49 protein-coding genes, 1 tRNA gene and 1 pseudogene (1 of these 51 running past the window's edge) are annotated in these 57,671 nt (G+C 55.2%); 22 read left to right on the top strand and 29 right to left on the bottom strand.

What is annotated here, in order from left to right; translation table 11 throughout:
- Both BMI79_RS24425 and BMI79_RS19335 read left to right on the top strand, forming a co-directional pair.
- The coding region (locus BMI79_RS24425; RefSeq protein WP_167370528.1) for a VENN motif pre-toxin domain-containing protein at positions 1-1,733 on the top strand (1,733 nt) is incomplete at its 5' end.
- A gap of 17 nt (positions 1,734-1,750) precedes the next feature.
- The gene (locus BMI79_RS19335) at positions 1,751-2,023 is read left to right on the top strand and encodes a hypothetical protein (protein ID WP_076943737.1); all 273 of its coding nucleotides are present in this window, start codon (positions 1,751-1,753) and stop codon (positions 2,021-2,023) included.
- A 298-nt stretch (positions 2,024-2,321) separates the two neighbouring features.
- Here the strand turns inward: BMI79_RS19335 and BMI79_RS19340 are convergent.
- Positions 2,322-2,594 (bottom strand): annotated as a pseudogene (locus BMI79_RS19340) (IS3 family transposase); the annotation flags it as partial.
- Positions 2,595-2,738: 144 nt separating this feature from the next.
- Here BMI79_RS19340 and BMI79_RS19350 point away from each other — a divergent pair.
- Entirely contained in the window at positions 2,739-3,029 is a 291-nt protein-coding gene (locus BMI79_RS19350) for a barstar family protein (protein ID WP_076943738.1), read from the top strand.
- Positions 3,030-3,064: 35 nt separating this feature from the next.
- Here BMI79_RS19350 and BMI79_RS19355 read toward each other — a convergent pair whose 3' ends face one another.
- A complete protein-coding gene (locus BMI79_RS19355) occupies positions 3,065-3,376 on the bottom strand; it encodes a hypothetical protein (protein WP_076943739.1) in 312 nt (103 codons plus the stop codon).
- 231 nt (positions 3,377-3,607) lie between these two features.
- Between BMI79_RS19355 and BMI79_RS24430 the strand changes: the two genes are divergently transcribed.
- The 8 genes from BMI79_RS24430 to BMI79_RS19395 all read left to right on the top strand — a co-directional run bounded on the left by BMI79_RS24430 (position 3,608) and on the right by BMI79_RS19395 (position 13,899).
- Positions 3,608-4,849: a VENN motif pre-toxin domain-containing protein gene (locus BMI79_RS24430; protein WP_076943741.1), complete on the top strand. Its 1,242-nt coding sequence runs from the start codon at positions 3,608-3,610 to the stop codon at positions 4,847-4,849.
- Positions 4,846-5,103, top strand: coding sequence for a hypothetical protein (locus BMI79_RS19365; RefSeq protein WP_076943742.1), 258 nt, complete (start codon positions 4,846-4,848; stop codon positions 5,101-5,103). The genes BMI79_RS24430 and BMI79_RS19365 overlap by 4 nt, the downstream gene beginning before the upstream one ends.
- Positions 5,104-5,349: 246 nt before the next feature.
- On the top strand, positions 5,350-6,138 hold the full coding sequence (locus BMI79_RS19370; RefSeq protein ID WP_076943743.1) for a hypothetical protein: 789 nt from the start codon (positions 5,350-5,352) through the stop codon (positions 6,136-6,138).
- Between the two features lie 152 nt (positions 6,139-6,290).
- Positions 6,291-6,707, top strand: coding sequence for an immunity 63 family protein (locus BMI79_RS19375; protein WP_076943745.1), 417 nt, complete (start codon positions 6,291-6,293; stop codon positions 6,705-6,707).
- Positions 6,708-7,036: 329 nt separating this feature from the next.
- Positions 7,037-9,478 carry an EcoAI/FtnUII family type I restriction enzme subunit R gene (gene hsdR, locus BMI79_RS19380; protein ID WP_076943746.1) on the top strand — a complete coding sequence of 814 codons (2,442 nt, stop codon included), beginning with the start codon at positions 7,037-7,039 and terminating at the stop codon, positions 9,476-9,478.
- Positions 9,479-9,549: 71 nt separating this feature from the next.
- Positions 9,550-11,022: an N-6 DNA methylase gene (locus BMI79_RS19385; RefSeq protein WP_076943748.1), complete on the top strand. Its 1,473-nt coding sequence runs from the start codon at positions 9,550-9,552 to the stop codon at positions 11,020-11,022.
- Positions 11,022-12,785, top strand: coding sequence for a restriction endonuclease subunit S (locus BMI79_RS19390; RefSeq protein WP_076943749.1), 1,764 nt, complete (start codon positions 11,022-11,024; stop codon positions 12,783-12,785). Before BMI79_RS19385 ends, BMI79_RS19390 begins: the two co-directional genes overlap by 1 nt.
- A gap of 10 nt (positions 12,786-12,795) precedes the next feature.
- On the top strand, positions 12,796-13,899 hold the full coding sequence (locus tag BMI79_RS19395; protein ID WP_076943750.1) for a PDDEXK family nuclease: 1,104 nt from the start codon (positions 12,796-12,798) through the stop codon (positions 13,897-13,899).
- A 116-nt stretch (positions 13,900-14,015) separates the two neighbouring features.
- Here BMI79_RS19395 and BMI79_RS19400 read toward each other — a convergent pair whose 3' ends face one another.
- Both BMI79_RS19400 and BMI79_RS23835 read right to left on the bottom strand, forming a co-directional pair.
- Complete coding sequence (locus tag BMI79_RS19400) at positions 14,016-15,206, bottom strand: tyrosine-type recombinase/integrase (protein WP_076943752.1); 1,191 nt, start codon at positions 15,204-15,206, stop codon at positions 14,016-14,018.
- 244 nt (positions 15,207-15,450) lie between these two features.
- Positions 15,451-15,545: transfer RNA gene (locus tag BMI79_RS23835), tRNA-Sec, on the bottom strand.
- 174 nt (positions 15,546-15,719) lie between these two features.
- Here BMI79_RS23835 and BMI79_RS19410 point away from each other — a divergent pair.
- Entirely contained in the window at positions 15,720-16,310 is a 591-nt protein-coding gene (locus BMI79_RS19410; protein WP_076943753.1) for a DJ-1/PfpI family protein, read from the top strand.
- A gap of 200 nt (positions 16,311-16,510) precedes the next feature.
- Here BMI79_RS19410 and xylR read toward each other — a convergent pair whose 3' ends face one another.
- From xylR to xylF, 4 genes are all read right to left on the bottom strand, one after another.
- Positions 16,511-17,689: a D-xylose utilization transcriptional activator XylR gene (xylR, locus tag BMI79_RS19415; RefSeq protein ID WP_076943755.1), complete on the bottom strand. Its 1,179-nt coding sequence runs from the start codon at positions 17,687-17,689 to the stop codon at positions 16,511-16,513.
- Positions 17,690-17,756: 67 nt separating this feature from the next.
- The gene (xylH, locus tag BMI79_RS19420; RefSeq protein WP_076943756.1) at positions 17,757-18,941 is read right to left on the bottom strand and encodes a xylose ABC transporter permease XylH; all 1,185 of its coding nucleotides are present in this window, start codon (positions 18,939-18,941) and stop codon (positions 17,757-17,759) included.
- The gene (locus BMI79_RS19425) at positions 18,919-20,460 is read right to left on the bottom strand and encodes a xylose ABC transporter ATP-binding protein (RefSeq protein WP_076943757.1); all 1,542 of its coding nucleotides are present in this window, start codon (positions 20,458-20,460) and stop codon (positions 18,919-18,921) included. The genes xylH and BMI79_RS19425 overlap by 23 nt, the downstream gene beginning before the upstream one ends.
- A gap of 27 nt (positions 20,461-20,487) precedes the next feature.
- Positions 20,488-21,483, bottom strand: coding sequence for a D-xylose ABC transporter substrate-binding protein (xylF, locus tag BMI79_RS19430; RefSeq protein ID WP_076943758.1), 996 nt, complete (start codon positions 21,481-21,483; stop codon positions 20,488-20,490).
- 317 nt (positions 21,484-21,800) lie between these two features.
- Here xylF and xylA point away from each other — a divergent pair, with 317 nt between their 5' ends.
- From xylA to BMI79_RS19455, 5 genes are all read left to right on the top strand, one after another.
- Complete coding sequence (gene xylA, locus BMI79_RS19435) at positions 21,801-23,120, top strand: xylose isomerase (RefSeq protein ID WP_076943760.1); 1,320 nt, start codon at positions 21,801-21,803, stop codon at positions 23,118-23,120.
- Between the two features lie 534 nt (positions 23,121-23,654).
- A complete protein-coding gene (gene xylB / locus BMI79_RS19440; protein WP_076943761.1) occupies positions 23,655-25,106 on the top strand; it encodes a xylulokinase in 1,452 nt (483 codons plus the stop codon).
- A gap of 115 nt (positions 25,107-25,221) precedes the next feature.
- The gene (locus tag BMI79_RS19445) at positions 25,222-25,773 is read left to right on the top strand and encodes a cysteine hydrolase family protein (protein ID WP_076943762.1); all 552 of its coding nucleotides are present in this window, start codon (positions 25,222-25,224) and stop codon (positions 25,771-25,773) included.
- Positions 25,774-25,775: 2 nt separating this feature from the next.
- Positions 25,776-26,690, top strand: a complete 915-nt coding sequence (locus BMI79_RS19450; protein ID WP_076943763.1) for a GlxA family transcriptional regulator — start codon at positions 25,776-25,778, stop codon at positions 26,688-26,690.
- A 143-nt stretch (positions 26,691-26,833) separates the two neighbouring features.
- Positions 26,834-28,075 carry an MFS transporter gene (locus tag BMI79_RS19455; RefSeq protein ID WP_076943764.1) on the top strand — a complete coding sequence of 414 codons (1,242 nt, stop codon included), beginning with the start codon at positions 26,834-26,836 and terminating at the stop codon, positions 28,073-28,075.
- 528 nt (positions 28,076-28,603) lie between these two features.
- Here BMI79_RS19455 and selB read toward each other — a convergent pair.
- The 8 genes from selB to fdnG form a co-directional block, all read right to left on the bottom strand.
- Positions 28,604-30,445 (bottom strand): selenocysteine-specific translation elongation factor, encoded by a 1,842-nt coding sequence (gene selB, locus BMI79_RS19460; RefSeq protein WP_076943766.1) that lies wholly within the window; start codon positions 30,443-30,445, stop codon positions 28,604-28,606.
- Positions 30,442-31,833 (bottom strand): L-seryl-tRNA(Sec) selenium transferase, encoded by a 1,392-nt coding sequence (selA, locus tag BMI79_RS19465; protein WP_076943767.1) that lies wholly within the window; start codon positions 31,831-31,833, stop codon positions 30,442-30,444. The genes selB and selA overlap by 4 nt, the downstream gene beginning before the upstream one ends.
- Before the next feature lie 13 nt (positions 31,834-31,846).
- Entirely contained in the window at positions 31,847-32,476 is a 630-nt protein-coding gene (locus BMI79_RS19470; RefSeq protein WP_076943768.1) for a glutathione S-transferase, read from the bottom strand.
- A 22-nt stretch (positions 32,477-32,498) separates the two neighbouring features.
- Positions 32,499-33,152, bottom strand: coding sequence for a DcrB-related protein (locus BMI79_RS19475; protein ID WP_076943897.1), 654 nt, complete (start codon positions 33,150-33,152; stop codon positions 32,499-32,501).
- A gap of 250 nt (positions 33,153-33,402) precedes the next feature.
- Positions 33,403-34,332 (bottom strand): formate dehydrogenase accessory protein FdhE, encoded by a 930-nt coding sequence (gene fdhE / locus BMI79_RS19480; protein ID WP_076943769.1) that lies wholly within the window; start codon positions 34,330-34,332, stop codon positions 33,403-33,405.
- Positions 34,332-34,973, bottom strand: a complete 642-nt coding sequence (gene fdoI, locus BMI79_RS19485; RefSeq protein WP_076943770.1) for a formate dehydrogenase cytochrome b556 subunit — start codon at positions 34,971-34,973, stop codon at positions 34,332-34,334. The genes fdhE and fdoI overlap by 1 nt, the downstream gene beginning before the upstream one ends.
- Positions 34,970-35,872: a formate dehydrogenase subunit beta gene (gene fdxH, locus BMI79_RS19490; protein WP_076943772.1), complete on the bottom strand. Its 903-nt coding sequence runs from the start codon at positions 35,870-35,872 to the stop codon at positions 34,970-34,972. Before fdxH ends, fdoI begins: the two co-directional genes overlap by 4 nt.
- Before the next feature lie 12 nt (positions 35,873-35,884).
- A complete protein-coding gene (gene fdnG / locus BMI79_RS19495; protein ID WP_095996161.1) occupies positions 35,885-38,932 on the bottom strand; it encodes a formate dehydrogenase-N subunit alpha in 3,048 nt (1,015 codons plus the stop codon).
- 219 nt (positions 38,933-39,151) lie between these two features.
- Here fdnG and fdhD point away from each other — a divergent pair, with 219 nt between their 5' ends.
- The 4 genes from fdhD (at position 39,152) to yiiM (ending at position 41,811) form a co-directional block, all read left to right on the top strand.
- A complete protein-coding gene (fdhD, locus tag BMI79_RS19505) occupies positions 39,152-39,928 on the top strand; it encodes a formate dehydrogenase accessory sulfurtransferase FdhD (protein WP_241680017.1) in 777 nt (258 codons plus the stop codon).
- A gap of 130 nt (positions 39,929-40,058) precedes the next feature.
- Positions 40,059-40,682, top strand: coding sequence for a superoxide dismutase [Mn] (gene sodA, locus BMI79_RS19510; protein ID WP_076943776.1), 624 nt, complete (start codon positions 40,059-40,061; stop codon positions 40,680-40,682).
- Between the two features lie 208 nt (positions 40,683-40,890).
- Entirely contained in the window at positions 40,891-41,034 is a 144-nt protein-coding gene (locus tag BMI79_RS24125) for a hypothetical protein (protein ID WP_197091786.1), read from the top strand.
- Positions 41,035-41,139: 105 nt separating this feature from the next.
- On the top strand, positions 41,140-41,811 hold the full coding sequence (gene yiiM / locus BMI79_RS19515) for a 6-hydroxyaminopurine reductase (protein ID WP_076943778.1): 672 nt from the start codon (positions 41,140-41,142) through the stop codon (positions 41,809-41,811).
- A 48-nt stretch (positions 41,812-41,859) separates the two neighbouring features.
- Here yiiM and BMI79_RS19520 read toward each other — a convergent pair whose 3' ends face one another.
- Both BMI79_RS19520 and BMI79_RS19525 read right to left on the bottom strand, forming a co-directional pair.
- Entirely contained in the window at positions 41,860-42,222 is a 363-nt protein-coding gene (locus tag BMI79_RS19520; RefSeq protein ID WP_076943779.1) for a YibL family ribosome-associated protein, read from the bottom strand.
- 77 nt (positions 42,223-42,299) lie between these two features.
- Positions 42,300-43,757 carry an aminotransferase-like domain-containing protein gene (locus tag BMI79_RS19525; protein WP_076943780.1) on the bottom strand — a complete coding sequence of 486 codons (1,458 nt, stop codon included), beginning with the start codon at positions 43,755-43,757 and terminating at the stop codon, positions 42,300-42,302.
- Positions 43,758-43,899: 142 nt separating this feature from the next.
- On the opposite strand from BMI79_RS19525, the gene BMI79_RS19530 reads away from it, so the two are divergent.
- Positions 43,900-44,508 (top strand): LysE family translocator, encoded by a 609-nt coding sequence (locus BMI79_RS19530; RefSeq protein WP_076943782.1) that lies wholly within the window; start codon positions 43,900-43,902, stop codon positions 44,506-44,508.
- On the opposite strand, the gene BMI79_RS19535 is transcribed toward BMI79_RS19530, so the two are convergent.
- From BMI79_RS19535 to BMI79_RS19585, 11 genes are all read right to left on the bottom strand, one after another.
- Entirely contained in the window at positions 44,505-45,065 is a 561-nt protein-coding gene (locus BMI79_RS19535; protein ID WP_076943783.1) for an MltR family transcriptional regulator, read from the bottom strand. The genes BMI79_RS19530 and BMI79_RS19535 overlap by 4 nt on opposite strands.
- 233 nt (positions 45,066-45,298) lie before the next feature.
- Positions 45,299-46,453 carry a mannitol-1-phosphate 5-dehydrogenase gene (locus BMI79_RS19540; protein WP_076943785.1) on the bottom strand — a complete coding sequence of 385 codons (1,155 nt, stop codon included), beginning with the start codon at positions 46,451-46,453 and terminating at the stop codon, positions 45,299-45,301.
- Between the two features lie 63 nt (positions 46,454-46,516).
- A complete protein-coding gene (locus tag BMI79_RS19545) occupies positions 46,517-48,436 on the bottom strand; it encodes a PTS mannitol transporter subunit IICBA (RefSeq protein ID WP_076943786.1) in 1,920 nt (639 codons plus the stop codon).
- Positions 48,437-49,008: 572 nt separating this feature from the next.
- Positions 49,009-49,728: a DUF3053 domain-containing protein gene (locus BMI79_RS19550; protein WP_076943788.1), complete on the bottom strand. Its 720-nt coding sequence runs from the start codon at positions 49,726-49,728 to the stop codon at positions 49,009-49,011.
- A 258-nt stretch (positions 49,729-49,986) separates the two neighbouring features.
- A complete protein-coding gene (locus BMI79_RS19555; protein WP_076943789.1) occupies positions 49,987-51,588 on the bottom strand; it encodes a gamma-glutamyltransferase family protein in 1,602 nt (533 codons plus the stop codon).
- A 15-nt stretch (positions 51,589-51,603) separates the two neighbouring features.
- Positions 51,604-52,485 (bottom strand): ABC transporter permease, encoded by an 882-nt coding sequence (locus tag BMI79_RS19560; RefSeq protein ID WP_076943791.1) that lies wholly within the window; start codon positions 52,483-52,485, stop codon positions 51,604-51,606.
- Positions 52,486-52,487: 2 nt separating this feature from the next.
- Positions 52,488-53,429 carry an ABC transporter permease gene (locus BMI79_RS19565; RefSeq protein WP_076943793.1) on the bottom strand — a complete coding sequence of 314 codons (942 nt, stop codon included), beginning with the start codon at positions 53,427-53,429 and terminating at the stop codon, positions 52,488-52,490.
- Positions 53,430-53,449: 20 nt separating this feature from the next.
- Positions 53,450-54,967, bottom strand: coding sequence for an ABC transporter substrate-binding protein (locus tag BMI79_RS19570; RefSeq protein WP_076943794.1), 1,518 nt, complete (start codon positions 54,965-54,967; stop codon positions 53,450-53,452).
- A 4-nt stretch (positions 54,968-54,971) separates the two neighbouring features.
- Positions 54,972-56,054, bottom strand: coding sequence for an ABC transporter ATP-binding protein (locus BMI79_RS19575; protein ID WP_076943795.1), 1,083 nt, complete (start codon positions 56,052-56,054; stop codon positions 54,972-54,974).
- Positions 56,051-57,058, bottom strand: a complete 1,008-nt coding sequence (locus BMI79_RS19580; RefSeq protein WP_076943797.1) for an ABC transporter ATP-binding protein — start codon at positions 57,056-57,058, stop codon at positions 56,051-56,053. The genes BMI79_RS19575 and BMI79_RS19580 overlap by 4 nt, the downstream gene beginning before the upstream one ends.
- Positions 57,055-57,671, bottom strand: partial view of a FadR/GntR family transcriptional regulator gene (locus tag BMI79_RS19585; RefSeq protein ID WP_076943798.1) — the 3' portion only. It continues 103 nt past the right edge of the window; 617 of the gene's 720 nt are visible here — the last part of the coding sequence; the start codon falls outside the window, past its right edge — the gene reads right to left on this strand; the stop codon is at positions 57,055-57,057. The genes BMI79_RS19580 and BMI79_RS19585 overlap by 4 nt, the downstream gene beginning before the upstream one ends.

Consider the following 57,671-nt stretch of genomic DNA (forward strand, 5'->3'; position numbering starts at 1 on the left):
TCCGTGACCAGGCCAACCAGAAACAAGATGTGGCTGAACTCAGCAGAGATACCGAGAACGCCAACGGCAGTATCGGGCCAATTTTTGACAAAGAGAAAGAACAGAATCGGCTTAAGCAGGCGCAACTCATCGGTGAAATCGGTGGTCAGGCGATGGATATCATCCGGACGCAGGGAGATATCAACGGGCTTGAGGCGGCACTGAAGGCCAATCCGAAGCTGAAGGGTGATACCGAAGCGCTGCGCAATACCGATGCCTATAAAGCAGAGATGCAGAAATACGGCACGGGGAGTGACTTGCAGAAAGCAGCACAAGCCGTCACAGCAGCATTGCAGGGCTTGGCCGGTGGCAATATGGCGGCGGCGATTGCCGGTGGGTTAAGCCCGTATGCGGCAGAGCAAATCAAGGCGTACACCAAAGGTAACGACACGGCCAACGTGTTGGCGCATGCGGTATGGGGCGCGATAGCGGCAGAAATGAGCGGCAACTCGGCGGTGGCTGGAGCAGCGGGTGCAGCCGGTGGCGAACTGGCGGCGCGTTATCTGGCGGGGCAGTTGTACGGTGCAGACACTGATGAGAAAATCGCCAAGCTGAGTGAAGAGCAGAAGCAGAATATCAGTGCATTAGCAACGTTGGCGGCAGGGTTGGCCGGGGGCGTGACCGGTGATAGCAGTGCTAATGCTCTGGCGGGAGCACAGGCGGGTAAGAACGCGGTGGAGAATAACTATCTCAACGCCAGCGATAAGATCCGCCAACAGCAACTGGAAACCAAACTGGCCAATGGCACGATTACCGACAGTGAAGTGAAAGATCTGGCTAACCTGACACAAAAGGATCTTACCAGTGACGCGAATCTGAAGGATGCCTGTGCTAATGGAGCCAGTGCGGGATGTATTCATGAACTGAAGCTGGCACAGGCAGCTAAAGAAAGCTATCAGGGTTATGCGGAATACCAGACCTATTACGACTTACGCGACCAGTTCCCGGAGGAAATGGCGAAATTCGGTGATTTAATAGGGGACTACTCGCGTGATCTGCTCAAGCTGGTAGATCAGGGTTATACGCCTGAACAGGCCAAGGCCAAGATGTCTCAGGATGCGGCCTACTCTGCAAAATATCAGCAAGCTTTGGAGGATGTTCCCGGCTGGGCCAAGATAGCGATCACCATCCAGGATACGGTGGGGATAGTTTACGGTGCCAAGGCTGCTGGTGTCAGTCTGGAAAAATTGGTTGCGGATACAGGGAAGGTAACTAATTTAAGCCAAGCTAAAATAAATGAGATTGTTAGCATCCCTAAAGGACAAAGGCCTGATCCATCAACATACATGTCAAAGGCTCAAATAGAGGCGCATTTGGCTAAGTTTGATGATGGCGCTGTGAGGTTTACATCTAAAAGCGGTATTGATAAGCATACAACGTTTGGTCCCGATGGTGGTTTTGTTCTGCCAGCATCTGAATTCAATAAGATATTAAAAGAATCACAAGGTGATCTAAGAATTGTTGAGCAAAAATTAGGTTTAGACAAAGGTTATTTGAGTGGCTCAGATACGGTGGTTGTATATATCAAAAAAGAGGATTTTTCAGGATTAAAAATTCCATCAGGTAATGAAAGGGGAGCCAATAGCTATTGGTTGCCAGGCGGAAAGACCTCTGGGGGAGTATCAGAAGCAACAATGGACTTCTCTAAAATAAAAAATGGAACGATTATTGATCTGAACAAGATCCAAAATTAGCGATTAAGGCATAGTTTATGAGTGATAAAGTGAAAATTATCGGCACAGATTTTATGTTTGAAGGAACTCCTGTGATTTTGGGAGAGCCAAAGCTTGAAGAGGGTGAGTTTTCCACAGATCCAAGTTGGTGGAGAGTAAAAAAAGTTTCAGACAAATATGTCTTTTCTTGTCTTTCTGGGCGGTTACAAGGTGGAGAAATGACCACGGAAATTACGAAAGAAGAATATGATCAATTGGTTTGTGGAGAACTTACAGCAGATGCTGTTTGCTTGAAGTATAACATAGGCTGATAACAATACTATTTGTAACACCCCGCCTTTGGCCGGGGTTCCTAGGTAATCCGTGTGCTTCCGGTGAACTCGTATTGACAGGTTTATGAGACCTGCATCTGGTTTACAGGAGGCAGGTCGTCAGGTGGTGAAGTGCTGAGTGTGGTGTCGGGGGGCTTTGGCCCAGGGGCTGAGTCCGTTGTCGCTGCCGTTGAAGCCATGTGGGACGCGGGCTCCCGATATTTACGGTGTCAGCGCCGCAAGTCCTTAGTGCGGGAAGTCACGGGATTGATCTTACCCACGTAATGTGGACACGGCTCTAAGCGAGGTTCTGGTTTTCAAATTGTTCCGGGCTGAGACCGCCGCAGGCACTGTGGCGACGCCAGCGATTGTAATCGCACTCAATATAGTTAAACACCGTCATCCGCATCATTTCACGGCTGCTAAAGCGCTCTCCGTGGATACATTCCACTTTCAGCGAGTGAAAGAAGCTTTCCACGCAGGCATTGTCATAACAACAGCCTCTAGCGCTCATGCTTCCACGTAGATTATGGCGTTTCAGCAAGGTCTGATAGTCCGATGAACAGTACTGGCAAGAAGCTGATATAGGACTAAATAATACGATGTCGAGAAGCAATCAACCGGGAGCAAGGTTATTGTACTCAAATGATGGCTTGCTATATATCACAACAGATCACTATGAGACTGCGACCTCAATAGGTAAATGGAAGTGAATATGAATGAAGTAATTTTAGACGGAGCGAGTATAAAAACTGAGCCTGACTTCCATAAGATTATGTCCACGTTATTAGATTTTGGTCCTTATTATGGGAAAAATCTTGATGCTCTCAGGGATCGCCTAAGTAATGACGTAGAAAGGCCAGTAACGATAATTTGGTTAAACTCCGAGCAATCAAGAAGCTGTCTTGGTGAATGTTTTGATAAAATTGTTCAAATCTTTGAGCAAACAAAACAGCAAGATATACAGTTTAACTGGGATGAGAAGTTTGACTATATCTTGAAATAATAAAGATCCCGCCCTCGTGGCGGGATCTTTGCTTTTTATGCTTTGAAAACATCCACTTCCCGCCGCTGCAACCGAAGCATACCGTGCGCAATGATGAGTTCCAGTTGTTCCGCATCGGTAATGCCGGACTCGGTGAGCCAGTCGCCGCCGATAATCAACTCACCGTTATCTCTCACCCAATCCGCACCCAGATCCAGGCGGTCTTGGCTGGCCTTACATAGTGCTTCCCAGGTGGCTTCGTCGGTGACGACGGTGATCCAGAGTGTATGATGCTGGAGCGTCAGTTGTAACGGGGGCCGGGTTCGGCCTGCCGCCGCGGAGAAAACCCGGAAAAGCGGTAATGGCAGCGGCTGACGCCGCTGCTATGATGTGGGTGCAGTTGCTCTTTAACAGGTTGGGGAAAATGGCGTCACGGGCGTAAAAGTCGCGTCGGGGCAAAAAGTTGGCGGTGTGAAAATGCACTGGCGAAAAGTTGTTGTAACTGGCTGACTGTACAGGGGAAACGTGAGTTAACCTGGGGATCGAACGTCGGACTGCTTATTAAGGAAAAAGAACAAAACCGGCTGAAAGAAGCACAGTTGATCGGTGAAATCGGCAGTCAGGCGGCGGATATTGCACGAACGCAGGGGGATATCAACGGGCTCAAAGCCGCGAAAGAGAAGTACCCGGATAAGACAGCCGAGCAACTGCGTGAAACCCAAGCCTATAAAGATGCCATGAAGCAGTACGGCACCGGCAGCTCACTACAGCAGGGTATTCAAGCGGCAACGGCGGCCATTCAGGGACTGGCCGGTGGTGATATGGCTAAAGCCTTGGCGGGAGCCAGTGCGCCGTATCTGGCGGAAGTCATTCACAATATGACCACTGATCCAGCCACCCAGAAAGTGAACACCGAAGCCAACCTGATGGCGCACGCTGTATTGGGTGCGGTGACGGCTGCGGTGAATGGCAACAGTGCATTGGCAGGTGCCAGCGGCGCAGTGATGGGGGAATTTATCGCCCAGCAGATGTACCCCGGTATTAAGCGTGATGATCTGACGGAAGAACAGCGGCAGACCATCAGCGCTCTTGGCACCTTGGCGGCGGGGCTAGTTGGTGGCGTAGTGGGTGACTGCACGGCGAACGCCGTAGCGGGAGGACAGGCCGGGAAGAACGCTCTCGAAAACAATAACCTTTTAGTGCCGAACGATTTTGGTAAAGGCATGGCGGATTACGGGCAAGCAGCTGCGTCGTGGAATCAATATGCGGAAGATAACAGCCTGTCTCCAGAGCAGAAACAAGCCGGGTTAGATAAATTGGCAAAAGGAGATATGCCGGAAGGGCAAGATATCGCTAAAGTGATCGTCGATGGTTATGTGGATGGGGTGTTGATTGCAGGTGCGTGGTATCTAGGACCAGCAGCAGGGATAGGCAAAGTGGCTGCGGGTTCGACCATAGCCAGTATTGTCAATGGCACCTATCAGTGGTACGACTTGAATCAGCCGGGCAATGAAAATAAGACCTGGGACTATAAAGGTAGTATTGGCGCAACTGTCACAGGTGGTCTTGCTCCTGGGCGGGGAATTTGGGCGAATACCGGGATAGCAATGGGCGGGTCAGTATTTAGTGATGGGCCAAATGTGGGAGCACAACTAAGTTCTGGAGCTGGTGCATTTTTGGGCGGAGGATTTGGAGAGTTGGCTCCTATCACTCTGAAACCTATTTTTGGTAATTCGTCTGGTTTTGTTGGTGACGTTGGTGGAGCCTTTTTGTCCGAGGTAATTAGTAACGGAATGAAAAACTATAAAAGCAGTGATGAGAAAAAGGATGAGAAAAAATGAAAAAGAAAATAACGCTCCCTCTATTAATTTTGGGGGTTATTTACTGTTTTGTTTGTTTTTTCATTCTTGGAGTAGTGATTCAATGTGGAATTGTTTTCATGCATGAAGGACATTTCCTTATTGGTAGGAAAAAACTGATTGATACTTTAGTATTGAGTGGGATCGCTGGTTCTGCTGCCGGTATAGGCTCTTGGATTTTTGCAAAGATTGATGAATATAAAGCCCGAAAAAAACCTCCCACTGATCTTAATTAAGTAAAACCAACCCCGGCCATTTAAGCCGGGGTTGTGTAATGTTACGGTGATATGGTAATCGAATTGGTTGTTCGTGGGTGCTATCATCATGATGTCATCGAATAGCTGAACTACCTTGAGCTGTACCTTAACCAGTTGATGTTCAAATTTGGGGTGGCATTTTAGCAAAAAATAAGATAAGTCGTTACCACTTTAAGTAATGAGGTTACCATGTAGCCTCCAGTAAACTAATGGATAGATATACAAATGGAAAAAGTTTCTCCTTTACCAAAACTCCTTGAACGCTCAATAAAAAATGCTTGGCAGGCCGCATCGTTGTCTGCCGTTTTAACGCTCATATTCGCCATTTACCCTTGGTTTGATGGATTAAAGGGACTTGCCTCTTTCTATAATCTACCATACGTGCTCATTAGTTCCGGATTGGCCTACGGTATTTATCGTAGAAGTAGAGTTTGTGCAATCTTGATGCTGCTTGTTTTTATTGCTACGAAAGTTTCAGCACAAGGTCCTCAGACCAACGGTACTATAATGATGACTATGTTTCTTCTTTTTTTCTCAAGTGGTGTTGCTGGGACATTCCTTTATCACCGTTATCAGAGGTTGAATCACTTTAGCAAAAGAAATTTTTATATCATTACAATTATCAGTCTTGTGTTTTCACTTGCATTGTTGTTTTCAGCATCGTGGGGGCTTAATTATCTGGCGAAAAATAATGAGTCATCTGTATGGAACGATCTTGAAAATAAAATAAATTCGGCTAAAGAAAAACAGCCGTTACCTTTACGTATAGACTACTATACTGTGTTACAAGACTATTATGTTTATCAGAAGACGTTGACGTATAAATATTCAGTTGAGAATATTGAACTTAGTGAAATAAAATCATCAGAGCTGTACAAGAAGAATCTTGATGCATTTCAAGCGTTTTGCAATGAACCTATATTAGTTCTCTACGATTTGCATGTTGACTATGTGTATATTAAAGGATTTGATGAAAAAATTTATAGCTACAATGCCAAGGATTGTAAAAAATAAAATATAAAATTAATAGTCGTTAGTGGCAACAGTGAACGCTCTCAGTTTTGGTAAGACAACAAGTAGTGTCGTTCAAAAATCACTTAAGATGTAAGGGCGAGAGAATTTCGAATGGGTTTTGAAAAATAAATATATTTATGAGGTTAGCTGATATGTCGCTTAGTATCGATGAAATTCAGAAAAAAGTTGACGGGATGATTTTACGAGCTGGTCTCCCAAGATATTCGGTTAATCTTTGCACCGCACCTATTGGTGATGGTACTCCATATATTACATTTGAAAATAATGTGTATAATTATATTTATTCAGAAAGAGGCTATGAATTTTCGAGAAAGGTTACCAGCTCTTTAGATGAGCTACTTTATTGGATTATGTCAGAGTTGGCTTATAAAATAGTATTCCAATATGAACTAGAACACAGGGTGAAAGGCAAAGATGGACGACGCATCGCTTTTCCAAAATTTATTGAATTAATGGTGAATATGAATCCTGTATGGGGAGCAGAAGCACGATATGAAATTCAAAAAACTCTGACTGAATCACCCTACGACGATAGCCTCCATCTATAATGACAACCTGAACAACCTTGGCTGCGTATTCCGCTCTGATCGATCATGTTTTCGCGTGGAACATCGATCAGCGATTCGCAACCGATCGATCATCCAGGGAACTTAACTTTTCTACTGTAATGGTGCGGTGAACTCACATTGACGCAACTCACCGGTTCTGCATCACATAGAACCAGTCAGTCGGTGAAGGTATTATCCGGGAAGGGTAACAGTTCGTGTACCGTGCAGGTTTCCCGCCACCGTTCATGCCAAAACATCGTTTCAGGCCATTACCTGACGCATTAATCTGTGTAGAATCAGAGCTAATCTATTTTGCTGAGTGATCTGCTATGGCTGGCGTAAACAAAACGCATCTGACTGAAACGGACATCATCACCAAATTTATCCTTCCTGCGGTTAAGGATGCAGGCTGGGATGATTTGGCGCAGATTCGCCAGGAAGTGAAACTGCGTGATGGCAAGATTGTGGTCCGTGGCAAACTGGCCTCACGTATCAAAGTAAAATCTGCCGATATCGTGCTGTACCATAAGCCGAACTTGCCATTGGCAGTTATCGAAGCCAAAGCCAATAAGCACGCCATCAGTAAGGGGATGCAGCAGGGGCTGGATTATGCCAATCTGCTTGATGTGCCCTTTGTGTTTGCCTCCAACGGTGATGGGTTTGTTTTCCACGATAAAACCAATCCGCAGCAGCTCGAATGCGAAATTGCCCTCAGCGACTTCCCAACGCCTGAACAGCTCTGGCAAAAATACTGTGTCTGGAAAGGATTTACTCAGGAGCAGTTACCGGTTATCAGCCAGGATTATTACGATGACGGTAGCGGTAAATCACCCCGTTACTATCAGATGCAGGCGATCAACCGAACGGTAGATGCTGTGTCGGCAGGAAAGAATCGCATTCTGCTGGTCATGGCCACGGGTACAGGAAAAACCTATACCGCGTTCCAGATCATCTGGCGGCTGTGGAAAGCCAAAAATAAAAAACGCATCCTGTTCCTCGCGGACCGCAATATTCTGGTCGATCAGACTAAAAACAACGACTTCCAACCTTTCGGCACCGCGATGAACAAAGTCACCGGACGCACCATTGATCCGGCTTATGAGATACATCTGGCGCTGTATCAAGCGATTACCGGATCGGAAGAACATCAGAAAGCCTATAAGCAGGTGGCTCCTGACTTCTTTGACCTGATTGTGATTGACGAATGTCACCGTGGCAGTGCGTCCGAAGATTCTACCTGGCGGGAAATACTGGAATATTTCAGTAGTGCTACTCAGGTTGGTCTGACGGCAACGCCAAGAGAAACAGAAGATATCTCCAATACCGACTACTTTGGTGAGCCGGTTTACACCTATTCGCTGAAAGAGGGGATTGAAGATGGTTTCCTGGCGCCTTACAAAGTCGTACGTGTCGATATTGATGTAGATGTACAGGGCTGGCGGCCCGTTAAAGGCCAACTGGATAAATACGGCAAAGAGATTGAAGACCGTATCTACAACCTGAAAGATTTTGATCGCAACTTGATAATTGATGAACGCACCATGCTGGTTGCACAGACCATTACCGACTACCTGAAACGTACCAACCCGATGGATAAGACCATCGTTTTCTGCAACAACGTTGATCACGCAGAACGAATGCGCCATGCGCTGGTGGTACTTAACCCCGAACAGGTGTTGAAGAACGAAAAATACGTGATGAAAATCACCGGCGACGATGATATTGGCAAGGCGCAACTGGATAATTTTATCAATCCTAAAAAAGCTTACCCAGTTATCGCGACGACCTCCGAACTCATGACCACCGGTGTTGATGCTCAGACTTGCAAGCTAGTGGTGCTGGATCAAAACATTCAATCGATGACCAAGTTTAAACAGATCATCGGGCGCGGTACGCGTATCAACGAAAAGCACGGCAAGCTGTGGTTCACCATTCTCGATTTCAAAAAAGCGACCGAGTTGTTTGCCGACCCACGCTTTGACGGTGTGCCAGAAAAAGTGCTGGTGGTAAAACCCAGCGATATTTCCGACCAAGATTCAGACTTCAATGAACAACTGGATGCGGAAGAGAATGCGGATGATGGCGATAATATCAGCAGTGAAGCGAGAGAAGACGCCGCTGACTATCAGGTCAACCATGATAAAAACTCAGGAAACAGCGAGTTCCATGACGATGACGAAGGCAAAGTTCACAAATACTATGTCAATGGCGTAGACGTAAAAGTGCTGGCTAAGCGCGTCCAGTATTACGATTCTGATGGCAAACTGGTGACCGAATCCTTTCAGGATTACACCCGCAAAACGCTGCTCAAAGACAGTGAGTACGCCTCGCTGGATGGCTTCGTGCGCAAATGGCAGGATGCGCCACGTAAACAGGTCATCATTGAAGAGCTGGAGCAACTGGGCATTCTGTGGGATGCGCTGGCGGAAGAGGTAGGTAAAGATCTCGATCCGTTTGATCTGCTTTGCCACGTGGTGTACGGTCAGCCGCCGTTAACCCGTCAGGAGCGCGCAGCCAATGTGCGCAAACGTAACTACTTCACCAAATACGCTGAACCGGCTCAGCAAGTGTTAAGCACCTTGTTAGATAAATACGCCGACGAAGGGGTACGGGAAATCGAAGACGTCCAAGTACTCAAACTGAAGCCGTTCGACACGCTGGGTCGTCCAATAGAAATCATCAAAACCCGCTTTGGTGACAAAAAGGCCTATGAGAAAGCCGTCAACGAACTGGAGAACGAAATCTACCAGCTACCTCCGCGCTTAGCCTGATAGCCTATGAACATATTGCCACTGGCCGCCGATGCGGCCGGTGGCATCCTTTTTAAGTATGGAAATAAAACATGTCAATTAGCTCAATCATTAAATCCCTTCAGGACATTATGCGTAAAGACGCCGGGGTGGACGGCGACGCCCAGCGCTTGGGGCAACTCTCATGGCTGCTGTTTCTGAAGATTTTTGATACCCAGGAAGAAGAGCTGGAATTGGAGCAGGATGACTACCAGTTTCCGATCCCACAACGCTATTTATGGCGAAGCTGGGCGGCAAACAGCGAAGGTATTACCGGTGATGCGTTGCTGGAATTTGTGAACGACGATCTGTTCCCGACGCTGAAAAACCTCACTGCATCAATTGATAAAAACCCGCGCGGCTTTGTGGTCAAACAGGCATTCAGCGATGCCTACAACTACATGAAAAACGGCACCTTGCTGCGCCAGGTAATCAACAAGCTTAACGAAGTCGACTTCAGCAGCAGCCAGGAGCGCCATCTGTTTGGCGACATCTACGAACAGATCCTGCGCGACCTGCAAAGCGCCGGTAATGCAGGTGAGTTCTATACCCCGCGTGCGGTAACGCGTTTTATGGTCAACCGCATTGACCCGAAGCTGGGCGAGTCGATTATGGATCCGGCGTGCGGCACCGGGGGGTTCCTCGCCTGCGCGTTCGACCATGTTAAAGAGCATTACGTCAACACCACCGAAGACCATAAAACGCTGCAAAAACAGATCTATGGCGTAGAGAAAAAGCAGCTTCCGCACTTGCTGTGTACCACCAATATGCTGCTGCACGGTATCGAAGTGCCGGTGCAAATTCGCCATGACAACACGCTGAATAAGCCGCTTTCCTCGTGGGATGAGCAGGTTGATGTGATTGTTACCAACCCACCGTTTGGCGGCACCGAAGAAGACGGCATTGAGAAAAACTTCCCGGCAGAGATGCAGACCCGTGAAACTGCCGATCTGTTCCTGCAACTGATTATCGAAGTGCTGGCAGACAAAGGCCGCGCGGCGGTGGTGTTGCCGGACGGCACGCTGTTTGGTGAAGGCGTAAAAACTAAAATTAAAAAGCTGCTCACCGAAGAATGCAACCTGCACACCATTGTGCGGTTACCGAACGGTGTGTTTAACCCCTACACCGGTATTAAAACCAATATTCTGTTCTTCACCAAAGGTCAGCCGACTAAACAGGTATGGTTCTATGAGCACCCGTACCCGGACGGCGTAAAGAACTACAGCAAAACCAAACCGATGAAGTTTGAAGAATTCCAGGCGGAAATCGATTGGTGGGGCAATGAAGCCGACGGCTTTGCCAGCCGTGAAGAGAACAATCTGGCGTGGAAAGTCAGCATCGACGATATCATCGCCCGCAACTTTAACCTCGATATCAAGAACCCGTACCAGGGCGAAACCATCAGCCACGATCCTGACGAATTACTGGCACAGTACCAGACGCAGCAGGCTGAAATCAGCGAATTGCGTAACCAGCTACGTGACATTCTTGGTGCGGCGCTGGCAAGCAACAAGGGGGCGCACTGATGACCGTTGAGAAGCTGATCACCGACCATATCGATATCTGGTCCTCTGCGCTGCAAACCCGCTCCACGGCCGGGCGTGGCAGTAACGGCAAAATCGACCTCTACGGCATTAAAAAACTGCGCGAGCTGATTCTGGAGCTGGCGGTGCGCGGCAAACTGGTGCCCCAGGATCCGAATGATGAACCGGCGTCTGAGTTACTAAAGCGTATTGCTGCCGAGAAAGCGGAGCTGGTAAAGCAAGGGAAAATTAAAAAGCAGAAGCCGCTGCCGGAAATTAACGAGGATGAAAAGCCGTTTGAATTGCCGGAGGGGTGGGATGTAATACGTTTGGGAGAAATAGCTACAAAAATCGGTTCAGGAAGTACCCCTAGAGGAGGACAAAGTACCTATGTTTCTTCTGGAGTCACTTTTTTACGCTCTCAGAATATTTGGAATGATGGGCTAAAGTTGGATGATGTAGTATTTATTACGTCTGAGGTTCATTCTCAAATGGATGGCTCTCAGGTTGAAGCGTTCGATATATTGTTAAATATCACTGGTGCATCTTTAGGACGCTGTGCCATTTACCCAAATAACGTTGGTGAAGCGAATGTTAATCAACACGTGACAATTATTAGGTTAATTGAAAAAGAAATGATTAGTTTTCTTCATTTAGCCATTACATCCCCTGTAATACAAAAATTAATATGGGGACGTCAAGTGGGAATGGCAATCGAAGGTCTTAGTAAAAAAACCCTTGAGCTTTTTGAAATTCCAGTTCCACCATTATTAGAACAATTAAGAATTGTTAATAAAGCACGTGACTTAATGTTCCTCTGCGACCAACTGGAACAACAATCACTAACCAGTTTGGACGCACACCAGCAACTGGTAGAAACCCTGCTGGCAACGCTGACCGATAGCCAAAGTGCCGAAGAACTCGCCGACAACTGGGCGCGAATTAGCCAGCATTTCGACACACTGTTTACCACCGAAGCCAGTATCGACGCGCTTAAGCAAACCATTCTGCAACTGGCCGTGATGGGTAAACTGGTGCCACAAGATCCTAACGACGAACCGGCTTCTGAACTGCTTAAACGTATTGAGCAGGAAAAAGCGCAACTGGTGAAAGAAGGAAAAATTAAAAAACAAAAACCGTTGCCGCCAGTGAGTGATGAGGAAAAACCGTTTGAGTTGCCGGAGGGGTGGGAGTGGTGCAAGTTACAAAACATCACGTCAAAAATAACTGATGGTGATCATAAAACCCCACCGAGAATCAATAACGGTTATAAATTATTGTCGGCTAAAAATGTTCGAGATGGATATCTTGATTACGATAACTGCGACTATATTTCTGAAGAGGATTATCTTAAATCAAGAGAGCGATGTCTTCCTGAGATTGGTGATCTTCTAATTGTATCTGTTGGCGGAACAATTGGCCGTAGTTCTTTAATAAAAGAGAGTGCTAACTTTGCATTAGTAAGAAGTGTGGCAATTATAAAACCATTGTTGTTTAATTCTGACTATCTTAAGTTTTCAATGGACTCATTTTTATTGCAGAAAATCATCAATGAAACTAAACGAGGGGGAGCACAACCTTGTTTGTATCTTTCGGAAATATCAAATTTTCTTTTCCCTATGCCTCCAGAGAAGGAACAAAAGCGAATTGTTTCAAAAATAGAACACCTTTCGTCAATTTGCGATCGTCTCAAATCCCGCCTGCAATCCGCCCAGCAAACCCAGCTCCACCTAGCGGATGCGCTCACTGACGCAGCATTAAACTAAGGAACAGACGATGCCGGTTCATCATGCAATCTGGCGGGTTGGGGAGAATCCCCAACCGCTAACTATCAGCAAACTCGCCAGCGAGCAACTGCTGGAGAAGATGATTTTAAACGACCCGACTATCCTCTCCGATCAGTGGATGATTATCGGCCATCAGGAAAATACCCTCGATAAGGGGCGTATCGATCTGCTGGCGATTGCGCCGGATGCCTCACTGATCCTGATTGAGCTTAAACGCGACCGCACGCCGCGCGAGGTGGTCGCGCAGGCGCTGGATTACGCCTCGTGGGTAGATGACTTAACCGCCGATCGCCTGTCGCAGATTTACGAAAAATTCTCCGGTGGTGGCAATCTGGGTGAGGCATTTAAACAGCGCTTTAATACCGAACTGGAAGAAGAGTCGCTCAACCAGTCGCATCAAATCATTATCGTGGCGGCGGAGCTGGATCCCTCCACCGAGCGTATCGTCGATTATCTGAGCAAGAACGGCATCTCGATTAACGTCCTGTTCTTTAAGGTATTCCAGCACGGGGATGAGCAATTCTTAAGCCGCGCCTGGCTGATCGACCCGAGTGAGACGCAAACCAATGCCGCACAGGCCACCGCAAGCACAAGCGCCAATGCAAAAGAACCCTGGAACGGTGAGTTTTATGTCTCGTTTGGCGACCCGCAAAGCCGCAATTGGGAAGAGGCTCGTCGCTACGATTTTATCAGCGCCGGTGGTGGTAGTTGGTACAGCCAAACGTTAAAACAACTTCAGCCTGGCGATCGTGTGTGGGTAAAAATCCCGGCAACGGGTTACGTCGGCGTCGGTATAGTGCAGAGCGCCGTTGAGCCTGCTAGTAGCTTCACCATTAACACCGAACAAGGGGAAAAGTTGGCGATGGAGGTGCTTAAGTACGGCGATCTGTATCAGCAGAATGCGGATGACCCCGATAAGTCGGAGTATTTTGTCTCGGTGAAATGGCTGGAAACCCGCAGTGAACAAGAAGCGGTTAACGAGGTCGGTTTCTTCGGCAACCAAAATACGGTCTGTAAGCCTACAACCCCGAAATGGCGGCACACTGTAGATAAATTAAAGCGTTATTTCGGAAATTGGAACACAGAATTGTAATGCCCTGGTGATGATTTTTTCCATATATACAAGAGACTGCATAAAAAATACACGCCCCAAGTAAGGTGAAAAAAAGAAAAGGAGAGATAAAGCTCAGCCCTTGACGGGCCGAGCACTTATTTCGTTGTATTTACACTTTCCAGGCTGTCGATATAGTTGGCATACCACTGCATCATCTCCCGCCTGCCGTCCAGATACTGCGCATGGTTGTAGGCTCCGCGAATCGCATTCTTATCCACATGGGCAAGCTGCGTCTCAATCCAAGCCGAGTTATAGCCCTTTTCATGTAAGATCGTGCTCATCGTGTGGCGAAAGCCGTGGCCCGTCAGCCTTCCCTTATACCCAAGCAGCTCAATCACCTGGTTAACGCTTTCCTTTGAAATCGGCTTCGTCCGGTCATTTCGCCCAATGAACACCAATGGATACGCACCCGTAATAGGTTTCAGTGACAAAAACAGATTCACCACCTGCTCAGACAACGGAACTATGTGGGGCCGCTTCATCTTCATCACTTCGGGGGGAATTTCCCAAAGCCTTTTCTCAAAGTCGATATCCTGCCAACGAGCAAAACGCAGCTCTTGGGTACGGACCGCTGTCAGCATAATGATTTGCGTTGCAGTTTTGGTGATGATGCTGCCGGTATAGCCTGCCAGATCTCGCAAAAAGTAAGGCAGTTCTTCAACGCTAAGAAAAGGGAAATGCACCTTTGTCGGTGTAGCCAATGCTGTCGCCAAATCAGGCGCGGGATTGTATTCAGCACGCCCGGTAACAATGGCATAGCGGAAAACCTCCCCACAGCGTTGCCGTACCTTACGCATTTTCTCCAGTGCCCCACGTTTTTCCATGCGTCGTAACGTTTCCAGCAACTCCATCGGCTTGATTTCCGCAATAGGTCGTTTGCCGATATACGGGAAAACGTCTTTCTCAAAGGTGTCGATGATTTCCTCACGGTAGCGTAACGACCAACGGTCGGCCTTATACTGATGCCACTCGCGTGCGATGGCTTCAAACGTGTTTGCGATAGAAAGCTTTTGCGACAACTTTTCAGCCTTCTTCACTTCACCGGGGTCACCACCAGAGGCTAACGTTTTGCGTGCTTCCTTTCTTTTTTCTCGCGCATCAGCAAGTGAAACATCAGGGTACACGCCGATAGAAAGCATCTTTTCTTTACCCGCAAAGCGATACTTCAAACGCCAGTACTTTGAACCATTAGGTTTGACCAGCAGATACATGCCACCGCCGTCAGCCAATTTGTAGGCTTTCTCCATCGGCTTGGCCGTTTTCACTTTTATGTCCGTTAGTGGCATAGCATCTCCATTGATAGATATGGGTAGTAGCCTCAAGCGAGGTACTACCAAACCAGATAAAAAGGGGTTAAAACAAGCCTGCGGGGGTGCCAGAAAATTACATACATTTTTGAACCCCCTTAGGCACCCCCGAATATCACTTGATGTGGGTTGAATTCTGTTGAATCTTGTAGACAGAGTTGTGGCTTAAAGCCAGTATACACGGGGTTTTAGTTGAATTCAGGAGAGTTTGAAAGGTATCGAATGGCGGAAGATCACAGGAGTCGAACCTGCCCAGGACCGCTGGCGGCCCCAACTGGATTTGAAGTCCAGCCGCCCCACCGGGGACGATGATCTTCCTCTAGAAAACGGAAGCAAGTGGCGGATTATAGCGCGAATCCCCCCTGGTGCTAAGCGCGAAATCGTGTTTCCGCGATCCTCTTCTTACACTTGGCCTCCCGGCCAAGATTTCCGCCGCTTATCTGCTAACCTGATAGGGCCCGGGTTATTCACCCGTCCATTGCTGGAGATGCTATGACCAAGAAAGTTGCCGTCCTGCTAAGCGAAGGATTTGAAGAGGCTGAGGCGGTTATTGTGATCGACGTATTGCGTCGTCTGAAGATTGATGTGGAACTGCTGTCCTGTCAGGATCGGCTGGAACTCCGCAGCTATAACAAGATGCGTATGTTCGCCGATGCTCTGTTGGAGCGCCGTATGGATGTCCTGTACGACGCCGTGGTAATCCCAGGTGGGCCGCAGGCAACTGCCAACATGGCGGATAATTCGATGGCCGTGGAGTTTATCCGCCGTCACGATGAGGCCGACAAGTTGATTTGCCCACAGTGTTCCGCTGCTGCTCGCGTGCTGGCCGTCAACCGGTTGCTGCAAGGGCGCCGTTATGTCTGCTCTGGTGAACTGCATCGCGAAGTGGCAGATGGCACCTATGTGGCAGAAAAAGTGGTTGAAGACGGTAACCTGATCAGTGGCAAAGGGCCGGGGGCTGCATTTGATTTTGCTTTCACCGTCGCCTATCGCCTCACCGGCGATTATGCCACCACGCAAGAGCAGGCTGAGCACATCTATCACGAAAACTGGCAAGTACCACAACAAGCAGTGCCTGCATAAACGCTGAACACTGCTGCTAACTGGGCGCGGCACAGCTAGCGCTTTCTGGCCTGACGCCGGGAGCGAGACTGTTACCGCGCTTTCTGTTGTTAAACCCTCAGTCATGCCTGCATATTCAGCAAAGTAAACGCGTCCCCCTACCGTATTGCCTATCGACGTTCGCAAACTGTTCACCTTCCCAATAAGCAGTTTTAAAGGTCTCAATACCCCACCTCCCCATAGCGATCGCGATGCTCTTTGGGCGTCATGTCATAGCCTTTCTTAAACACCGAATAGAAGTACTGTAGCGACGGGTAGCCGCACATCTGTGAGATCTCATTGATCGACAGCGACGTGGCGGTGAGCAGGTTGCGGGCGCGATCGAGCTTCTCTTCGTGGATCACGTTATGGATGGTCTGGCCGGTTTCGTCTTTAAAGCGTTTTTCCAGGTTGGAGCGGGACATGCCGATCGCGTCCAGCACCTGTTCCACCTTGATCCCTTTGCAGGCATGGTGGCGAATGTAATGCATGGCCTGAATCACCGCCGGATCGCGCAGCGAGCGGAAATCGGTCGAGCGGGGCTCAATCACCTTCACCGGCGGCACCAGAATGCGTTGCAGCGGCAACTCACGCCGATCGAGCAACTGGTGCAGCAGCTTGGCGGCACGATAGCCCATCTGGCGCGTGCCCTGCGCCACCGAGGATAATGCAACGCGCGAAAGATAGCGGGTTAACTCTTCGTTATCGATGCCGATCACGCACAGCTTTTCAGGCACCGGGATATCCAGGTGCTCGCACACCTGCAACAGGTGGCGCGCCCGCGCGTCGGTCACGGCAATAATTCCGGTCTGCTGCGGCAGCGTCTGTATCCAATCCGCCAGGCGGTTTTGCGCGTATTGCCAGTTTTCCGGCGCGGTGGCCATCCCTTGGTACACCACGCCCTGATACTGCTCCTCGGCCACCAGTTGGCGGAAGGCCTGCTCGCGCTCCTGCGCCCAACGTTTGCCGCCTTCCACCGGCAGGCCATAAAACGCAAAACGGTTCAGCCCCTTTTCCTTCAGATGCATAAACGCCGCTTCCACCAGCGCGTGGTTATCGGTGGCGATGTAATGCACCGGCGGGTAATCTTCTTCGCGGTGGTAGGAACCGCCGACGCCGACAATCGGTACGTTGACGTTATGCAGCAAGCGTTCAATGTCCCGATCGTCAAAATCGGCAATCACGCCATCGCCCAACCAGTCTTTGATGTTATCGATACGGCAGCGGAAGTCCTCTTCAATAAAGATATCCCAGTCACTCTGCGAAGCCTGCAGATACTCACCCACGCCTTCCACCACCTGGCGGTCATACACTTTATTGGCGTTGAACAGCAAGGTAATCCGGTAGCGTTTTTTGAACATGGGGGCCTCCTGAATAAAAACCGCTCTGTGGATTTTGCGTCGCCGCCAGGCTCCCCCATCAGCATGGTTACACCCGGCGCTTGGTGGCGGAATCCATCCACACCGCCAGCAGCAGAATCGCACCTTTGACGATGTACTGCCAGAAGGTCGGCACGTCCAGCATGCTCATGCCGTTATCCAGCGACGCCATGATAAACGCCCCCATCACCGCCCCGGCCACGCTGCCGACCCCGCCCGCCAGGCTGGTGCCGCCGATCACGCAGGCGGCGATGGCGTCCAGTTCGGCAATGTTCCCCGCCGAAGGTGAACCCGCCCCCAGGCGCGAACTGAGGATCAGCCCGGCAATCGCCACCATCAGGCCGTTGATGGCAAACACCGCCAGCTTGGTGCGCTCAACGTTCACCCCGGAAAGCCGCGCAGCGTCGATATTGCCGCCGATCGCATAGATACGGCGGCCAAAGGCAGTGCGCGTCGCCATAAAAATCCCCGCCAGCATCAGCGCGGTGAGGATCAATACCGGCGTCGGCACGCCACGGTAATCATTCAGCAGGTAGATGGCGCCCAGCACTAAAATCGCCAGAATGCTCTGCCGGGTCACATCCCCGCCCGGTGTCGCCACCGGCAAACCAAGCTGGGCGCGCCTGCTGCGCTGCCGCCACTGCCAGGCCACAAACAGCATCAGGCCAACGGCACCCATGCCAAAACCCAGCCCGTTCGGCAGGTAGCTCTGGCCAATCTGCGACATGGCGCTGCTGGTGGGTGACACCGTGGTGCCGTTGGTCATGCCGATCAGGATGCCGCGAAACGCCAGCATGCCCGCCAGCGTTACGATAAACGAAGGCACTTTGCGATACGCTACCCACCAGCCGTTCCAGGCCCCGAGCAGCAGCCCCGCCAGCAGCGTGACCACGATGGTCAGCGGCAGCGGCCAGCCGAGCCAGACGTCGAATATCGCCGCCGCGCCACCCAGCAAGCCCATCATCGAGCCCACGGAAAGGTCGATCTCCGCCGAAATAATCACGAACACCATGCCCACCGCCAGAATGCCGGTGATCGCCGTCTGGCGCAGCAGGTTGGAGATATTACGGGCGCTGAGATAGGCCCCTTCGGTGGTAAAGGTGAAGAACAGCATGATGACGACGATCGCCGCCAACATCACGAACACCTGCAGATTGACGGATTTTAGCCCCGGCAACGGCTTTTTCTGCACCACGGGCGGCAGGCTTACTTCAGATTGCGTGTTTTTCAACATGGGTTTCACTCCTCAATGCCGCTTCCATTACCTGTTCCTGGGTCAGACCACGGTTGATTAAATCGGCCTTGATGCGCCCCTGATGCATCACCAGCACCCGATCGCTCAGCCCCAGCACTTCCGGCAGTTCGGAAGACACCACAATCACCGCGATCCCTTGCTGCACCAGTTGGTTAATTAACTTGTAGATTTCATGTTTGGCACCGATATCGATCCCGCGCGTGGGTTCATCCAGGATCAGGATTTTCGGGTTCAGCAGCAGGCACTTCGCCAGAATCGCTTTCTGCTGGTTGCCGCCGCTCAACCGGCCAATCGCCAGCTCCGGCGAAGAGGTTTTCACCTTCAGGCGCGCCAGCGATTGCTGAATGGTCGCCTGTTCCTGCGCGCTATCCAGCACCGTCAGCGGGCCGCTGAAATCCCCCAGCGCCGCCAGCGTCATGTTCGAACCAACGCTCATTACCGGCACAATGCCGTCGCGCTTGCGGTCTTCCGGCACCATGGCGATGCCATACTGCATCGCTTGGCGGCAGGTGGTGATGGTGGCGGGCTGCCCGTCGATGCGGATGCTGCCCTGCCAGCGCCCCGGGTAAGCGCCGAACAGGCACTGCATGGTTTCGGTGCGCCCGGAACCCACCAGCCCGGCCACGCCGAGGATCTCGCCGCGCCGTAGCTGGAAGGAAACATCGTCCACCCGGCGAATATGCCGGTTAACCGGGTGCCAGGCGGTGAGGTTTTCCACCTGCAGGATCACCTCGCCGATAGCGTGCTGTTCCTGCGGATACAGCTCGGTCAGTTCACGCCCCACCATCATGGCGATAATGTCGTCTTCGCTCATACCCGCCGCTGGCCGGGTGCCGATGTGCTTGCCGTCGCGGATCACGCAGATCAGATCCGAGATCGCTTTCACCTCGTTCAGCTTGTGCGAAATGTAGATGCAGGCAATGCCGTGATCGCGCAGATCGGTGATGATCGCCAGCAGGGTGGCGGTTTCACTCTCCGTCAGTGAAGCGGTGGGTTCATCCAGCACCAGCAGGCGCACCTGCTTGTTTAACGCTTTGGCGATCTCCACCAGTTGCTGCTGGCCCAGCCCCAGTTCACCGACGCGAGTATGCGGATCCACCTCCAGTTTGACCTGCGCCAGCATGCGCTGGCAGCGCAGGTACATATTGTCGTAATCCATCAGCCCAAAGCGGCCCCACTCGTTGCCGAGAAACATGTTCTCCAGCACCGTCATCTGCTTCACCAGCGCCAGTTCCTGGTGAATAATCGCAATGCCTTTCTGTTCGGTATCGCGAATGGTTTTGGCCGTAATAAGGTCGCCAGAAAAATAGATCTCCCCCTGATAACTGCCGTGCGGATATATTCCGCACAGCACTTTCATCAGCGTTGATTTCCCTGAACCATTTTCACCGCACAAGGATAATACCTGCCCAGCCTCTAATTGCAGGCTGACATTATCCACGGCTTTTACTACGCCGAATTGTTTAGTGATATTTCTCATTTCTAACAGGCAGGGCATTATTCCCTCCAAAAAGCTTCGCGAGAATTAATTAAGATCGGATTTCTTATGGAAGCCATCGGCAATAATGGTGCTGTCGATATTCGATTTATCCACCTGAACCGGGGTTAATAACCAGGCAGAGACCTCTTTACTGCCGTTATTTAATTTGGCATTGGATTTTGGCTGTTCGCCTTTACCCAGCTGCACTGCAATATCTGCCGCTTCATCGGCCAATTTGCTGATCGGTTTATACACCGTCATGGTTTGGGTGCCCGCCACAATGCGTTTCACCGCCGCCAAGTCGGCATCCTGGCCGGAAATAGCTACTTTGCCCGCCAGCCCTTGCGCCGCCAGCGCCTGGATCGCCCCACCGGCGGTAGCATCGTTAGAAGCCACTACCGCATCGATATGGTTGTTATTGGCCGTGAGGGCGTTTTCCATAATCTTCAGCGCGTTTTCCGGCAGCCAGCCATCGGCCCACTGATCGCCCACCACTTTAATCTTGCCGCTGTTGATCAACGGCTGCAGCACGGTCATCTGCCCTTTGCGGAACAGCTTGGCGTTGTTGTCCACCGGTGAGCCGCCCATCAGGAAGTAATTACCCTGCGGCACACGCTCTACCAGGCTTTGCGCCTGCATTTCGCCCACTTTTTCGTTATCGAACGAGATGTAGAAATCAATGTCGGCGTTGTTGATCATGCGGTCATAGGCCAGCACCTTAATGCCTTCACGTTTCGCTTCGCTGATCACGTTGCTCAGCACCTGGCCGTTATAAGGAATAATCACCAGCACATCCACGCCGCGGTTGATCATATTTTCAATCTGCGCCATCTGGGTTTCTTCATTACCGTTGGCAGACTGCACAAACACGTTCGCCCCCAGCGATTCGGCTTTTTTCACAAAAATATCGCGATCTTTCTGCCAGCGCTCTAAACGCAGGTCGTCGATAGCCATACCGATTTTAATTTCTTTACTGAACCCTGATTGGCTGGCCAGCAGCAAAAGGGCGCAGGCGGAGAGGAGAATAGGTTTAATTTTCATCTTATAACCCTTTTCAGTGTAGTGTGTATGGGTAATATGAATCACGAAACGTCCAGCCGATTGTTGACACTTATTTTTCATTCGGCAATTGCAGATTTTTACCGGCGAATTACGATTTTTGGTTTAATGTTAATTTTATGATAGCGATCATGTTTTATAACCAGGCCGCTAATGAGGTTGAATAAACGCTAATATGAGATCCCGCGCACATTTAATAATTCTGTGAATTTAAGTGTGAAATAACGTAATTGAGCATCAGCCCGCTAACTCCGAAGATAAATCTAACCCACTATCCCCAGTTATTCAGGAGTTCGCTAATGCAATCCTATTTTGATCAGCTCGATCAGGTGCGCTACGAAGGCACCAGCAGCAATAATCCGCTGGCCTTCCGCCATTACAATCCCGATAAAATCATTCTTGGTAAACGGATGGCCGACCATCTGCGCTTTGCCGCCTGCTACTGGCATACCTTCTGCTGGAACGGTGCAGACATGTTTGGCGTGGGGGCGTTCGATCGCCCATGGCAGCAACCGGGCGATGCGCTGGCGCTGGCTAAACGCAAGGCCGACGTGGCCTTTGAGTTTTTCCACAAGCTGAACGTACCTTATTACTGCTTCCACGACATCGACGTTTCACCAGAAGGCGCAACGCTGAAAGAGTATCTGAACAATTTCGCTGCCATGACCGAGGTGTTGGCCGAGAAACAGCAGAGCAGCGGTGTGAAGCTGCTGTGGGGCACCGCCAACTGCTTTACCAATCCGCGCTATGCCGCCGGTGCCGCCACCAACCCGAACCCTGAAGTGTTCAGTTGGGCCGCCACCCAAGTGTTTACCGCCATGAACGCCACCCATCAGTTGGGCGGTGAAAACTATGTGCTGTGGGGCGGGCGCGAGGGTTATGAAACCCTGCTGAATACCGATCTGCGCCAGGAGCGCGAGCAGATTGGCCGCTTTATGCAGATGGTGGTGGAGCACAAGCACAAAATCGGTTTCCAGGGCACGCTGCTGATCGAACCTAAGCCGCAGGAACCCACCAAGCACCAGTACGATTACGACGTTGCCACCGTGTACGGCTTCCTCAAGCAGTTCGGGCTGGAAAAAGAGATCAAGGTGAATATCGAAGCCAACCACGCGACGCTGGCCGGGCATTCGTTCCATCACGAAATCGCCACCGCCATTGCGCTGGGCATCTTCGGTTCGGTCGATGCCAACCGTGGCGATCCGCAACTGGGCTGGGACACCGATCAGTTCCCGAACAGCGTGGAAGAGAACGCGCTGGTGATGTTCGAAATCCTCAAAGCGGGCGGCTTCACCACCGGCGGCCTGAACTTTGACGCCAAAGTGCGCCGCCAAAGCACCGATAAATATGACCTGTTCTACGGCCATATCGGCGCGATGGATACCATGGCACTGGCTCTAAAAGTGGCGGCGCGCATGATCGAGGATGGCAAGCTGCATCAGCAGGTGGCCAAGCGTTACGCCGGGTGGAACGGCGAGCTGGGCCAGCAAATCCTGCAAGGGAAGCTGTCGCTCGAAGCGCTGGCACAGTACGCTGAGCAGCAGGCTTTGGCTCCGCAACATGCGAGCGGGCATCAGGAGCATGTTGAAAATCTGGTTAACCGTTATCTATTTGGCTAACTCCGCCTCTGGCTCCTTTGGGGGAAAGTTGAGTGAGGGGTACATTGGCGAAGGCCCCTCACCCCGGCCCTCTCGCACAGGGAGAGGGGGCAATACGCCGAGCATTATGCTCGATTGAACAGCATCGCGGCTGCCTGCAAGTTTGCACAGTACGTCCCTTCTCCCTTAGGGAGAAGGCTAGGATGAGGGGATGTCGCTCGCCAATGCCCTCTCCCACACGGAGAGGGGGCGATACGCCGAGCATTATGCTCGATTGAACAGCATCGCGGCTGCCTGCAAGTTTGCACCGTACCTCCCTTCTCCCTTAGGGAGAAGGCTAGGATGAGGGGATGCCGCTCGCCAATGCCCTCACCCCGCCCTCCCACAGGGAGAGGGGGCGATACGCCGAGCATTATGCTCGATTGAACAGCATAGCGGCTGCCTGCAAGTTTGCACCGTACCTCCCTTCTCCCTTAGGGAGAAGGCTAGGATGAGGGGAAAAAACCTCTCCCCTCAGGTGAAGGGGCTATATGACATATTAAAGGAACTGCACCCATGTACATCGGTATCGATCTTGGCACTTCCGGCGTAAAGGTCATCCTGCTCGGCGAACAGGGCCAACTGCTCGCCAGCCAAAGTGAACCTCTGCCCATCTCGCGCCCGCACCCTTTGTGGTCTGAACAAACGCCTCAGGACTGGTGGCAAGCCACCGATCGCGCCATGCTGGCGCTGGCTAAACAGCATAATCTGCAAGCGGTGAAAGCCATCGGCCTGACGGGCCAGATGCACGGCGCAACGTTGCTGGATAAGCAGCAACGAGTGCTGCGTCCGGCAATTTTGTGGAACGATGGCCGCAGCTTTGCGCAGTGCCTGGCATTGGAGCAAAGCGTACCCAACTCGCGGGAAATCACCGGCAACCTGATGATGCCCGGCTTCACCGCCCCCAAACTGCTGTGGGTTCAACAGCATGAACCGCAGGTTTTCTGCCAGGTCGACAAGGTGTTATTACCAAAAGATTATCTGCGCTGGTGCATTACCGGCGAGTTCGCCAGCGATATGTCCGATGCGGCAGGCACCCTATGGCTGAACGTGGCGCAGCGTGACTGGAGCGACGCGATGCTGGCCGCCTGCGGGCTAACGCGCGATCAGATGCCTGCGCTGTTTGAGGGGAATCAGATCACCGGGCAGGTGCAGGCTGAACTGGCCAGGCGCTGGGGTATCGCCCCGGTGCCGGTGGTGGCCGGTGGCGGCGATAACGCCGCCGGAGCCATCGGCGTGGGTTTGTATCAGGCCGGGCAGGCGATGCTGTCACTCGGCACCTCCGGCGTGTATTTCGCGGTCAGCGACGGTTTTCTCAGCAACCCGGCCAGCGCGGTGCACAGCTTCTGCCATGCGCTGCCGCACACCTGGCACCTAATGTCGGTGATGCTCAGCGCCGCATCCTGCCTGGACTGGGCCTGCCAATTGACTAACGTCGACAACGTTGCCACCCTGCTGCGCAATGCCGAACAGGCTGCACCGGCAGAAGCACCGCTGTGGTTCCTGCCTTATCTTTCCGGCGAGCGCACGCCGCACAATAACCCGAATGCCAAAGGCGCTTTCTGGGGCTTTACGCATCAGCATGGGCCGAACGACCTGGCGCGCGCGGTGTTGGAAGGGGTCGGCTTCGCACTGGCAGACGGTATGGATGTGCTGCACGCCAGCGGCCTGCAGCCTTCTGCCATCACGCTGATTGGCGGCGGGGCACGCAGCCCGTTCTGGCGCCAGATGCTGGCAGACATCAGCGGCCAGCGGCTGGAATACCGCACCGGCGGCGACGTCGGCCCGGCGCTGGGAGCGGCACGGTTGGCGCAGATTGCGTTGAACCCTGGCCAACCGTTAAGCGATTTGCTGCCCGCATTGCCGCTGGAGCAGGTGCATGAGCCGGATGCCGCACGGCATCAGCAGTACGCCGAACGGCGCAGCACCTTCCGCGAGCTGTATCGTTGCCTGCGGCCGCTGATGTGAGTCTCTTCACTACCTCATTGGTCTGTCTGTGTCATTATGATGGCCGTTTTTGGCCTTCTTTCAGCCCAGCTAGCGGCGCAATATAGCGCTATACCCCACTGAAGGAAGGCCGAAAATGTCACATAGCGCATTATTGATCATCGACGTTCAACACTCGTTTCAACACCGCCCATTCTGGCAGGAAGACGACCTGCCAGCGTTTCAACAGGCACTGACGCGGCTGATCGCGGGCTGCCAACGGCAAGGCGTGGCGCTGGTGGATGTGTTCCACGTCGCGCCGGAAGGGCCGTTTTCTCTGGCCTCCGGCTACGTGAAACGTCTGCCGTTCCTAGCGCACCAGGCCGACGTAACGGTACACAAGCAGGTACATAATGCGTTGACCGATTCTGGTCTGGATGCCTGGCTGCGCGAACGCCAGATCGATCATCTGATCATCAGCGGTATGCGTACCGAGCAGTGCTGCGAAACCACCACCCGCGTCGCTTCCGACCTGGGTTATAAGGTGACGTTTGTCACCGAGGCGACGCTCACCTTCCCGATGCGCCATCCTGACGGCACGCTCTTTACCCCTGAGCAGTTGAAGCGGCATACTGAAACCGTCCTGGTCGATCGCTTCGCCACCCTTGCCAGCGTTGATGACGTGTTGGCCCAACTGAAACAGGAATAACCATGCCCAAGGCCGTTTACTTTCTGATGTTGCCCAACGTGCTGTCACTGGATGTCAGCGGCCCGGCGGAAGTTTTGCGGCTTTCCGGCCAGTTTCAATTGCATTATGTCAGCCCGGTGCCGCAAATCACCTGCTCTATCGGCATGAGCATCGGCCAGTTGCTGCCATTGCCTGCGCAGTTGGCCGACGGTGATATTCTGGTGGTGCCGGGCGTGGCGGATTCAGCCAGGTTTTTCGCCAATCCAGAGGCTGCTCAGGCCCGGCAATGGCTGGAAGGATTACGGCCCGCGCTGGCACAGCAGCGCTTCAGCCTGGTCTGCGTCTGTTCCGGTGCCTTGCTGGCCGCGCAGGCAGGGCTGCTCGATGGTTACCACTGCACCACCCATCACGATGTGCTCACGCGCCTGCGCCAGCAGGCTCCGGCGGCTCAGGTGAAGGAAAACCGCATCTTTGTGGAAGATCGCGGCATCTTTACCAGCGCTGGCATCACCGCAGGTATCGATCTGGCGCTGCATCTGGTCAATCAATCTTGCGGAGCCGACCGTGCGCTGGAGATTGCGCGTGAAATGGTGATCTATTTCCGTCGCTCAGGCGACGATCCGCAGCTTTCCCCATGGTTGCGCTATCGTAACCATCTGCACCCTGCCGTACACCGCGCGCAGGATGTGATGGCCGCCGAGCCGGAAGCCGATTGGTCGGTACCGCTGGTGGCAGAAAAAGCGCACGTCAGCAGCCGACATCTGGCACGGCTGTTCCGCCAGCATATCGGGATCAGCGTGCGGGAATATCATGAACAGCTGCGCTTGGCCGTGGCACAGCAGCGCTTGCAGCAAGGTTACGGGTTGGAAAAAGCCGCGCTAACCGCCGGATTCTCTTCTGGTCGCCAACTCCGACGCGCGCAGCAGCGTAACGCGTAAAGACACGGTCAGAATGCGCATACGGTTTATCTTATGATTGCCAAGAGTAACAATTGGCGGCAAAATAACCGCTTCGACTCGCTCAGATTGCGCTCCCCGCCCCCTGGCAGTTCCTTATTTTTTTTGCTATCAGTAATATAAATATGAAAACAACATTACCCCCTGTGGCACGCTTGGGCCGACAGGCGCTGTTATTCCCGCTTTGTCTGGTGCTGTTCGAATTTGCCACCTATATCGGCAACGATATGATCCAACCCGGTATGCTGGCTGTGGTAGCTGATTTTAACGCTGGCGAGGAGTGGGTGCCGACCTCAATGACCGCCTATCTTGCTGGTGGTATCTTTCTGCAATGGCTGCTGGGGCCATTATCGGACCGGCGTGGCCGCCGCCCGGTGATGCTGGCTGGCGTCGCCTTCTTTATCGTCGCCTGTCTGGCAATCTTGCTGGTGACCAGCATTGAGCAGTTTATCTTTATGCGTTTCCTGCAAGGAATCGGCCTGTGCTTTATCGGCGCGGTGGGCTATGCCACCATTCAGGAGTCTTTTGAAGAGTCGGTGTGTATCAAAATCACCGCGCTGATGGCCAACGTGGCGCTGATCGCCCCACTGCTCGGGCCGCTGGCCGGTGCCGCGCTGATCCAGATTGCGCCATGGCAGAGCATGTTTGTGATCTTTGCCGCTCTGGCGGCCATTGCCTTAGTCGGCCTGTGGAAAGCGATGCCGGAAACCGCCACGCTGCAGGGGGAAGCCTTTTCCGCTGCCAACCTGTGGCGCGATTACCGCCAGGTGCTGATTAACCGCCGCTTTATCTGCGGGGCGCTGGCGATCGGTTTTGCCAGCCTGCCGCTGCTGGCGTGGATTGCCCAATCACCGGTGATCCTGATCAGCGGCGAGTCGCTCTCCACCATGGATTATGGCCTACTGCAAATCCCGGTATTCGGTGCGCTGATCCTCGGAAACCTGACGCTGGCCCGCCTGACCGGTAAAAACAGCGTTGAGCGCCTGATCAAGCTAGGTGCTGGCCCCATGATTGTGGGGTTGCTGATCGCTGCGCTGGCAACGGTGTTCTCCGAGCATGCTTATCTGTGGATGACCGCCGGGCTGAGCCTGTATGCCTTTGGTATCGGGCTGGCGAACGCTGGGTTATATCGTTTGACGCTGTTTTCCAGCGATGTCAGTAAAGGCACCGTTTCTGCCACCATGGGGATGTTGAGCATGGCGGTATTCACCGTAGGTATCGAGCTGGCTAAAGTCGCCTATGTTTGGGGGGGGAGCGGATGGTTTAACCTGTTCAACCTGCTAAGCGGCCTGTGCTGGCTGGCGCTGGTGGCGATGTTCCTCGCCAAACGCGGTGGCGTAGCCTCAACGCCGACGGAAGCGGTATAAAGACCCGGCCTTCGCTGCTTTTCGACGAAGGCCGAGAAGCAGGCCATGATGCGCTCAACGTCAACACCCGAATTTGTGAGTAACGGGCAAATTTTACAATGGCATTGATAACAGCGTGTCAAACCCTGTTGTTGGTGAGATGAGCACTGATGTTGAAGCCATTGAAGGCGCCGAACGCAGACACGGTGCATAGGCGAACGCGCCATGGACGGCGCGTTCAGGCGAGACAGGCAGGGACGCCTGTCGTAGCCGGCCGTCATGCAGCGTGGCGGAGTGAGGGGAGTCGCGCAGCGACCGCCTGATATGGCAAAGGGCCGGGGTGCAGGGGGCTGGCTCTTGAGCCCCCTGCTCGGGCGCGTTCATCACACTGCCAAGTGAACACAACATGTTTAGCGACCGAAATAAACACCCATGTCCTTGTCTCAAAATGTGAACAAGAAACAACCCTGAAGGAATGGGAACTGCCTAGCTTTCATCAAATAGCCAATACCAAAACGTTAAGCCAAGTGCTATCTGTTGCACCACGTTTCAACCACCAAACAGCCCGCTGTCGCGCAGCAGATGCTGGTTGCCCTTGCGGCGGGTAAAACCGCTGCGGTCAAAGAACTCAAGCACCTGAATCGCCAGTTTGCGGCCAACGCCCAGCCGATCGCGGAAATCACCGGCATTAGTGCTGCCTTGCGTGGCGTCTAACTCACGGATCAATGCCGCAAACTGCTCAATGCGCTGGCTGCGATAGTAACGATCCACCACCACCGCGGTCACATGGCCAAGCTGGGCGGCTTTGCGCAGCGTAGCACGAACGTTGGCTTCTTCTTCACCCAGTGCTGCGGCCAGATCGCGCACCCACCAGGCTTCATCACCCAGTTGCGGTTCAATACGCGCCCACAGCGCCTGCTGCTCGGCGCTGAACGCCAGACCATGCTCGGGCAGATGCAGCCAGCCGCGCGTATTGCGCAGCACACCGGCCATCAGTAGCCGCTCGATCATCATAAACACCAGCGCTTCATCCAGCACCGGCAACGCCATGCGCCGCAAACGCGCACGCCCCAGCCCCAGCTGATCGCCATGCTGTTGGTGATATTCGGCCAGCACCTGCAGTAAACGCTGTTCGCCCTGTTGCACGTTGGCCTGCGCCAGCGCCACTTCGCCCGCAATCAGCAGATCGCGCCCGGCCAGCAGCTGCGCCAGCCCGCTGTGGGTCAACTGCCGTGCCCAGGCAAAGGCCGCCAGATCCAGCGCCCCGCCAGGCAAGCGCAACTCCAGCGCCTGTTCGTCACTCTGCGCCTCGGCCAGCGCCGCCAGCCAGGCCAGATAGTCTGGCTGACGTTTGCCGCGCTTCGGCGCAGCCAACACCAGCACACGCGCAGCGCCCAAAGTGTGGCGCGCGCCGATATCCCGCAGCACCAGGCGATCGTTTTCCGCCAGCCACAGCGGACGATCGAGAATTAACTCCGCCAAGTTGCCGGTTAACAGCGCAATACGGCCAGTAATATGGCTGGCAGCGTGGTGCAGATGCAGCGGTTGCCAGTGCTGCAACGGCGCATCCGCCTCTATCGCCACCAGAATACGCTCCGCGGCCAGCGGCGGTTGCCGTTCCAGCAGCCAGTCACCGCGCGCCAGTTGTTCCTTGCTGACGTCGCCACTGATGTTCAGCGCAATACGTTGCCCGGCAAACGCCTGCTCTGCGGGTTGGTTTTGGGCATGCAGGCCGCGCACCCGCACCGGTGCATCGGCACCGGTCAGCCACAGGGTATCCCCCACCTTAACGCTGCCACCCAATGCGGTGCCGGTCACCACCAGCCCCGCGCCTTTCACGCTGAAGGCGCGATCCACCGCTAGCCGGAAGCAGCGCGTCTGCGCATGCTCGCCAGGCTGCAGCGCCAGAAGATGCTGGCGCAAAGCGTCAATCCCCCCTCCCTGCGCCGCTGCCGTAACAAACAACGGCGTATCACGCCAACCCTGTTGCGCCAACTCGGCCGCCACCTGTGCTCGTACTTCGGCAACGCGCGCTTCGTCCACGCGATCGGCCTTGGTCAGCGCTACCGTCAGTTGCGGGTGCCCGCTCAGGCGCAAAATCGCCAGGTGTTCACGCGTCTGTGCCATCACACCGTCGTCGCACGCCACCACCAGCAATGCATGGTCGATACCACCGATCCCCGCCAGCATATTGCCAAGGAATTTCTCATGGCCGGGAACGTCGATAAAGCCCAGCACGCGCCCGTCCGGCTGCGGCCAATAGGCGTAACCGAGATCGATAGTCATACCACGGCGCTTCTCCTCCGGCAGACGATCGGCATTGATGCCGGTAATCGCCTGCAGCAGCGTGGTTTTGCCGTGATCGACGTGGCCAGCAGTGGCAATAATCATGGGTTCAGCACCTCAAGCAGTGCGCTCTCTTGCTCCAGGCAGCGCAGATCGAGCCACAGCCGCCCATCGTGGATCCGGCCAATCACCGGCTGTGGCAAACTGCGCCACTGTTGCGCCAGTAACTCCAGCGTGGCACCGCGGCCATCGAGCGGGGCAAAGGTCAGCGCATAGCTTGGCAGACGATCGACCGGCAGCGAGCCACTGCCAATCTGTGACCAGCAGGGCTCGGCACGCAGCGCGAAACGATCGGCAAAACGCACCGCCAACTGGCTCAATAACCGTTCGGCGGCCTGCTGCATCGCCTGTTGCGGTCGGGTAAGCAGGCGCAGCGTCGGTAGATGTTCTGCTAACAGTTCCGGTTGCTGATACAACCGCAGCGTGGCTTCGAGCGCCGCCAGCGTCATTTTGCCAACGCGCAGCGCACGTTTCAGCGGGTGCTGTTGCAGGCGGGCAATCAGATCTTTTTTACCGACAATAATGCCTGCCTGCGGCCCACCCAGCAGTTTATCGCCGGAGAAGGTCACCAAATCCACCCCTGCAGCAATCAAGCGCTGTGGCATCGGCTCTGCCGGCAAGCCGTATTGCGTCATGTCGATCAGCGCGCCGCTGCCCAGATCGGTGGCGGTTGGGATGCCCTGTTCGCGGCCCAGCATCGCCAACTCCGCTTCATCCACCGCGGCAGTAAACCCTTGAATGCAGTAATTACTGGTATGCACCTTCATCAACAGGCCGGTCTGCTCGTTGATGGCGGCACGATAATCTTTCAGATGAGTGCGGTTGGTGGTGCCCACTTCCACCAGTTGACAACCGGCCTGGCGCATCACGTCGGGGATGCGGAACGCGCCGCCAATCTCCACCAGTTCACCACGCGACACCACCACCTGCCGGCCCGGAGCCACCGCCGCCAGCATCAGCAAAACCGCCGCCGCGTTATTGTTGACGATGCAGGCGTCCTCTGCCCCAGTGAGCTGGCACAGCAAATCCGCAATGGCCCGATCGCGGTGGCCACGCCCGGCACCGTCCAGATCGTATTCCAGCGTGACGGCGCTGCCCATTGCCTGCACCACCGCGTCGATCGCCGGTTCAGCCAGCAGCGCGCGGCCAAGATTGGTGTGCAGCACGGTGCCGCTGAGGTTGAACACCGGTTGCAGCGCCGGGCGTTGCTGCTGGCTCAGGCGCTCAAGCAGCGCCTGCGGCCAGTCGTGGCACCACGGCGGCAGTTGCTGGCAGGTTTTAATCGCTTCACGCGCCTGTGCCTGCATCTGGCGCAGCAGATCGCTAATCAACGTCTGCCCGTGCTTTGCCACCAACGGTTCAACGGCGGGATCGCGCAGCAAACGGTCGATGGCGGGTAGCTGGCTGTAAAGTTGCTGAGATTCAGTGCTCATGAGCGCTCGGTTTTCAATTTTTAATGGTATCGGCAGAGTGGGGCGGCATGGTACGAGCAAAGCTTTCGCGGGCGAACAAGCGTTCAGCCAGTTTGATCAGCGCAGGGCGATCAACACACCAGTTGGGCACAATGCGGCGGAAATTCAGGTAGCCCAACGCACAACCGGTGGCAATATCCGCCAGAGTCAGCTGTTCCGCGTTCAGTAACGCCCGTTGCTGTGCCAGCTTCTCCAGTGCGTCTAAACCATGCAGCACCTTTTGGCGCTGGCGCAGTATCCAGGCTTCGTCCTGCTTTTCCGGCAGGCGTTTGCTTTCGCGAAACAGCGTAGCCGCAGCTTCGGTCACGCCATCCGCCAGCGCTTCCACCTGGCGGATACGCAGCGCGGCCTGGCGATCTGCCGGCAGGAAGGCCGGGGCCAGCGCCTGCAATTCGAGATATTCGGCAATCACCCGCGAATCGTAAAACACCTCGCCGTCATCGGCGATCAGCACCGGCACTTTACCGAGCGGATTGTATTCCACCACCCGGCTGCCTGGCTCAAACGGCGGGTCGTTGACAAACTCAAACTCCCGCCCTTTTTCCAGCAGCATCACCGCAATCTTGCGTACAAAAGGGCTGGTCTCACTGCCAATCAGCTTCATCAATCATTCCCCCTTAGCGCCGCTATTTCACCGCCAGCGTATCGATAATCCGCTGCACCAGTGCCTGATGCGCTTCCGGCGTTTTACCCGGTGACAACATCTGCAATGTCACCACCCGTTTATTGAACACCGTCAGCACAATAGTGGAAACCACTTTCTGCCCATTTACCGTTTGCTCGGTATCCAAACGATGAAATTTCTGTTTACCGACGGTGAAATTCTGTTCTTTGGTTCTCTTGATGTTCTGATAGCGATCGCCCAATTCGGTCATCATGCTTTGCGTCAGCTCTTTCAGCATCGCATCGCTGGTATTGAGCTTCATGCTGGCTGGCGGGATCACTTCAGATGTTACGGTACGCTGGCGCGCTTTACCGTCGAGGAACAGTTGGATAATGGATTTATCGTCGTTGACGATACCACTCAGCTTGGTTTGATCGCTAAACCCCGCAGGCAATTCGAAGGTGATTTTGCCCTTTTGCAGCGAGACGCTTAAACCGGGCGGAGGGGCAGGTTTGGCTTCTGCCGCGGGTGGGGGGGCTGGGGGAGCAGGCTGGGTAACAACCGGCTTCGGCTGCGGCTTGGGGACTTCCGGCTTTTTGGTATCCTGGTTATCGCAGGCCACCAGCCCGGTCAGTAAAGCAGCAAATACTATCAATCTGACAATCATCTTCAGCATCATCCCTTTCCCTATACTCGTCGTGGCGTAACCGTAGCAACTCACTCCCGCGTTTGCTAGATGCCCAAGCCAAAATTAGCGGTTCGCCCCAGCCCTCTCCCACAGGGAGAGGGAGCCAACCGGTGCTCTCAATGAGTCATGGGTATCAGCAATGTTCCCTCTCTTTCGGGGAGAGAGTTAGGGTGAGGGGGAGCAACTGACATCGCGTTAAAGCCTCTCACCCCCACTCCCGAGAAGAACGCCGCGGGTGTTACTCGCCAGGGAACAGGAACGGGTTGATACTGCTGCGGGCAAAGCCTTCCTCTTCCATCTTGGCATCAAGCACTAATGACGCCAGATCGTCGGCCACCGCTTCCACCTGCGGGTCTTTTTCCTGATAGAGAAGCTTCAGGTAAGTGCCGCAATCGCCACAGCTTTCCGCTTTGATCGCCGCCTGCTCACTGTCCAGTGACCAGTAGTTGAGATCGCGCGTTTGCTCGCAGTTAGTGCATTTCACCCGCACCACGTGCCATTCGCTTTCACACAGGTTGCAATGCAGATAACGCAGGCCGTTCACCGTGCCGATGTGCACCATACCGGATACCGGCATACTGCCGCACACCGGGCAAAACTGGCGGTGCTCACCGTATTCGGCTCGCGCCTTACCGGGGATCTGGCTAGCCATCTGCGCCCAATACAGCGACAGGGCAGCCCAGATAAACGGCGCTTTATCGCTGCCCACTTTGGCAAACTCATGGTTCAGCAACGCACTGGCCATCAGCTCCAGCTCATGGGCGGAGGCTTTTTCCAGGTTTTCCAGCACCGGAACCACGTGTTCTGGTGCCTGTGGGCGCAATTCGGCGATCAGCGATGCCAGCAGTTTGTGCCAGTGTTCGCTGCGCGGGTAAACGCTCGCATCCAGCGGCGGTTTGCCGTTGGCGGCCCCCTGCACCAAGGCGGCAGTGAGATCGAGCACCAACGGATTATCGTGGCACGCATTGTTCTGCGCGGCCGCGATACTGGCAGCAAAGTTAAGGTAATCGCCCAGCGGATGGTCTGTGGCCAACTGGCGCAGACGTTCAGCTCGGCGGGTATACAGGCTTTTCAGATTAGCGAAAAGTAACGGCGGAATGGTTTCCGCCGTTGTGGACTTCTCGCGCTGTGCCCCTAACTGCTCTTTAGGAACGATGCGGATACTCATCAGGGTTTATCTTCCTGTTGTTTCTCGCGGACCTCACGGTACCAGCGCGGATGGTGTTTCTTGGCCCAGGCCGCCGGAACAGTGCCTTCCACCATCGCGGTAATGGTGCCTTTTATCCACAGAGCGGCATAAATGTGCACCATAATCGTGATGATCAAGCCCACCGCCGCCAGCGAGTGCACCAGCAACGCCAAACGGATCAGCGGGATAGGGAAGGCATGGGCGAAGTACGGCCGCCAGATGACGATGCCGCTGGCCAGCAACAGCACCAGACTGATGATCGCCACCCAGAATACGCATTTCTGCCCGAAATTATAACGCCCGGTGTCATCCCCCTCCACTTCCTCATTCAACGTGATTCTGTGGATGTTTTTGGCCCAAACCAGATCGTTGCGGTTGAACAGGTTATATTTCCAGTAGCGCAGGAACATGATCATGAACGCAGCGAACATAATCACCCCGGCAAAGGGGTGCAAAATGCGCGCCAGCTGTGGCGTTCCGAAAATGTTCATCAGCCAGTTGAAGGAGGGGAAGAAGAACCCCAGCCCGCTGATGGCTGCCAGAATAAAGCAGAACGCTACAACCCAGTGGTTCATCCGCTCCAGCGCGTTATAACGCTGAATTGGCTTTTCCTTCCTCATTTGCGCGTCTCCTCATCGTGTGGCTTGTCGTCATCTTCCTCTTCTTCGACGCGGTTTGGACCGACACCGATGTAGTGGAACACGCTAGCCGCAAAGGTGGCTGCAAAACCGACGGCTGCCAGCGGTTTCCAGATCCCTTTCCAGAAGGTCACCGCCGGGCTGATGGTCGGGTTGTCCGGCAAACCGTGATAAAGCTGCGGTTTGTCGGCGTGATGCAGCACGTACATCACGTGGGTACCGCCCACGCCCGCCGGATCGTACAGACCGGCGTTCTCGTAGCCACGGGTTTTCAGCTCACCGACACGCTCCGCGGCGATATCCTTCATCGCCTCTTTGGTGCCAAAGTGGATCGCCCCGGTCGGGCAGGTTTTCACACAGGCCGGTTCCTGACCGACATCAACGCGGTCAACGCACAGGGTGCATTTGTACACCCGGTTGTCTTCCTTGTTCATGCGCGGCACGTCGAACGGGCAACCGGCGATGCAGTAACCGCAGCCGATACAGTGCTCAGACTGGAAATCGACGATGCCGTTGGCGTACTGGATAATCGCCCCTTCCGACGGGCAGGACTTCAGGCAGCCAGGATCGGCGCAGTGCATGCAGCCGTCTTTGCGGATCAGCCACTCCAGTTTGCCGTGCTCCTCCACTTCAGAGAAGCGCATCACCGTCCAGGATTTGGCGGTCAGATCGGCGGGGTTATCATAAACCCCGACGTTGTACCCCACTTCATCGCGGATGTCGTTCCATTCAGAACACGCCACCTGACAGGCCTTGCAGCCGATACAGGTGGTCACATCAATCAGCTTGGCCACTTCTTCCTGGTGGTCACGGGCACGCGGGGCCGGTGTTAAACCATTGGTCGCGGATTTACGAATGATGTCTTGAGATTGCATTGCCATAACTCGTCTCCGTTACACCTTTTCCACGTTAACCAGGAACGCCTTGAACTCTGGCGTTTGCGTATTGGCATCGCCAACAAACGGCGTCAACGTATTGGCGATAAAGCCTTTCCGCGCCACACCCAGGTAACCCCAGTGGATCGGGATACCGATGGTGTCGACATCCTGCCCGTTCACCTGCAACGTGCGGATACGCTTGGTGACTACCGCCTTCGCCTTGATAAAGCCACGGTTGGAACTGACTTTCACCAGATCGCCGTTCTTGATGCCTTTCTTCTCGGCCAGCTTTTCACCGATCTCCACAAACTGCTGCGGCTGCGTAATCGCGTTAATCAGCGAGTGCTTGGTCCAGTAGTGGAAATGCTCGGTCAGACGATAAGTGGTGCCGACATACGGGAACTTGTCAGCTTTGCCCATCGCGGCCAGATCGTCTTTAAACACGCGCGCCGCCGGGTTAGACACCACGTTCGGGTGCAGCGGGTTAGTGCCAAGCGGCGTTTCAAACGGCTCGTAGTGCTCAGGGAACGGCCCTTCCGCCATTTTATCAATGGCAAACAGGCGGCCCATGCCTTCCGGCTGCATGATAAACGGCCCAACGTCGCTGCCTGGTGGTGCGGCGCTGTAGTCCGGGATATCAATCCCGCTCCACTTGGTGCCATCCCACTCGATCAACTGACGTTTGGCATCCCACGGTTTACCGGCAGGATCGGCAGAAGCACGGTTGTACAGAATGCGGCGGTTGAGCGGCCACGCCCAGGCCCAGCCCAGCGTGTTGCCGAGGCCGGAAGGATCGGCGTTATCGCGGCGCGCCATCTGGTTACCCGCAGGCGTCCAGCTACCGGCAAAGATCCAGCAACCGCTCGCCGTCGTACCGTCATCACGCAGATGCGCGAAGGTGCTGAGCTGTTCACCTTTTTTCGCCAGCACTTTGCCTTCCGGATCGAGCACGTCCGCCAGCGCTTTGCCGTTGTTTTCCATCGCCACTTCTTCTGGTGCCGGAGCATCTGGAATCAGGTAGTTCCAGCTCATGTTCAGCACCTGCTCAGGCAATGCACCGCCTTCACGGCCGTACATCTCGCGCAGGCGCAAGAACAGCCCAGACAGAATTTCACCGTCTCCCAGCGCTTCGCCCGGAGCATCAGCCCCTTTCCAGTGCCATTGCAGCCAGCGGCCGGAGTTGACGATCGAACCGTTCTCTTCGGCAAAGCAGGTGGATGGCAGGCGGAACACTTCGGTCATAATCTTCGAAGGATCAACGTCATTCGATTCGCCGTGGTTCTGCCAGAAAGTGGCCGTCTCGGTATTCAACGGATCGATGGTCACCAGGAATTTCAGCTTGGAGAGCGCATCGACCACTTTGTGCTTGTTCGGGAACGATGCAACCGGGTTGAAGCCCTGGCAGAGGTAGCCGTTAACCTTGCCCTGCGACATCATTTCGAAGTACTGCAGCACGTCGTAGCCTTTGTCCCACTTCGGCAACCAGTCAAAGCCCCAGTTGTTTTCTTTCTGTGCTTTGTCGCCGTAGAAGCTCTTCATCAGGCTGACGAAGAATTTCGGGTAGTTGCTCCAGTAGTTCACCTGGCCCGGCAACAGCGTTTTCGGCGTGTTGGCCTTCAGGTAGGTGTCCAGATCCGGCTGTTTCTCGGAAGGCAGGGTCAGGTAGCCCGGCAGGCTTTGTGACAACAGGCCGAGATCGGTCAGGCCCTGAATATTGGAGTGGCCGCGCAGGGCGTTCACACCGCCGCCTGCCATCCCCATATTGCCGAGCAGCAACTGGATCATCGCCATGGTACGGATGTTCTGTGCGCCGACCGTGTGCTGTGTCCAGCCCAGGGCGTACAGGAACGAGGCGGTTTTGTCGTTGGCGCTGGTTTCGGCGATATATTCGCAAACCTTGATAAAGTCTTCGGTTGGCGTACCACAGATATTGTTTACCACTTCTGGCGTATAGCGGCTGACGTGCTGTTTCAGCAGGTTCCACACGCAACGCGGATCTTGCAGGGTGACGTCACGCTTGGCAAAGCCGTTCTCATCAAGCTGGTAGTTCCAGGTGGTTTTATCGTACTTGTGGTTTTCAGCGTCGTAGCCGCTGAACAGGCCATCGTCAAAGCTGAAGTCTTCGCGCACCAGCAGGCTGGCGTTGGTATAGGCTTCAACGTATTCGCGGTTGATCTTGTTGTTGGTGATCAGGTACAGCAAGACGCCCGACAAGAAGGCAATGTCGGTGCCAGAACGGATAGGCGTGTAGAAATCCGCCACCGATGCGGTACGGGTAAAGCGCGGATCGATGACGATCAGCTTGGCTTTATTATGAATTTTTGCTTCCATCGCCCAGCGGAAACCCACTGGATGCGCTTCTGCCGCATTACCGCCCATGACGATAATTAAGTTCGCGTTCTTGATATCAACCCAGTGGTTGGTCATCGCACCGCGACCAAATGTTGGAGCAAGACTTGCTACCGTTGGTCCGTGTCAGACACGCGCCTGGTTGTCTACGGCAAGCATGCCGAGAGCGCGACTAAATTTTTGTGTCAGGTATCCGGTTTCGTTGCTGGAGGCCGAGGCACACAGCATACCGGTGGTCAGCCAACGGTTGACGGTGACGCCTTTATCGTTGGTTTTTACAAAGTTGGCATCGCGATCTTCTTTCATCAGCTTGGCGATGCGGGTAAAGGCATCATCCCAACTGATTCTCTGCCATTTGTCAGAGCCTGGCGCGCGATATTCCGGGTATTGCAGGCGGCTTTCGCTGTGGATGAAATCCACCAGACCGGCACCTTTCGGGCAAAGCGCGCCGCGGTTTACCGGATGATCCGGATCCCCTTCGATGTGGAAAATGCTCTCTTTGGCGTTTTTCGCGCCATCACCAAGGCTGTACATCAACAGCCCACAACCGACTGAGCAATACGTACAGGTATTACGGGTTTCACGGGCGCGCAGCAGCTTGTACTGCCGGGTTTCCGCTAACGCTACTTCCGGGGCAAAGCCCAGAGCAGCTACCGTCGTCCCTGCCATACCGCCAGCGCAGATCTTAAAGAACTGCCTTCTGCTGACCTGCATGGGGGTCTCCTTTCACTCGTGTTGTCACATTGTTTCAAATGGCGCTTTCCCCGGTAAAGCTGGAAGCGCTAAAATCACTGTTCTTATGTTGGTTTGGCCAGAAGGCCGCAACGACGCCGCGATGATATCATAGCGGACTTGGGGTTGTTACAAACAGGTACCACTAAAGTGAACAATATAGACCCAAAGCAACCTATAAACGCGACTGCGATCACAGGCATGATCCAGGCCCCGGTTTTTCAGCGCGGGCAACTGTCCGCTGCGCAGCAAGACTGGCTGGCGCAAGAGGTTCCGGTCGCGCTGGTCTATAACGGCATTTCCCACGTGGTGATGATGTGCACCCCTAAAGATCTGGAGGCCTTCGCCCTGGGTTTTTCCCTGTCGGAAGGTATTATCGACTCGCCACGCGATATCTACAGTATAGAGGTAAATCCCACCTGCAACGGCCTTGAGGTGCAGATTGAGCTTTCCAGCCGCCGTTTTAGCGGGCTGAAAGAGCGCCGCCGCGCGATGGCGGGCCGCACCGGCTGCGGCGTCTGCGGTATTGAGCAACTGGCAGATATTTTCCGCCCGGTCACCCCGCTGCCGTTCAGCCAAACCTTCTCGCTCGCCAATCTCGATCGCGCGCTGGGGCAACTGCGCCAGGTACAGGAAGTCGGCCAGCATACCGGCTGCACTCATGCCGCCAGTTGGATCTCGCCGGAAGGTGAACTGCTGGGCGGCTGCGAAGACGTGGGCCGCCACGTGGCGCTGGACAAAATGCTCGGCCTGCGCGCCAAACAGGGCTGGCAGCAGGGGGCGATCCTGGTATCCAGCCGCGCCAGCTATGAGATGGTGCAAAAATCAGCGATGTGCGGTGCCGAGATCCTGTTCGTAGTCTCTGCCGCCACCTCGCTGGCGGTGGAGATCGCCGAGCGCAGTAACTTAACGCTAGTCGGTTTCAGCAAACCGGGCCGGGCGACGGTGTTTACACATCCGCAGCGCATTGTCGATTAGCACAGAAACCACACAACCCATACGGCATTGATAATCATTTTCAATCTCATTTAATACCCTATAATGGGACCCGATTGCTTATGCGGTGCTCATGCCTTGCGCCGCCCAACACCCATTGGAGACGATGATTATGAGTTATTCACTGCCATCCCTGCCTTATGCTTACGACGCACTGGAACCGCATTTCGATCAACAGACGATGGAAATCCATCACACCAAACACCACCAGACCTACGTCAACAACGCCAACACCGTGCTGGAAGCTTACCCTGAGCTGGCTTCGCTGAGCGTTGAAGCGCTGATCCAGGATCTGGATAAAGTCCCTGCCGCCAAGCGTACCTTTATGCGTAACAACGCGGGCGGCCACGCTAACCACAGCCTGTTCTGGAAAGGCCTGAAAACCGGCACCACGCTGAGTGGCGATCTGAAAACCGCCATCGAGCGCGATTTCGGCAGCGTGGAGAAGTTCCAGGAAGAGTTCGAGAAAGCCGCCGCCACCCGTTTTGGCTCCGGCTGGGCGTGGCTGGTGCTGAAAGGCGACAAGCTGGCCGTGGTTTCCACCGCTAACCAGGACAGCCCGCTGATGGGCGAAGCCGTTTCTGGCGCCTCTGGTTTCCCGATTATCGGCCTGGACGTGTGGGAACACGCTTACTACCTGAAATTCCAGAACCGCCGCCCGGATTACATCAAGGCCTTCTGGAACGTGGTGAACTGGGACGAAGCGGCAAAACGTTTTACCGAAGCGAAAAAGTAACCGACGCGTTTCCAACACTGCCCGCACCGATGCGGGCATTTTTTTGTCTGCCTGTCACTAAAGCCTGGTCATTTCTTGCCGATATTTTGTTCAGTTAACGATCGCCTTGAATAGGAAAACCTTATGGCGGCACTGAAAACAGTGTCAGGAAAGTTCACCCATCTCACAATCCGCTGCCGCCGCCGATTCGCTGGAGGAACAGGCGGAAATGCTGTTGCAGCGCGTTTCGGTCTTCCGCTTAGCCGATCGCCATGAGCTCAGTGAGGTGAAAACGGCAACGCTCAAAGCCCCTCCGGCTGGCAAACCGCGGGAAACCAGCACCACAGCAGAAAACAACTGGACCACTTTCTGACACGGCCCCGCCTGTCAATAGCAGGCGGGTTGTGCTGTTGCTCACTGCCGACTCAGGGTATTCTGGGCTGTACCCCTGGTTTGCACGATGAAAGTGGAGGCAATGATGCAGCACCCCGAGGTTTATGCCGGCAGCATCCAACCCTACGCAGGCATGCGGCCCAGCGCCATTGCCAAACGCCGGGTCGATGGCGCAGTGATACTCACGCCGCTAGGTTTGATAGGCGATGAACAGGCAGAAAAGGCCCATCACGGCGGGCCGGATCGCGCGCTCTGCCACTACCCACGTGAACATTATGCCCACTGGCGCGAGCAGTTCCCGGCGCAGGCCGAGCTGTTCGAGGCCCCGGCGTTTGGTGAGAACCTTTCCACCCTCGGCCTGACCGAAGACAACGTGTTTATAGGCGATATCTACCGCTGGGGGGATGCACTGATCCAGGTCACTCAGCCACGCTCACCGTGCTTTAAACTTAACGCGCACTTCGCAATTGACGATCTCTCGGTGCTGATGCAACAAAGCGGCCGCTGCGGCTGGCTCTATCGCGTTATTGCAGCCGGTATGGTCAGCGGCGATCGGCCGCTTGAGCTGGTCACCCGCAGCAGCGACGTTTCCGTCGCCGAGGCCATTGGCATTGCCTGGCACCTGCCGTTCGACGCAGAGCAGTATCGCCGCCTGCTGGCGGTGGCCGGGCTTTCTGCCAGTTGGAGCAAAACCATGCTGACGCGCATTACGGCCAGCAGAATTGAAGACTTCAATCGCCGCTTGCTTGGCCACTGAAGCAGGGGAAGAGCGTCTGGGGCGAACCCTTGTGCCCCAGCACCGCAGTCAGAAGGCTTTTTTCGCGTAACCGGTCACCACTTTCAGGCCCATCTCACGGCCTAGCGCCGTCATTGGGTGCACTACGATCAGGCCGCGCACATTTTTCTTCAGCGAACCCATATCCGCCTGCTCTTTTTTGGTGATCTCACGGCTGAACGGCAGTTGGCTCAGCTTCTGGGCTTCTGCACTCAGCTTCTCTACACGCACGTGCTTCAGGCGTTCAATTTCTGCCGCCAGCTTCTCTTTTTCTTTGGTGTGCTGCGCGATCAGGTCGATATTGCCCTGTTGGATCACCGCGGTATCTTTATGCTTCAGTGCGTCCAGCAGGTCGCTAAGGCGCTTAATCTCTGCCTTTTCTATCTCTTTCATGGTCTTTGGCCTGTGTATGCCGCTATTGGCACGCTAAAAATGATGCAGGCAGTATAGCAAAACGCCGATCGTTCGTCTTACGCAATTCCCGCTGGCAGCCCGCCCATTTCGCAGGCTTTGGCCCCCACGCGCGCCAGCGCCTGGGAGTAGCGCGCATCAAACGGATAACAGCAGGAAAGCCGCAGCCCATTACGATAACGCCCGCTGGGGGAATACAGCGTGCCCGGCGTCAGGCAGATCTGTTCTTCAAGCAACTGGTGGAACAGTGCTACCGCATCCACCGCCGGCGGGAACTCAACCCAGAACACAAATCCCCCTGCGGGCTGCGTCGCCCGCGTGCCGCGCGGGAAATGGCGGGCGATCAGCGCTCTGGCCTCTTCCACCTGTGCGGCATAGCGTTTGCGCAGGTTGCGCAAATGATGATCGTAGCCACCGGCTTCCAGAAACGTCGCCAGCGTTTCCGACAGCAGCAGTGACTCCGACATGGAAGAGACCGCCTTCAGCTTATGCAGCGCTTCGCTAAAACGCCCACCGGCCACCCAGCCAATGCGGAAATCCGGTGCCAGCGTTTTGGTAAAGCTGGAGCAAAACAACACCCAGCCATCGCGATCGAACGATTTCACCGCCGGGCTGAGCGCACTGCCGAATTGCAGTTCGGCGTACAGACCATCTTCGATCAGTGGCACCTGGTGATCGTTCATCAGCCGCGCCAGCCGTTTTTTCGCCGCCAGCGGCATGGTGCACCCGAGCGGGTTTTGCACCGTCGGCATGGCGATCACCGCATTGAGGCGTTTTTCTTGCAGCAACAGTTCCAGTGCGTCCAAAGAGAGGCCATGCTGCGAGTCGGTCGGGATCTCCAAGGCTTTCAACCCCAGGCTGGCGAGCAGCGGCAGCAGGTAAAAGTAGGTTGGCGATTCCAGGCCCACGCAATCGCCCGGTTTGGTGGTGGCGCGCAGCGCCAGTTGCAGCGCCTCCATGCAGCCGTGCGTCAGGGTGATATCTCCTGGCTCCAGCAACATACCCAAGGTCATTGAACGCCGGGCGACCTGCTGGCGCAGCCGCAGGCTGCCGGGGGGCAATGCGTATTGCCCGATCAGGTTCGGCTGGCGGCGCAGTTGTGAAGCAAGCATACGCCCCAGCTTGCTGCCGGGATAAAAATCGCTGGTTTGCGGGCAGGCCAGCGACAGATTGGTAAACGCCGGATTCTGCTGGGCGGCAAACACGGTATCGATCAACGCCAGCACGTCATCCGCCGGTTTTTCTATGCGGTTACTGGGGGCCGAGGCGGTTTTCAGCGCCGGTAGCGTGGCACGCACATAGAAGCCGGACTGGGGCCGCGCTTCGATCAGCCCACGGTCTTCCAACTGGCGGTAAGCCGCCACCACGGTATTGATGCTGACGTTATGGGTCTGCGCGCAGCGCCGTACCGAAGGCAGGCGGCTGCCGGGCAACAGGGTGCCACGGCGAATCGCCACCGCCAGCGTATCAGCCAGTTGTCGGTAACGAATGTCCGGGGTCTCATCAAGCAGGGTCACAGTTTGGCTCCAATTAATGGTTACAGTTTTAAAATAGTGCAACTGTAACCATAACAATACTGCATTTCTGGCTCTGTCACCATTCCCCTTCGGCCCTTATGCTGATAACCAACCCGCATCTCTACCCTTTAGGAGCTTTTCTATGCTGGATTCAGCCTTTGTCAGTTACGTTACCGTGATGTCGATTACCCCCGGCCCCAACAACCTGTTGCTGGCCTCCTCCGGCGTCAACTTTGGTATTCGTCGCACCTTGCCAATGGTGTTTGGCATCGTGGCAGGCTGTGCCGTGCAGCTCGCGCTGACCAACACGCTGCTGGCCGTGGCCCTCAGTTGGGTGGGCGCTATCCGCTTCCCGTTGGCCGTCGTGGGCTGTACCTATCTGCTGTGGCTATCGTGGAAGCTGTTCAAAGCCGCTTCACCGGATGCCAAGCAGCAGGCACAGCCAATGCGCTTTATCAATGGCGCGCTGTTTCAGGCCATCAACCCGAAGGTCTGGCTGATGGCGATTAACGTGGCGATCCTGTTCGCCCCGCGCGAAGGAGCCACGCTGAGCCAAACGCTGCTGATCATAGCCGGCTTCTGCATAGTGAATATTCCCTGCATTCTGGTTTGGGCATTGATGGGCGATCGGCTGCGCCACGCGCTGCGCGTGACCTGGAAGCTGAGATTATTTAACACGCTGATGGCAGGTTTGATGGCCACAACCGCATTGTGGCTGCTGTTTGATGAATGGCGTACTGCCTTCGCTTAAGGCTTTTGCGCACCGAGTGGAGAGAGGCGGGAGGGTTGTTTAGCCCCGATACCGGCCAGCAGTTCGGTCACCGACAGCACCATGGTGGAACGCACCATCTGCTGGTAACGCTGGTGCTGCATGGCAATCAGCGATTCATCCGCTTCGCCAGGTTGCAGGAAGGTTGGCACCGGCGGCAAGGCGCTGACACAGTGCAATTCACTGAAAGGGCCAAGGATTTCGTCATCGATAAAGCGGTATTCCGAGCCATCGTGATTCAGCTCTTCACGCATCGCCATCAGCAGTTCGGCATCTTCATACTCGTGGCGTGAAATCACGCCCAAGCCATACATCAGCTTGAGACGGACCGAAAGCTCACCCAGCGGCCCTTCGCCGGACAATAAGGGCTCGACGGCATATTTCACCGCGTAGTCATCTTTGCGGAACACTTGAACCACCAGTATGTTAAGCGCTTCTGCCAGCAGATCGACCGCTGCAATCAGAAAACTGCGCACCGTCTTACCTGCGTTCAGTTTTTCCAGAACTTTATTTTCAAATGCCTGTGCTTGTTCCATCATCGCTTTTCGAATGGCGTGGGAAGAGTACTTTAACACTCTATTGTTCATCAATCGTTGCCACTAACCAGGCTTCGTTGACGCGATCCGTTGGCGAACGGACTGCGCAGCGTACACGGAGTCAGTACAGAGGTCGAGCATCACTCTCGTGCAAGGCTCACCCGTTCCCTCTCCTTTGAGGAATGGAATAGAGTGAGGGGGAGCACACCGCACTCAATCCCCTCACCCCAACCTGCTTAGCGCTGCTGCATGGCGTTATAGGCAGCGACCGCTTCGCTCACCACGGCGCTGTCAGCCGGTAAACCGGAGATTTGCGCCAGCGCGGCCTGTGGCCCCAGCGTTGCCAGCAGTTCTACCAGCTCTTTGGCCTGCGGATCCTGTTCACTGCGATAGCTCATGGCGGCAGCAATGCCCTGGATCAGATTGGCGTGTGGTAGGCCGTATTCCAGCGTGCCCAACAGCGGTTTGATCAGGCGATCGCCCGCGCTCAGCTTACGCAGCGGCTGGCGGCCAACGCGCTCTACGTCATCGTGCAGGTACGGGTTTTCAAAGCGTGACAGGATTTTGTTGATATACGCCGCATGCTTGTCGGCCTCAAAACCGTAACGCTTGATCAGCACCGCGCCGCTCTCTTCCATCGCACCTTTCACCGTTTGGCGAATCGCCGGATCGAGGATGGCATCGCGGATGGTCAGTAAGTTAGCCTGCTGGCCAAGATAGGCGGTGATCGCATGGCCGGTGTTGAGGGTAAACAGCTTGCGCTCAACGAACGCCATCAGGTTGTCGGTCAGTTCCATGCCAGCAATTGCCGGCGGCTGGCCTTTAAACTGAGTTTGATCGACAATCCATTCGCTGAAGGTTTCTACCGTCACTTCCAGCGGATCGTTGCTGCCCGCTTCTGCAGGCGGCACGATGCGGTCTACGGCGGAATCGACAAAGCCGACATGCTGCTCAACCCAGGCCTGCTCATCCTGCGGCAGCGCATCGAACACGTGCTGCTTCAGTTGGCTGGTGCCGCGCACCATGTTCTCGCAGGCGATGATGTTCAGCGGCTGGGTATTCCCTTGCTGATGGCGTTTAACCAGCCCTTTGGCGATCGTCCCGGCGATCCTCGCCAGGATCTGCGGGCCCACGGCGGTGGTCACGATATCCGCAGTCGCGATCAACGCCACCACCTCTTCGCTGCCGCTGTTGACGGCGCTGACGTTGTTCACGTTCTCAACCCGCGCCTGCTCACCCACCACATGCACCTGGTAGCTTTTGCGTTTGTTCAGCTCATCCAGCACCGTCTGGTTAACATCAGCAAAAGTCAGTTCGGCATGTGCATCGGCGAGCAGTTTGCCGATAAAACCACGGCCGATATTCCCGGCTCCGAAGTGTAATGCTTTCATAGTCCTACCTTATTAATGTAGAAGGGTGCAGCAAGCTGCACCCTTTAAAATGATTCTGTTTTATCAGGCTTTCTTACCGCCAAGCAGATCCAGCACTTCCTGCACGCTAGTGGTGTTCGCCAGCCGCTCAATCACGCTTTCGTCATCCAGTGCATTGGTCAGGCTGGTGATCACCTGGATATGTTCGTTGTTGCGTGCCGCGATACCGATCACCAGGCGCGCCACTTCATCTTCTTCGTCACCGAAACGCACGCCGTGTGGATACTGGCAGAACACCACGCCGGTGCGCAGCACGCGGTCTTTGGCTTCGATGGTGCCATGCGGCACGGCAATCGACTCGCCCAGGTAGGTGGAAGTCAGCTTCTCACGCTCCAGCATCGCCGGAACATACTCAGGCTCAACGTAGCCGCCTTTCACCAGTTGCTCACCCGCAAAACGGATTGCCTGTTCTTTGTCGGTGGCATGCAGGTTCAGGAACACGTTGCTTTCGCTCAGTTTGAACAGGTTCTGCTCACCGGCTTCAAAGCTATCGTCCAACGTGGCGATTACTTTCTGCTCGGTTTCGCTGGTTTTGTTTGCCGCCACCAAACGCGCGGTCAAATCGTTATACAGTTGGCTGTCGAGGAAGTTGGTCAGCGAGATGTGCTGGGCCTGCGGCGCATGGCGCATCGCACGCTCGGTGAGATCGCGGTGAGTAATCACCAGATCAACATCTTCCGGCAGGTTGTTGATCGCGCAGTTGGTCACGGAGATCTGCTTCAACCCGGCGTCTGCTACTTTCTTACGCAGCACACCGGCCCCCATGGCGCTGGATCCCATACCGGCGTCACAAGCCACGATGATTTTACGCACGGTGCTCAGATCGCCATCTACCGCAGCATTAGCCGCTGGCTGGCCACCTTTGGACTGAGCTTTCATGTCCTGCATACGACGGGTTGCTTCTTCCAGATCGTCTTCTTCCTTCACTTTTGACGTTTTCAGCAGGAAAGAAGAAACCACGAAGGAGACCAGGAAGGCCGCGAAGATCGCCATCAGGTTGGCGAAGTAGGCACCTTTTGGCGTCATGGCCAATACCGCCAGGATAGAACCGGGAGACGCTGGGGACACCAGGCCGCCGTTCAGCACGGTCAGGGTGAACACACCGGTCATACCGCCCAGAATAACCGCCAGGATCAGACGTGGGTTCATCAGCACATAGGGGAAGTAAATCTCGTGAATACCGCCCAGGAAGTGGATGATTGCCGCACCGCCCGCAGACTGCTTGGCGCTGCCGCGGCCGAAGAACATATAAGCCATCAGCACACCCAGACCCGGGCCTGGGTTAGCTTCGATCAGGAAGAAGATTGACTTACCGGCTTCGGTAGCCTGCTGGATACCCAGCGGCGAGAAGATACCGTGGTTGATGGCGTTGTTCAGGAACAGGATTTTCGCTGGTTCGACGAAGATCGAGGTCAATGGCAGCAGGTTGTTGACCACCATGATATGCACGCCAGCCGCCAGAATCTTGGACAGCGCTTCAACCAACGGGCCAATGGCGAGGAAGGCGAGGATCGCCAACAGCATACCGATGATACCGGCAGAGAAGTTGTTGACCAGCATCTCGAAGCCGCTTTTGATCTTGCCGTCTACCCAACGGTCAAAATGTTTGATCGCCCAGCCGCCCAGCGGGCCAACAATCATCGCACCGAGGAACATCGGCATATCGGCCCCGACGATCACCCCCATGGTGGTGATCGCACCCACCACACCACCACGCTCGCCGCCCACCAGCTTACCGCCGGTGTAACCGATCAGCAGTGGCAGCAGATAGGTGATCATTGGGCCAACCAGCTTGGCTAGCGTTTCGTTAGGTAACCAGCCGGTAGGAATGAATAACGCGGTGATGATACCCCAGGCGATGAATGCGCCAATGTTGGGCATCACCATATTACTCAGGAAACGGCCAAAGTTTTGCACTTTAACCTTCATATCTGGTGAAAACATAAAACACACCCCTATTGTTACGCGCTGACAATAAGAGCGCGTGAAAATTGTTGTAACGTTCCAGCCATGTTGATGCTGTCTGCGAAACGGACTCTACCACGCTCTTTTTACTGCGCGAACCTCCCGGAAAAATTGTGACAAAAATCACACATACAACCCCAACAACCGGGCATTTATAGTGATTAAGATCACATTTATGCGGTGTAAAAAAAGCACAGCAGGTTGTTAATCGCACAAAACGCAGTGAAAATGAGATATTTATCACATTTTGTCTTCGGGAATTTGTTCTTATATTGTGACATAAATCACAATTTATTTTACATACGCTAACCAGGCCATAACCAGAAAGCGCATTTTCCCTAGAGAAACCCACTCTCCCAGCGTTAGCCGTAGAGCGAATGAAAGAAAACTACATTAAAAGAATTGATGGTTCGGTGGTATTCCACCTAGTTGAAGTGTAGTACAGAAGTGCTGAGGGGAGGTGCGGCAAGTCATGAGAAAAAATGGGCGTTATGTGGGTGGGCCAACACGTTGGCCCACCCACATCTTCAATGCGCAGCGGCATTTTCGCCCTATTGCATTACCGCCTGCACGGCTTTTTGTGCGTTCAGAAAATCGGGCTGCTTGGCCACCAGGCTCGCCATCATGCTGTTGTACTGCGTCGCCTGCTGCTGGGTGCGGAACTGCACGCCACCATTGTTGAAACTGACCTGATTACCCTGCGCCTGGAGGAAATCGCCGACCTGCACCAGATCCTGCACAAAGCTGGTGGTGGTTGGAATGGCTGGCATCAGGGCATTGGCCGGTGCGGTGACAATCTTGTCATAGACCTGGCCGTAAACCGCTTTCAGATCGTCCGGCTGTTTCAATGCCGCACGCGCGTTATCCGCCTGCGACTTCGCCGACTGGATCTGCTGCCCCAACAGATTCAGCGCCCCTGTCGACTGCTTCAGGGTATCTCGCTTGATCATGTAATCCTGCGCGGTGTGGATCTGGTTAATCTGATCCAGCACCGGAGTCAGACTCGCTTCAACCGACTTCGACAACTGCTGGGAAAAACCGACCAAAATAGCGTAATCACCGGCATAGTTACCGAATTTCTGTTTCTGATCTTCGCTCAACGTCGGGATGCTCACGCCGCTGCGCATAACCGTATTCTGCAAGTAATCAACGAATGCCTTGCGCTGCTCTGGCTCTTTATCGCCGCAGGCGGTCAGTTGCATAACCACCAACAATGCCAACACCGGTGCCAACCAACGCGCGAAACCTCTGCTCTGGATCCCTACCGCCATGTGACATAACTCCTGTTGATAAACGTACTTTATAGACTCCATACCTGTTACTGCTTTCCCTGCGCCCCACCTTATCGTCGCTAACCGCAAATTCTTCAGGGGGCTATAAGAATAGATCAACTGAATGCGATGCGATACGCGATTCGGCTTTCTGGGCACATTCAGGCGCTAAAAGCATCGTTTTAATGGGCAACGGCGGATAAAAGGATGTTGCGATGAAGATGAAACAGGGCCAGATCTCTCCGGCCCTGATAACTGCTAAAACACCAGCGCCTGCCCGTCTTTACGGCTTTCGGTGGCCGCAATATAGAACCCCTGCGGATCGCGGATAATCGCCTGCGCCCCGCCGAAGCTGTAGGTCTGCAGCGGATCTTCCAGCACCACGTTGTGGCCCATGGCCCGCAGCGCCGCCAGCGTATTACGATCCATCGAAGGCTCGACGATCACCTCACGCCCGGCGACGATCCGCCAGCGCGGTGCGTCGATCGCCGCCTGCGGGTTCTGCTTATGCAGCATAATACGCAGCGCCATCTGCAAGTGCCCCTGCGCCTGCATCGGCCCGCCCATCACGCCGAACGACATCAGCGGCTGCCCATGGCCATCCAGGGCGAACGCCGGAATAATGGTATGGAACGGGCGCTTGTTGCCCGCCACCACGTTCGGGTGTTGTTTATCCAAGGAAAAACCGGCGCCACGGTTTTGCAGGCTGATACCGGTGCCCGGCACCACCACGCCTGAACCAAAGCCCATATAGTTCGACTGAATAAACGACACCATCATGCCGTTCGCATCGGCGGTAGAAAGATACACCGTGCCGCTCTGCGTCGGCGCGCCGAAGGTAAAGTCACCGGCTTTTTGTGGATCGATCAGCGCCGCACGCGTTTTCAGGTAGCTGTCGCTCAGCAAACGCTCGGCAGGGAATTCCATGTGTTCTTCGTCGGCCACATAGCGATCCAGATCGGCCAGCGCCAGCTTCATAGCCTCGATCGACAAATGCAGCCACGCCACAGAATCCGGCTGATAGCGGCCGATATCCCACTGTTCAAGAATACCCAACGCAATCAGCGTAGCGATCCCTTGGCCGTTAGGCGGCAACTCATGCACCGAGCCACCGGCAAACGGGCGCGAAATCAGCTCAACCCAATCGGCCCGATGATTTCTCAGATCGTCCATACTCAGCGCCGCGTTATGCTCGCGGGCAAACGCCACCATTCTTTCCGCCAATTCGCCACGGTAAAACGCCTCGCCCTGAGTGGCGGCAATTTTTTCCAGCGAAGTAGCCTGATCCGGGTTACGGAACAGCTCACCGGCGCGCGGTGGCTGGCCGTTAGGCGCAAAGCAGGCGCTAAAACCCGGCTGATCGCGCAGCTTGCTGTAGCCCCGCTGCCACAGCGCACCGATCAACGGAGAAACCGGGAAACCGTTGCGCGCGTAATCGATGGCAGGCTGCGCCAGCGTGGTGAGCGGCAGAGTCGCAAAGCGCTCCGCCAACGCCACCCAGGCGGAAACCGCACCCGGCACCGTTACCGCATCCCAACCCAGCTCCGGCATCGCCTGCCGCCCGGCAAAGGTTTCTGGCGACCAGGCACCCGGCGCACGGCCAGAGGCATTTAACCCATGCAGCTTTTTGCCGTCCCAAACGATGGCAAACGCATCGCTGCCGATACCGCAACCGGTAGGTTCCACTACGGTTAAGGCGATGGCGGTGGCGATCGCCGCATCCACCGCATTGCCGCCCTGTTGTAGCATACGCAACCCGGCCTGCGCCGCCAGCGGCTGCGAGGTGGCTACCGCATTGGCTCCCATCATCGGCACGCGCCAGGATGGGTAACCCTGGCTAAAATCCCATTCTCCACTCATCACTCTTCCTTTTTGTCAGTCGTTACGCGGATCGAGCGCGTCACGCAGCCCGTCACCCAGCAAATTGAAGCCCTGCACGGTGAGAAAAATGGCGATCCCTGGGAAAATCGACATCCAAGGCGCCTGTTCCAGATAACCCTTTGCCGTATTCAGCATCGCCCCCCACGAAGGATTGGGCGGCTGCTGGCCCAGCCCGAGAAACGACAGGCTGGCTTCGGTAATAATCGCGGCGGCGATCGCCAGCGTGGCCTGCACCAGAATCGGCGACATCACGTTGGGCAACACATAGCGCAGCACGATCCAGCGGTCCGGCAGGCCGATGGCGCGTGCGCCGTCGATATACTCCTCATGGCGGATCGCCAACACCTGGCCACGCGTCAGGCGGGCGAAAATCGGCATCGCCGACAGGCCAATGGCGATCATTGCATTGCCGAGGCTCGGGCCGAGAAAGGCCCCCAGCGCAATCGCCAGGATCAGGAACGGGCAAGCCAGCAGCGCCTCGATAACGCGTGAAATCACGCCGTCCCAAATTCCCTGCCAGTAACCGGCAATCAGGCCGAGCGGCACGCCAATCACGATGGCAATCAGCACCGAAATACAGCCCGCCAGCAGCGAAGTGCGCGCCCCCCAGATAAGACGAGATAAGATATCCCGCCCCAGTTCGTCGGTGCCGAGCCAGTACAGCTCCGACGGTGGCTTACGCACCGCCAGGAAGTTGGCTTTCACCGGATCGAACGGGGCCAGCCAGGGTGCCAGCAGCGCCAGCGCCACAAACAGCAGCACGATCGCCGCCCCTATCATCGCGCTTTTATTGGCGAGAAACTTTTTCAGCACCCGATTTTTCGGCGCGCGCAGCGGCGCGGCCGTGACCGCACCAGAAACCAAAACTTCACTCATGGTCAGCCTCGCATTTTCGGGTTAATCAGCACGTAGAGCACGTCCGCCAACAGGTTCAGCAGCAGGAAACCGATCGCCACCACCAGCACCACGCCCTGCACCACCGCGTAATCACGGTTAAACACCGAATCGACAATCATCTTGCCAAAGCCGGGCAGCGTGAATACCTGTTCGGTCAGCACCGCGCCCCCCAGCAGTTCGCCAAACAGCAGCGTGGTCAGGGTGACGATCGGCACCAGCGCGTTGCGAAAGGCGTGTTTGAGGATCACCCGCAGCGGCAGCAGCCCTTTAGCCCGCGCGGTGCGGATATAGTCGGCCTTCAGGACGGTAATCATCGAAGCGCGGGTATGGCGCATCAGCGTGGCTGCCAGACCGGTGCCCAGCACCAGCGCAGGCAGCAGCAGAGTTTTGAGATTCTGCGGAATGCTCTCACTGAGCGGCACATAGCCCGAGGCGGGCAGCCACTGTAAATGCACCGAGAACAGCAAGATCATTAAAATCCCCAGCCAGAAATGCGGCACCGAAATCCCCGAAAGCGCCACAAAGTTGGTGGTGTGATCGACCCAACTGTCTTTACGCACTGCCGCAATAATCCCCATGCCGATCCCCACCAGCAGCGCCACAATCATCGCCAGCAGCGACAGCTCCAGCGTGACCGGCAGTTTGCTGATAATCAGCTGCGTGACCGGCTCTTTGGTACGCAGCGAAATGCCTAAATCACCGCGCAGCGCGTTGCCTACCCAGTAAAAATACTGTGCCGGGATCGGATCGTTGAGGTGATATTCCTCGCGCAGCTGCGCGATCACCTCCGGATCGCGCTCTTCGCCCGCCATGGCTAACACCGGGTCACCGGGCAGCAGCTTTTGCAGCGAGAACACCATAATGCTCACCAGCAGCAGCGTGGGGATGGCCAGCAGCAGGCGTTTGCAGATCAATTCAACCATCAGTGCTTCTCCGCTGGCCTTCAGAGCGCCATTTTCACGTCGGCAAGGCGCACCAGGCCGTCCGGCCAGGCCTTAAAACCTTCCAGCTTTTTATTCAGGCCAAAGATGCGCGGCTCAAAATAGAGGTAGGCAATCGGCATATCGATGTTCAACTGCTTCACCACTTTGTCATACAGCGCCTGGCGCGCCGCCGGATCGTTGGTCTGGCGCGCCTGCGTCAGCCATTCATCGACCTGCGGATTGCTGTAGCCACCGTCGTTAAGCGTGCCTTTGCTGTGAACAAACGAGAAAATGCTGCCATCGGGATCCGGCCGCCCTGACCAGCCTGACAGGCTGAGCTGGTATTCGCCGCGCTGTTGACGATCGAGCAAGGTAGCGAACTCATTCATCTGCAGGTTGAGGTTAAAACCGGCCTCGCCCACCATCGCCTGAAGCACCTGGCCCACCTGCTGTGAAGCCGGGTTATTGGTTACCAGCAGCGTCACGTCAAGCGGCGTCTTTACTCCCGCCGCCGCCAGCAAGGCTTTGGCCTTCTCGACATCACGTGGCGCAATCGGCATGTTGACGTGGTAAGGGCTAACGGTGGAAATCCCCTGATTGGCCGGGGTAAACAGCCCTTCAAACGCCACCTGATTCAGCGCATCGCGATCGATCGCCAGCGAGAAGGCTTCACGCACCCGCGCATCTTTGGCGAACAGGTTGTTAGGGTCGACCTTACCGTTGGCAATGTTAAAGGTAATGCCCTGATAGCCCAGGCCGATCACCTTGGCCAGGCTCAGTTTGGGATCGGCTTCCACGGTTTTCACATCGCTGGCGGCAATCCCTTCCGTCAGTTCGAGATCGCCAGAGCGCAGGTTAGCCAAACGCACCGAGGCGTCGGGGATGGGCAGGAACACCACCTTATCGAAGTGGTAGGCAGACTTGTTCCAGTAGTTTTCGAAGCGCTTAAGCACGATGCGATCCTGCTGCACGCGGCTGTCAAACTGGTACGGGCCGGAACACACCGGGTGGGCAGTGAAATCCGCTTTGGCAGCGGCTTTCGGTGCCAACATCGCTCCAGCACGATCGGTAAATTGGCTGAGCAGCGCCGCGTCGGCGGTTTTCAGGTGCAACACCACCTGATAAGGCCCGGTCACCTCGATGGACTCAATGGAAGAGATTTCGCTTTTGCGCAGCGATCCCGGCAGGGTTAATGCCCTTTCGAGATTGAATTTCACCGCCTGGGCGTCGAATTTTTCCCCATCGTGGAAAGTGACCCCTTGGCGCAGATTCATGGTGAGGGTCTTGCCCTCATCGCTCCATGCCCAGTCGGTGGCCAACCCCGGCACAATCTTCAGGTTTTCATCAATATCCACCAGCCGATCGCACATCGCCGCAAATACGAAGCGGCCATAGTAGGTGCGCGCCAGGTGCGGATCCAGCATGTCTGGATCGGCCCCTAAGCCAATACGTATCGTGCTTTCTGCCTGTGCCTGAACGCAGGCTCCTGTCAGCAGCAGGCCACCGAGCGCACTCAATACAATATGACGTCCTTTCATCGCTTCACTTCTCCATAGGGGTTGATGATTTTTGATTAACTGCCTGCTCAAACAGCGCGCGGCGGCGTAAAAAGGCGGATGACGGTGGGGCAATTTCAATCACACTGCGATCGCGATTAATCTCTTGCCAGCGATGGCAAGCCACCTGACGACCACCCGCTAATACCTGATTAATAGGTTCATGTTGACGGCATTCATCGCGAACGTGCGGGCAACGGGTGTGAAAACGGCATCCGCTGGGCGGCGCGGCCGGGTTCGGCAAATCGCCCTGCAGCATCGGTATGTCGCGCTCCACGCCGGGCTTTAGCTGCGGCGCACAGGCGATCAGCGCCTGGGTATAGGGGTGCAGCGGCGCGTCGAAAATCTCATCGACGCTGGCCAGTTCGACGATCTGCCCGAGGTACATCACCGCCACGCGATCGCTCATATGGCGGATCACCGCCAAACCGTGCGCCACGATCACCATGGTCAGGCCAAACTGTGATTTCAGGTTCTCCAGCAGATTAACCACCTGCGCCTGCACCGACACATCCAGCGCAGAAACCGGCTCATCCCCCAGCAGCAGTTTGGGGCCACTGGCCAGCGCGCGGGCAATGCCGATGCGCTGGCGCTGGCCGCCGGAAAACTCGTGCGGATAGCGCTGAGCCCAGGCAGCGGGCAGGCCGACGGTGCGCAGCAGTTGATGCACTTTTTCCTGGCGATCGCGGCTCGACAGCGACTCATGCAGCCAGATCGGCTCACCCACGATGTTTTCTACCGTCATGCGCGGGTTCAACGAAGCAAACGGATCCTGAAAAATAATCTGTAGCTCCCGGCGCAGCTGATTCAGCCGGGTGCCGCTGGCGTGGGTAATCTCTTCCCCCTGATAAAACACCTGCCCGTGGCTGGCCGCGAGCAGACGCAGCAGCAGGCGGCCGAGCGTCGATTTACCGGAACCGGACTCACCGACGATCGCCAAGGTTTCGCCGGGCATCACTTGCAGCGAGACGCGATCAACGGCGGTTACCTGTTTGTTACGTTTAAACAGCGACGTGGGGCCGCTAAAGGTTTTGCTCAAATCGGTACAGGCAAGAATAGGCGTTGTCATATTGATGCTCCCTGAGCCACGGAATGTTCCAGCGGGGCGCGGAAACAGGCCACCTGATGCTGCGGATTCAGCACTTGCAACAGCGGTTTTTGCTGATGGCAACGTACTTCGGCAAACGGGCAACGGGTGGCAAAACGGCAGCCTGCGGGCATCTGTTCCGGTAGCGGCACGTTGCCAGGAATGGTCGCCAGCTTGGCGCTGCGGGCACCGAGGCTGGGGATCGACCCCATCAAACCGATGGTGTAAGGGTGTTGCGGATCGTTAAACACCTCTGCCACTTCGCCGCTTTCCACCACCTGCCCGGCGTACATCACCGCCACCCGCTGCGCCACTTCGGCCACCACCCCCAAGTCGTGGGTGATCATCAGCACCGCGGTGCCGGTTTCCTGCTTCAGCCGGTTGAGCAACACCAGGATTTGCGCTTGGATAGTGACGTCGAGGGCGGTGGTCGGTTCATCGGCAATCAGCAACTGCGGGTGGTTGATCAACGCCATGGCGATCATCACGCGCTGGCGCATGCCGCCGGAAAGCTGGTGTGGGTAAGATTTCAAGCGCATTTCCGCTGCCGGAATCTGCACCTTTTCCAAAATCTCCAGCGCCACATCCATCGCTTCGCGGCGGCTGCAATTACGATGGCGCATCACCGCTTCGCTAAGCTGATCGCCGAGCGTAAACGCCGGATTGAGCGAGGTCATCGGCTCCTGAAAAATCATCGCCATCTGGTTGCCGCGCAGATCGGCGTATTCGCGAGGGCTTAACTGACGCAGATCGTGATGATTGAAATACATCTCACCACCGTTGACCTGGGCGCTGCTAGGCAATAATCCCATCAGCGCCAGCGAGGTAATGCTCTTGCCACAGCCGGACTCCCCCACCAGTGCCAGCGTTTCCCCCGCGTGGACGGTGAGTGAAATATTATCCAGCACCGTGACCGGTGAACCGCTGAACTGGACGTTAAGATCCTGCAGGCGCAGCACCGGAGCGCTGGCGGAAGAAAGGCTCATGGCAGCTCCTCGTCACCCACGTTGATCGCTTCAAGCAGCGCCTGCTGCAGCGCCAACAGGTGCTCACGCATCGCCTGCGCGGCCTCCACCGGCTGGCGCGCCGCAATGTGCTGAACCAAGCGAACGTGGTGATGGTCATAATTTTCCAGCCGCGCTGGCGTGCGCGCCTGCACGCGCAGATGCTGCCAGGCGGGTTCACGACGCACGGCGTCAATAGCATCAAACAGGCTGAGCATCAGGCGGTTGCCTGCGGCTTCGGCAATGGCGCGGTGAAAGGCGCTGTCCCACAGCTCATGTTGATCGCTATCGTTCAGCGTGATGTTATGCATACGCTCTAACAAGCGCTGCATCAGGGCGATCTGCTCTTTGCTGGCGCGCAGTGCCGCTAAACGCGCCAAACCTGGCTCCAGTTGGATCCTCGCTTCCATCACCTCCAGCAGGTTGGACTGCTGCGGCAAATCCTGTAATTGCAGCGGCTGCACCGGCGCTGCCGGGCCGACAAAGGTTCCCTTACCCTGCTTGCGCCAGATCCGCCCTTCCTCTTCCAGCACGTTCAACGCCCGGCGGATCTCACGCCGCCCCACGGCAAAACGCTCCGCCAGCTCGCGTTCGG

It is taken from the genome of Serratia oryzae (genome assembly GCF_001976145.1).
In the GTDB taxonomy this organism is placed as follows: domain Bacteria; phylum Pseudomonadota; class Gammaproteobacteria; order Enterobacterales; family Enterobacteriaceae; genus Chania; species Chania oryzae.

Excerpts from the sequence above, each read along its gene's own strand:
- BMI79_RS19425 (WP_076943757.1), bottom strand. The coding sequence starts at position 20,460 with ATGCCCTGCCTGTTAGAAATGAGAAATATCACTAAACAATTCGGCGTA.
- xylB (WP_076943761.1), top strand. The coding sequence starts at position 23,655 with ATGTACATCGGTATCGATCTTGGCACTTCCGGCGTAAAGGTCATCCTG.
- BMI79_RS19470 (WP_076943768.1), bottom strand. The coding sequence starts at position 32,476 with ATGAAGCTGATTGGCAGTGAGACCAGCCCTTTTGTACGCAAGATTGCG.
- fdhE (WP_076943769.1), bottom strand. The coding sequence starts at position 34,332 with ATGAGTATCCGCATCGTTCCTAAAGAGCAGTTAGGGGCACAGCGCGAG.
- BMI79_RS19335 (WP_076943737.1), top strand. The coding sequence starts at position 1,751 with ATGAGTGATAAAGTGAAAATTATCGGCACAGATTTTATGTTTGAAGGA.
- fdhD (WP_241680017.1), top strand. The coding sequence starts at position 39,152 with ATGATCCAGGCCCCGGTTTTTCAGCGCGGGCAACTGTCCGCTGCGCAG.
- fdoI (WP_076943770.1), bottom strand. The coding sequence starts at position 34,973 with ATGAGGAAGGAAAAGCCAATTCAGCGTTATAACGCGCTGGAGCGGATG.
- yiiM (WP_076943778.1), top strand. The coding sequence starts at position 41,140 with ATGCAGCACCCCGAGGTTTATGCCGGCAGCATCCAACCCTACGCAGGC.
- BMI79_RS19530 (WP_076943782.1), top strand. The coding sequence starts at position 43,900 with ATGCTGGATTCAGCCTTTGTCAGTTACGTTACCGTGATGTCGATTACC.
- BMI79_RS19410 (WP_076943753.1), top strand. The coding sequence starts at position 15,720 with ATGACCAAGAAAGTTGCCGTCCTGCTAAGCGAAGGATTTGAAGAGGCT.
- BMI79_RS19385 (WP_076943748.1), top strand. The coding sequence starts at position 9,550 with ATGTCAATTAGCTCAATCATTAAATCCCTTCAGGACATTATGCGTAAA.
- xylF (WP_076943758.1), bottom strand. The coding sequence starts at position 21,483 with ATGAAAATTAAACCTATTCTCCTCTCCGCCTGCGCCCTTTTGCTGCTG.
- xylR (WP_076943755.1), bottom strand. The coding sequence starts at position 17,689 with ATGTTCAAAAAACGCTACCGGATTACCTTGCTGTTCAACGCCAATAAA.
- BMI79_RS19445 (WP_076943762.1), top strand. The coding sequence starts at position 25,222 with ATGTCACATAGCGCATTATTGATCATCGACGTTCAACACTCGTTTCAA.
- BMI79_RS19550 (WP_076943788.1), bottom strand. The coding sequence starts at position 49,728 with ATGGCGGTAGGGATCCAGAGCAGAGGTTTCGCGCGTTGGTTGGCACCG.
- xylA (WP_076943760.1), top strand. The coding sequence starts at position 21,801 with ATGCAATCCTATTTTGATCAGCTCGATCAGGTGCGCTACGAAGGCACC.
- BMI79_RS19400 (WP_076943752.1), bottom strand. The coding sequence starts at position 15,206 with ATGCCACTAACGGACATAAAAGTGAAAACGGCCAAGCCGATGGAGAAA.
- hsdR (WP_076943746.1), top strand. The coding sequence starts at position 7,037 with ATGGCTGGCGTAAACAAAACGCATCTGACTGAAACGGACATCATCACC.
- BMI79_RS19575 (WP_076943795.1), bottom strand. The coding sequence starts at position 56,054 with ATGACAACGCCTATTCTTGCCTGTACCGATTTGAGCAAAACCTTTAGC.
- BMI79_RS19540 (WP_076943785.1), bottom strand. The coding sequence starts at position 46,453 with ATGAAAGCATTACACTTCGGAGCCGGGAATATCGGCCGTGGTTTTATC.
- BMI79_RS19535 (WP_076943783.1), bottom strand. The coding sequence starts at position 45,065 with ATGATGGAACAAGCACAGGCATTTGAAAATAAAGTTCTGGAAAAACTG.
- BMI79_RS19580 (WP_076943797.1), bottom strand. The coding sequence starts at position 57,058 with ATGAGCCTTTCTTCCGCCAGCGCTCCGGTGCTGCGCCTGCAGGATCTT.
- BMI79_RS19375 (WP_076943745.1), top strand. The coding sequence starts at position 6,291 with ATGTCGCTTAGTATCGATGAAATTCAGAAAAAAGTTGACGGGATGATT.
- BMI79_RS19545 (WP_076943786.1), bottom strand. The coding sequence starts at position 48,436 with ATGTTTTCACCAGATATGAAGGTTAAAGTGCAAAACTTTGGCCGTTTC.
- BMI79_RS19365 (WP_076943742.1), top strand. The coding sequence starts at position 4,846 with ATGAAAAAGAAAATAACGCTCCCTCTATTAATTTTGGGGGTTATTTAC.
- BMI79_RS19475 (WP_076943897.1), bottom strand. The coding sequence starts at position 33,152 with ATGCTGAAGATGATTGTCAGATTGATAGTATTTGCTGCTTTACTGACC.
- sodA (WP_076943776.1), top strand. The coding sequence starts at position 40,059 with ATGAGTTATTCACTGCCATCCCTGCCTTATGCTTACGACGCACTGGAA.
- fdxH (WP_076943772.1), bottom strand. The coding sequence starts at position 35,872 with ATGGCAATGCAATCTCAAGACATCATTCGTAAATCCGCGACCAATGGT.
- BMI79_RS24125 (WP_197091786.1), top strand. The coding sequence starts at position 40,891 with ATGCTGTTGCAGCGCGTTTCGGTCTTCCGCTTAGCCGATCGCCATGAG.
- BMI79_RS19350 (WP_076943738.1), top strand. The coding sequence starts at position 2,739 with ATGAATGAAGTAATTTTAGACGGAGCGAGTATAAAAACTGAGCCTGAC.
- BMI79_RS19560 (WP_076943791.1), bottom strand. The coding sequence starts at position 52,485 with ATGAGTGAAGTTTTGGTTTCTGGTGCGGTCACGGCCGCGCCGCTGCGC.
- BMI79_RS19370 (WP_076943743.1), top strand. The coding sequence starts at position 5,350 with ATGGAAAAAGTTTCTCCTTTACCAAAACTCCTTGAACGCTCAATAAAA.
- selB (WP_076943766.1), bottom strand. The coding sequence starts at position 30,445 with ATGATTATTGCCACTGCTGGCCACGTCGATCACGGCAAAACCACGCTG.
- BMI79_RS19570 (WP_076943794.1), bottom strand. The coding sequence starts at position 54,967 with ATGAAAGGACGTCATATTGTATTGAGTGCGCTCGGTGGCCTGCTGCTG.
- BMI79_RS19450 (WP_076943763.1), top strand. The coding sequence starts at position 25,776 with ATGCCCAAGGCCGTTTACTTTCTGATGTTGCCCAACGTGCTGTCACTG.
- BMI79_RS19390 (WP_076943749.1), top strand. The coding sequence starts at position 11,022 with ATGACCGTTGAGAAGCTGATCACCGACCATATCGATATCTGGTCCTCT.
- selA (WP_076943767.1), bottom strand. The coding sequence starts at position 31,833 with ATGAGCACTGAATCTCAGCAACTTTACAGCCAGCTACCCGCCATCGAC.
- xylH (WP_076943756.1), bottom strand. The coding sequence starts at position 18,941 with ATGTTGAAAAACACGCAATCTGAAGTAAGCCTGCCGCCCGTGGTGCAG.
- BMI79_RS19555 (WP_076943789.1), bottom strand. The coding sequence starts at position 51,588 with ATGAGTGGAGAATGGGATTTTAGCCAGGGTTACCCATCCTGGCGCGTG.
- BMI79_RS19520 (WP_076943779.1), bottom strand. The coding sequence starts at position 42,222 with ATGAAAGAGATAGAAAAGGCAGAGATTAAGCGCCTTAGCGACCTGCTG.
- BMI79_RS19395 (WP_076943750.1), top strand. The coding sequence starts at position 12,796 with ATGCCGGTTCATCATGCAATCTGGCGGGTTGGGGAGAATCCCCAACCG.
- BMI79_RS19455 (WP_076943764.1), top strand. The coding sequence starts at position 26,834 with ATGAAAACAACATTACCCCCTGTGGCACGCTTGGGCCGACAGGCGCTG.
- BMI79_RS19565 (WP_076943793.1), bottom strand. The coding sequence starts at position 53,429 with ATGGTTGAATTGATCTGCAAACGCCTGCTGCTGGCCATCCCCACGCTG.